This window comes from Thalassospira sp. (assembly GCF_040218635.1).
GTDB lineage: Bacteria > Pseudomonadota > Alphaproteobacteria > Rhodospirillales > Thalassospiraceae > Thalassospira.
The window spans coordinates 1-57,671 of record NZ_JAVJRB010000011.1; the positions used below are offsets into that span (position 1 = coordinate 1).

Consider the following 57,671-nt stretch of genomic DNA (forward strand, 5'->3'; position numbering starts at 1 on the left):
CCAGAGAAGTCATCGGCTGGCGTAATCGTCAGACCTTCAAGATCGTCCGAGCCCAACGTCCAGGTGCCATCACCATTATCGGTACCAGCCGACAAAGTGGCGCCATCCGGAACACCAGAGATCGTTACAGTGAGAACCTCACTGGAATCCGTCAGGCCTGCATCGATGTCGAGTGCAATTGCGCTGTCTTCATTGCCAGAAGCGTTTGAAGTCTCGAGTGTCGGGGCGTCAGCCACACCCGCAACATCAACCGTAATCGAACCCGTCGTCGTCGCAACATCTTCACCATCTGCAGACTGTGCGCTAACACCAAGATCGAAGCTGCCAGAGAAGTCATCCGCTGGCGTAATCGTCAGACCTTCAAGCTCATCCGAGCCCAGCGTCCAGGTGCCGTCACCATTATCAGTACCAGCCGACAAAGTCGCCCCATCTGGAACGCCACTAATCGTGATCGTCAGGGTCTCAGAGCTGTCAGCGAGGCCAGCATCGATGTCGAGCGCAATGGCACTGTCTTCGGTGCCGCTTGCGTCATCAACATCCAAAGTCGGGGCATCTGCAACACCGGCAACATCTACCGTGATCGCACCGGTTGTGGTGGCAACATCGTCACCGTCCACCGACTGAGCCGTAACGCCCAAGTCAAACGACCCGCTGAAGTCATCAGCAGGCGTAATCGTCAGACCTTCAAGATCATCCGAGCCCAGCGTCCAGGTGCCGTCGCCATTATCCGTACCCGCTGACAAGGTCGCCCCATCCGGCACGCCACTGATCGTGATCGTCAGAACCTCACTGGAATCCGTCAGGCCGGCATCAATATCAAGCGCAATCGCTGAATCTTCATTGCCAGAAGCGTTCGAAGTCTCAAGCGTTGGCGCATCAGCAACACCGGCAACATCAACTGTCAGGCTGTAGGTGGTAACCGCAAAGTCCTCGCCATCAGCCGACTGGGCTGTAACGCCCAGCTCAAAGCTGCCAGAGAAGTCATCGGCAGGTTTAATCGTCAGACCTTCAAGATCATCCGCCCCCAGCGTCCAGGTACCATCGCCATTATCGGTACCAGCCGACAGAGTTGCACCGTCCGGCACACCGGAGATCGTCACAGTGAGAACTTCCGAGCTGTCGGTGAGACCCGCATCAATATCCAATGCTATTGCGCTGTCTTCAGAACCGCTGGCGTCAGCAACATCCAAAGTTGGTGCATCCGCTACACCCGCAACATCGACCGTGATCGAACCAGACGTCGTCGCGACATCCTCGCCATCCGCCGACTGAGCGGTAACACCCAGATCAAACGAACCGGAGAAGTCATCAGCTGGCGTAATCGTCAGACCTTCAAGATCATCCGATCCCAGCGTCCAGGTGCCATCGCCATTATCCGTACCAGCCGACAGAGTTGCCCCGTCCGGCACGCCGGAGATCGTAACCGTCAGAACTTCCGAGCTGTCCGTCAGACCGGCATCGATATCCAATGCTATGGCACTGTCTTCATTGCCCGACGCATCGGAAGTTTCCAATGTTGGCGCGTCAGCCACACCCGCGACATCAACCGTGATGCTGTCGCTTACAGAAGCAATGTCTTCACCATCGGCAGACTGGGCGGTCACGCCCAGATCGAACGAACCGGAGAAGTCATCGGCCGGCGTGATCGTCAGACCTTCAAGGTCATCCGATCCCAACGTCCAGGTGCCATCACCGTTATCCGTACCCGCCGACAAAGTCGCCCCGTCCGGAACGCTAGAGATCGTAATCGTCAGAATTTCCGAGCTGTCTGTCAGGCCAGCATCGATATCAAGCGCAATGGCCGAATCTTCGGAACCGCTTGCGTCCGCAACATCCAAAGTCGGAGCATCGGCAACGCCAGCAACGTCAACCGTAATGGAGCCAGTCGTGGTCGCAACATCCTCGCCATCCGCCGACTGAGCGGTAACGCCCAAGTCAAACGACCCGGAGAAGTCATCAGCCGGGGTAATCGTCAGACCTTCAAGGTCATCCGAACCCAACGTCCAGGTGCCATCGCCATTATCCGTACCCGCCGACAAAGTCGCACCATCCGGAACGCCAGAGATCGTGACCGTCAGAACTTCCGAGCTGTCGGTAAGGCCCGCATCAATGTCGAGCGCAATGGCGCTGTCTTCGTTGCCCGAAGCATTCGACGTCTCAAGGGTTGGCGCATCCGCGACGCCCGCAACATCGACCGTGATCGAACCGGTCGTGGTCGCGATATCTTCACCGTCTGCCGACTGCGCCGTAACGCCAAGATCAAACGAACCAGAGAAGTCATCAGCCGGCGTGATCGTCAGACCTTCAAGGTCATCCGATCCCAACGTCCATGTACCATCCCCATTATCCGTACCGGCCGACAAGGTTGCACCGTCCGGAACGCCGGAGATCGTGACAGTGAGAACTTCACTGGAATCTGTCAGACCTGCATCAATATCAAGCGCAATCGCACTGGCTTCGTTACCCGAAGCATCCGCCACATCCAAAGTCGGCGCATCCGCCACCCCTTCGACATCGACTTTGATTTCTTCCATCACCACGGCGGTATCACTGCCATCGGTGGTGGAGACCAGAACGGTCAGGTCGATTTCGCCGCTGAAATCATCAGCAGGCGTAATTGTCAGGCCTTCAAGTTGATCCGGGTCAAGCGTCCAGGTCCCGTCACCATTATCGGTACCGGCCGACAAGGTCGCGCCATCCGGAACGCCCTTGATCGTGATCGACAGGCTTTCGCTGTCATCAAGAAGTTCCGTATCAATATTAAGGGCAATGGCGGTATCTTCGCGCCCTGAGGCATCAAGAACATCCAACGTCGCGCCATCGGCAACGCCTTCAACCTCGACCGTAAAGCTTGAACTGGTCGAATTTGTACTACCATTTGATTCGCGGCTGGTGGCGGTGACGGAAAGATCGAAACTACCGCTGAAATTATCCGGGGGCGTGATGGTCAAGCCACCCAATTGCCCCGGCGAAAGCGACCAGGTCCCGTCACCATTGTTGGTGCCGGCCGACAAAGTTGCGCCATCCGGCACACCGGAAATCGTGATGGTAAGAGTCTCGCTGCCGCCATCAAGGTCGTTAAGCGATGCCGAGAGATCAAGCGCAATCGCGCCGTCTTCCGAACCGGTCACATTACCAGCCGAAAGTTTGGGAGCGTCAGCGACCTTTTCGATTTCGACAGCTTCTTCTACTTCTGCGGTTTCTTCCGCTTCAACCGCTTCTTCTTCAACTTCTTCGGAAACTTCTTCCGGCTCGACAGCTTGTTCATCGGCCGGGACAAAATCCTGCCCCAGACCTTCGCGGTCACCACGATCGGGTACGTCACGTTCGCCGCGCAGATCGTTGGTGTCGTTGGTCGAAAGCGGAATATCGGGAAGATCAACCGTGCTTGGGTCAGACTTCAAAGAGATCTCATCCGAGCCATCCGTGCCCGCATTGGAATCAAACGTATCCGCCCCCGTATCAATCTGGTTATTGATCTCGGCTTCTTCGTTCTGGGCAATTGTCTGCTTTTCGCTGGCCTCGGCAGCCTGCGTCCGTTCCTGACGCTGACTTGCCGCGTTCTGGCGACGGAAAGCCTGTTGGGCTTCGGCTTGCGGGTTAAAGACCTGATTGCCGTAATGGACGGACCCAAGTTCCTGATCTGGAGGGGTCGGGTTACTGTTCTGGTCGTCATGCAATTCGACCAGTTCTTCTGACTCACTGTCCTGACCATCGGCGCGCTGAAGATCGTCTGGCGCTGTCTGTTCATCCAGACCGCCATTGCCTTCGCCGCGTGCGTTTTCAGAATTCCGTGGATCGTCCGCCATATAACCCGTTCTCCAAAAAGTGCGAAGCGGGTATATCCCGGCCCACACTTCTATACATTAGTATAGATACCCTGGTTTAAACCAGAGAAATGTGCGGCCGGGCAGTAGAAATGAGAATTTCATTTCCAGCAGGACCAAAAAATGCTCATCGTTCCGTGAACGCCTGATCAAGCGAGACATAAACCGGCTTCAAAAGGTATTTCAGCAGGGTACGCTCCCCGGTTTGGATGTCCGCCTGAACAGTCATTCCGGGTATGATCTTTTGAGCAGTTGCACCTATACCAACAGAATCAGCATCAAGTGCAACTTTGCCTTTATAATACGGTTTGCCTTCTTCATCAACAAAAGTAGAGGCAGAAATCGATACTAATTCGCCCGATATACCACCATATCGTATAAAGTCGAATGCACTGACCTTAACCGTAACCGGCTGGCCAAGATGGATATGACCGATATCCTCGGTTGAAATGCGCGTTTCTGCAATCAACACATCGTCAACCGGAACCAGTTCCATAACAATCTGGGCCGGGGCAATCACCCCGCCAATCGTTGTGAATTGCAGGCCTTTGATATAGCCGCGCGTTGGCGCAACGATTTCAAGGCGCGCAACACGATCGCGCAATTTGCGCAAGGCTTCGCGCGTCTGGGCAATCTCGCCACCAAGACGGCCAAGTTCCGTAATCGCTTCTTCCCGTTGGCTTTTTTCAAGTTCGTTCAAACGCAAATTGGCTTCGGCAATCGTTTCACGTGCACGTGCTTTTTCCGCAATTACGCCCGAAAGGTTGCCTTGTGCTTCGTTCAATTCACGTTGAATATTAAGGAACAACACCTTGGAATTCAGTCCCTGCTCATACAGGGACCGGCGCATGGTCACTTCCTGATTAAGCAAATCAGCCGACTTGCGCAGCGTTGCTTCCTGTTCGCTTAACTGTGCAAGCTCGGCATTGCGTTCCTTGATCTGGACTTGAAGAATTTCGCTTTGGTTCGCATCCAGCTCCGTCTGGATTTGATAAATTTCCTGCTGATTGCTTGCAAGTTCCGGATACAGAGCCAACCACGTCGCAAAGTTCGGCTCCCGACCTTCGGCCAAGGCACGAAAGCGTTCCGACTCGAGCTGTAGATTACCCAGCTTGGTTTCGGTTTGAGAAAGTTCAGCCTGCGCACCATCGGCCTTAAGCCGTATCAGTACCTGCCCTTTTTCAACCAGAGCACCGTCGCGAATCATGATTTCTTCGATGATACCCCCCTCCAGATGCTGGATTTTATTCACAGCACTGGTTGGCATCACCTGACCAAATGTAATCGCCGTTTCCTTGATCTCGGTCGTAGCAGCCCATGCAACAAGTGCCAGAAAACCAACCGACAACATCACCATGGCCGAACGGACAAAGACCGAAATACCGCCTTCTTCGAGCAAGACCGCATGCGAAAGGTAACGCGTCATCCGGCGGGATCGACGGAACCGCTCTATCGCAGTATTTTGCACAGCTCCATCACTCATAGGTAACCTCCGTCTATCACTTGCTGCTTGATCCGTTCTGGCGGGGCATCCCCGCGCAATTGACCCGCATCAAGAACAAGAATGCGGTCGGCCATATCCAGATGGCTTGGCCGGTGGGTAATCAGGAATATTGTTGAACCGCCACGCAGACGGTTAATCGTATGCAAAAACGCCCGGTCCGCACGCTGATCCAGACCATTGGTCGGCTCATCAAACAAAATAATCGGTGCTTCGCGGACAAATGCGCGCGCAAGTGCAAGCCGCTGCAGGAAACTGGCCGAAAAGCGCGAAGAATGCTGATCGCCCAGCCGGGACGAGAACCCTTCTGGCAGAGCTTCGACTTCTTGGAGGATTCCAGCAGACATACAGGCCATGCGCAAATCATCTGTCGATGCAACAGGGTTGGCAAGCCGCAAGTTCTGCGCAATCGAACCGCGGAAAAATTCAATATCCTGTGGCACATAGGAAATCGCCTGCCGCAAGGTTTGCGGGTCCATCTGGCGGATATCCGCGCCATCAATCAAAACCGCGCCCGCCTGTGGCTGATACATCCCGGCAACCAGTTTGATCAGCGATGATTTCCCCGCACCATTGGCACCAACCACCGCAACAACCTGCCCCGGTTTGATATCAAAATTGACCCCGACCAATGCTGGATCAGATTCCGGACTGTAGCGGAAACTGACGCGGGAAAATGATACCGCCCCTTCAAACCGGCGCTGATCAACCGAACGGGGCACAAGGTCCCCTTCGGGTGCCAGCGTCATCAGACGGTTAATCTGACGCACACTCCCGCGCAATTGCGCAAGTCGCGGCAAGCCCAGAAATGCCTGATTGATCGGCCCCAACACCCGCCATGCCAGCATCATCGATGCCACCAGCGCCCCGACACTCATTTGCGCATTCATCACCCGATCCGCACCAAAGGCAAGAACCAGCGCACCGGCTGTAATCATCAGGATCTGGGCAGATGTGTTAATCACGTTGTTCACCATCGCAACCCGGTATCCGGCATAGGCCGTGTCTGCCGAAATATCGCGGAAGCGCGCCAACCAGCGTTTTTCCGACGCGGTATATTTAAGGGCAGACATCTTGGCGACCGTTTCGACAAGGAATTCCTGCCGATTTGCCCCGTTGCGACCAAGCTCGGAGACCCGTCGCGAGACAACAGGAAAAGCAATCAACCCGATCAGGACGAAAACGCAAATCAAAGCGACCGGAATAAGAGACAGCCATCCACCAAGATAGAACATCACAATCAGGAATATCGGGACGAATGGCATTTCCAACATCACCAGAGCCATCGGGCCGGTGAAAAATTCACGTACACTTTCAAAGTCACGAATGCGCGAAATCTGCACCCCGACAGGGGCGCGTTCGGTAAAGGCAGGCGGCAACGACAACAGTCGTTCAAAGATCGCCCCGCTGACCAACGTATCAAGCCGCGCGCCAAAGTGGCTAACGATCTGGCTGCGAAGCGCACGCAAGACCCACGTCAAGATCAGGACAATACCGATACCGATCGAAAACTGGATCAGCATCGGGATCGAACGTGTTCCGATCACGCGATCATAAATGCCCATCACAAAAATGGGCGTCGCCAGTGCCATGATGTTGAGCACCAGCGTAATAAGCAGCAACTGATGGCCAAGGTTTGAAAACCGTTCGGCAATACCGCCAAACCAGCCGCGCTTGTCGTCTTCGAAATACCGTTCACGCCGGTCAGCAACCGTAAACTGATAAAGCTTGCCCGGAAGGGCCGATGCCTTGATCACGATTTCCCGGTCAGTCCCACCGTCAAAAACGCGGATACCGTTATCTTCCGGGCGCATCACCACCAATGCCGTGCCGTCATCCGGCACAAAGATGCATGGCATCATGCGTTCATCGATTTGATCAAATGTGGTGTCGATTTCGCGCGATTGATAGTTCAGGTGCGCAAGAACGTTGCGGAAATCAACCAGATCAAGCGCCTGATCCATATGAGGCAAGGCTTCTGCAACCTGACGCGGCAAACCGCGCCAGCCCAATGCCTGCAACAATGGCCAAAGACATGCGTCAAAATCAGACAGGGCGTCAGTACTTCCCAACCCCATCCTGTAATTTAGCGCATAGTCCATGTTTTCAAGTTTTTTCATTCCGCACCCGTCCCGACTGGCAAACGAAACGCCGATTGCGCCCGGGTTACTCGTTTGTTGCTCCGCTTAAGGATCGGCACAAGGTGATGATCGACAAGACGATATTGCTTGTTTGCCAAGGCAATAAGCGACGGACGGTGCGATACCATGACCAAGGTACAATGCTTTTTCAATTCCACCATCAAGCTGGCCATGATGTTATCGCCTGCGATATCAAGCGAACTGTTTGCTTCATCAAACAGCACAATGCGCGGGTAATCAATCAAGGCACGGGCAACGGCAATGCGTTGTTTCACCCCGCGCGGCAGCGTTTCAGATGCCTGTCCGCCAACTTCGGTGTCATAGCCTTGGGGCATCCGCATCACGATGTCATCAAGCCCCAGACGCCTGGCGATTTCGACAACCCGTTCAATGCCGATTTCCTTACGAAATCCGGTGATATTTTCAAGAATCGATCCTTTGAACATCACACCATGTTGCGGCAAATAGGCAATTTGACGTCGGGTCGATTCCGCGCTGTAATCTGCCGGATTTTTACCATCAAGCAGTATCTCACCGCGATCAGGGCGCAACGCCCCCATCAACATCCACAACAAGGTGGTTTTACCCGTCCCGTTGTCGCCGGTGACCGCAATCGAATCACCCGGTTCAATCACCAGATCAAGGTTATCGAAAACCTTTTTGCCATCGGCATGCGAAAAGCCGACATTCAGCAACTCGATCTTGCCATCAAGTAACGGCATTTCGACCGATCCCGGTTTGTCTTCAGATTCGACTTCAAACAATTCCTGCACGCGATGGCGGGCAACGCGAATGTTCTGGAACTGGGTCCACAGGCTCATTGCGCGCTGCAATGGCTGAATTGAACGCCCCGAAAGCATCGTACAGGCCGCCAAACCCCCAACCGTCAAGTTGCCCTGGATCACCAGTACACTACCAAATGCCGCAACCAGAACCATGGTCAGCATCGAAAACAATGCACTGGCATTGACCGCAGCATGCGCAGAACGTGCGGCGACAAGATCATCCCCGGCACATTGTTCCTGAAGCTGTTCATGTCGGCGGATCATCATGTTTTCCATCGCCATCGATTTAATGGTGTGGATCCCGGTCAGGGTTTCGATGATGAAGTTATAGCGGCGTTCGTCAGACTGGCTGCGCTTATCAAGGGCTGAACGCAACTGCTGTCCCAAAAACACCGCCGTAAGTAAAAACGCCAGCAAGATACCAAGCGGAACCGCAACAAGAACCCCGCCAATGATCGTAACCAAAGCCAGAAACAGAATGATAAACGGCAGATCAACAACCGCACCAATTGCCTGACCGGAATAAAAGTCGCGCAGCATGTTCAGGCTGTTTAACCGTTGAAGATGCAAGCCCGGCGCGGTTTTTCCATAATCGGTCAAGCTGGCTGAGAGCAAATGACCAACGGCGACCTGTGCGCTGTGATGTTCAAACTTTGCCGCCGAAAGGGACGAGACATAAGCACGGCCAAGACGCAAAAGGGCCTCAAGCACCAAGGCGCCCAGAACCCCCAACACCAAAAGCGTCAGGGTCGGGATCGAATTGTGCGGAAGAACGCGGTCATAGACCTGAAGCAAAGTGATCGGCAACGCAAGCGACAGCAGGTTGATTACCAAAGCGGCAACCAACAGCGCAAAACGACCCGTGCGCAAATGCGACAATGTTCCGATATTCAGTCCCGGCCGACGTGTCATGGGGCTGGTCTGCTCCAGATCTTACGATTTAATACCACCCAAAAGGCGGTATACTTATACCATCAGATAGGATGCATAAAGGATACCAAAATCCGACGCAAGAAAATCTTTCGTACCTTACAACCAGATATTCGCACGTCACACCCGCTCGAACCCTCATTTATTCAGGTCAAAGTGATCGCAATCAAGGTTTAATAAGTTTTATGCATCACCGTCTTCGCCACGCAATCTGTCGGTCGCACGCCGTTCGGCCTTTGTCGGGCGTCCTGCCCCGGCATCTCGTTCCGCTATCGGGGCTATTCTGATATCTGATGCCACTTCTTTTTTGGGCATTCTGGGCGGTGAATGATCAATATAAAGGGTCTGGGCTTCCGGGGCCGGACCGCGGCGTTCCCCCAATCCGACGACTTCGACAACGCGCAGATGCGTTCCCTGAAAGAATTGAAGCCGGTCACCGGGAACCACCGTCACGCTGGATTTCGAAACAGACTGGCCGTTCAGAACAATATGACGCGCCTGACAGGCTTTACTGGCCAGTGATCTGGTTTTGTAAAACCGCGCATGCCAAAGCCATTTATCAATCCGAAGCTTTTCTGTCTGTTCCTTCACAGCCTTCTGATCCTGTAACCAATTGATCAATTTACATTTAGAACGCAGAACGGCGACCTGCAAGGGTCGCCGTTCCAAAGTTCATATCCGATGCGATCAGCCTTTGGCTGCAAGCATTTCCTTAAGCTTGGCAAAAGGTGAATCTTCGTTGATCTGGTTCTTCTTTTCAGGAGCCTGACCACCACGACCACCCGGCTTATCACCGCGTTCGCCTTTGTTGCCCCCACGGTTCGGGCGGTTTGCACCCTTGCCTTTGGGGCCACCTTTCGCGCGTGCATCCTGACGCGGGCCACGCTGCTGACCACGGCCAGCCGGACCACTGCGTTTGCGACGGTCGACACGAACGAAGAATTTGACTTCAACCAGTTCATCGCCATCTGCATCGGTTTCAACAGAAGGCGCGTCCCCGACCGGGGCTTCGGCCCCATCAACTGCTGCAACTTCAGCAACAGCTTCTGCCGGTGCGTCTTCGCTTGCAGCTGGTGCCACTTCTTCTGCTGTAACGTCGGCAGGGGTTTCGGCTTTTACCTCGGTTGCAGCTTCGGCCACGGCCTCGGCTTTATCTGTCTTTGCTGCCTCTGCGCCTTTTTTCTCGGCTTCTTTGGCTTCAAGTTCGGATTTTTTGACCTTGGTTACTTCGGCACGCCAGCCAAGTGCGGTAAACACGCCTTCTGCCTGCTCGACCGTGCAGCCCAAAAGCGACAAAAGATCAGGATCAGGGCGAACCTTACCATCATTTTCACGCGCCTTTTGACGCAGCAACGCGGCAAAGCGTTCAAGCATATCCACACGTGCGGCCAACGGCCCCACCGGCATATAGCCCGCAGCCAGATAGAATCCCTTGGAATTTGCACGGTCATTGGGAACCGACGTACGGCCCGCTGGCGGCAAATCAGGAAGCGCATCAAGTTCACGAGCAACAGCCCAAAGAATGCCGCGCAGCTCAACAGGATCCGGCTTAAGCGCGTCAAGCACATGAACCGTTTCAACACCAAGACGCACACCAAGCTTGGCAAGCGCCTTACGGTCTTCGTCGGACAAATCTTTGACCAGACTGTCAAGTTCCGAACGCGGAACACAGCCAAGGCCTTCGTTCAGCTGGAACAAAAGACCCCGAATCGGACCTGAAAGCTGACAATCGCGCAGGCGGGTCAGCATTTTAAGGCGCGCTTCGATATGAGCATTGACAAAATTCAACAGACGGATGCGAACACGTTCGCGGGTCGGACCGTCAAAGAACTCGCTGTCGATCACCTGGACCTCAGGAGACAGAACCGTGTCACCTTTTTTCAGCACGCCAACCTGCGCACCGTTCCAAAGGACATCAAGCTGCCCATTCACCGAGAATTTATCGTCTTCATCGGTTTCAAGTTGTTTGACGCGTTGGGCGATTTCGCCTGTCAACGCGCGACGTGCGGCACTGGCGATAGCCTTGCCTTCGAAAGCAGCATCGGTTTCATCAGCGATGAAACGGAATCCGTCAAGACGGCCGACAAATTCACCTTCGACCTGTACTTCACCATTCGCAGTGATGGTAGACATGAGTTCAGACTTGTCCTTGAGACTTTTCAATAAAACCGAGGTCCGTCTATCGACGAACCTTTGGGTCAGGCGTTCATGTAGCACATCTGAGAGCTTATCCTCAATGGCCCGCGTGCGTTCCTGCCAATGATTGGAATCATCGAGCCAGTGATGCTTGTGCGATACATATGTCCAGACGCGAATACCTGCCAAACGTGATGACAACTGATCGATATCACCATCATAACGATCCAGACGCAAGACTTGTTCGCCTAACCAGTCGATTGGCAGCGTGCTTCCGGGTTTCGCAAGATAACGATAGATCGATGTTAGCAGTCTTGGATGGGTATCGGTATGGATATTTCTAAAGTCGGGAATCTGGCAGACTTCCCACAGTAACTGGACGCGATCAGGCGCCGTTGCAATCCGTGCAACATCCTCGTTATTCGCCAGATGTTCGAGCATGACTTCATCGACCGGCTCGCGGGCCAAAATCAGCGTCGGGTCTTCTGATCGACGACGCAATGATTTCTGAAGCGCGCCAACGGATCGGAAATCCAGTCGCGCATTCCGCCAGAATACTTTTGTCAGCGGCTCGAACTCATGTGCTTCGATTTGCTCGATAATATCGGGATCGATGCCAGAAAGGTTGCCCGTAACACCGAATGTTCCGTCATTCATGTGACGCCCGGCGCGACCAGCGATCTGTGCGGTTTCGGCTGCCGACAGGCTCCGGTTGAACTTTCCGTCGAACTTATGCAAGGCGGCAAAAGCAACGTGATTAAGTTCAAGATTAAGCCCCATGCCGATCGCATCCGTCGCGATAAGGTGCTCGACCTCGCCATTCTGGAACATTTCGACCTGCGCATTGCGCGTCCGCGGGCTGAGCGCGCCAAGGACAACCGCTGCACCGCCCTTTTGACGCCGCACCAGTTCCGCCACCGCATACACTTCCTGGGCCGAAAAAGTCACGATTGCCGATTGTGCCGGAAGGCGCTGAATTTTCTTGGCCCCGTTATAAGACAGGGTCGAAAAGCGTGCGCGCGTATCAAATTCGACATTCTCGACAAGCTTGCGGATCACCGGACGGATGGTTTCTGCGCCCATGAACATGGTTTCTGACCGTCCGCGCGCATGAAGCAGCCGGTCGGTAAAGACATGACCGCGTTCCGGGTCGGCACACATCTGGATTTCATCGATTGCCAAAAATTCGACCTGTTTGGCAACCGGCATGGCTTCGACGGTACACAGGAAATAACGGGCCGTTTTGGGCAGAATGCGTTCTTCACCGGTAATCAGCGCGACGGCAGCTTTGCCGACTTTGGCAACCGCACGGTCATAGTTTTCACGCGCCAGCAATCGCAGCGGGAACCCGATCATCCCGGTGGTATGCGCCAACATCCGTTCCATGGCCAGATGGGTCTTGCCGGTGTTGGTCGGCCCCAAGATGGCAAGGATACGGGGGCCGGATCGGGTTGAAATCTGCATCAAACTTTTCCAATCGACACCCCAATGATCCGGGCTGTCGCAATCATTGCGCCTTTCAACACGGCAACAGAAGCAATGTCAAGCTTTCTGCCCGCGCCCGCCCATGCACAAAGCGCAGAACTGTGCGGCTCCACCCATATCGTCGGGCTCACCCTAAGGCCGGATCAAAAGGTTGAGGCACGTTATTCGTCTTCCAATTCAAGCAGACGGGCACCGGGACCATCAACGGCCAGTTCGTCATAGGGATTGCGCAACGGGCAATCGGATATCGACAAACAGCCACACCCGATGCATTGACCAAGCTGGTCGCGCAAGCGCGTAAGCTGCTCAATCCGTTCATCAAGATCGTCGCGCCACTGCGAAGACAGCTTTGCCCAATCCTTGGCGGTCGGGATGGTGTTGGGCGGTAATTTATCAAAGGCATCCCCGATTTCGCCAAGCGGAATACCGGTTTTTTGCGCCACCTTGATGATCGCAACCTTGCGCAAAACCCCGCGATGAAACCGGCGCTGATTGCCATCGGTCCGGATCGAACTGATCAGGCCTTTGCGTTCATAAAAATGCACCGCCGATACGGCAATCCCGCTTCGCCGGGCGACCTCGCCAACACTCATATACCGCTGCAACACACCACTGCCTGCCAATTGACGTCTCCAAACCGGTTTTCACAAAAGTCAAAATTCGCACTTGACCTTAACTTTAGTTGAGGTTTTAGACCTTTACCCATTGCAAAGAAATTATCAAGGAACAAGTCCGATGAAAGAGACATTCAATGTAGCCGTCATCTATGGCAGTGCCCGCGAAGGCCGGTTCTGCGATACCGTTGGCAACTGGGTTGTCAGAACCCTGAAAACCGATCGCGACATTTCAGTCGATGTTCTCGATCCGGCGGTACTGAACCTGCCTGCCGCCCATGTGGGTGCGGAACATCAGGGTGTCCGCGACCTTCATGCAACCTTGGGCGAGGCTGACGCCTTTATTGTTGTCACCCCGGAATACAATCACAGCTTTACCGGCGAGCTTAAGCTTCTGATTGACGCTGCCAAAGCACAGTGGAAACGCAAACCGCTTGCCTTTGTGTCATATGGCGGCATGGCCGGTGGCCTGCGCGCTGTTGAACAATTGCGGTTGGTCTTTGCGGAATTGCACGTTGTGACCATGCGCGACGTTGTAAGTTTTGCCAATGCATGGGACCGATTTGATGCATCCGGTGTTCCCGTTGATGATGGCACCGATGCCGCCCTTTGCCACATGGTGACGGATTTGAAATGGTGGGCAGGTGCGCTTCGCGATGCCCGCTATCCACAAGCGGCCCCCAAACTGCGCGAGGTCGGCTGATGAGCACCCAACCCCCGATATCCCCTGACGAGATTGTCACCATCAGTCAGGTCCGCCCCAAACCCGGGCAACTCGAAAGCTTTGTCGAAATCCAGACCGCGTTTCAGCAAAATGTCGCATCAGAAATCGACGGCCTGATCGGCGGACGCCTTTTGATCGCCGAAGATCGCCAAAGTCTTGTGATCATGGCCAGATTCAGATCAAACGCCGATCTGGAAAAATGGACGCATTCTGCCCGATTTGGGCAACATATGGCCCGTGTGCGCCCCATGCTTGAACCGCCCAGTCCCGGTCGGTTCCACGTCCTGTATCAGTCCGGCACTGTTTAATTCCCCCCGCCCCGCAACAGTGTCGGGCTGATGCACCTGTGATGGCAAAATATCTTGTTTCGCCATCACGCCTGCCCCTTTGCGCCACCGGCAAATCGGGTAACTTCGACCTGAACGCAAAACGGGGCGACCATCCGGTCGCCCCGCCTACCCTTTAATACTTAACAGGGACCTTAGTGGTTCCGCATCTTGTCTGCATATTCCTTGAGCTGCCGACGCGCGGCCTGAAAACTGTTTTTAAGCGCGACATACACATCTTCATGGGCGTGATCGGCACTGTCACGTTTGACCATGATTTCCTTGCCCGGCACGTTGATGCCAAAATGCACGGCAAATCGGTTTCCATGGTTATGAGAAGCATGTGGACGTTCCACAACAACATGACAACTGGTCATGCGATCGAAGGTATCTTCCAGTTTTTGCACCTTGAAACGGATACGCTCGTCAAGCGCATCAGACTGATCAACATCACGGTAGGTGATTTGAACGGGAACCTTCATGATACGGCCTCCTGTTATAAGCCTTGGACGCAAAGCAGGGCATTGCACCCTGCCGTTTCACCCCGACGCCTTGGCGACGGGGACATTCAGGGGGGCTTGTTGTATGGTTGCCAACCCCTGTAAAAAACCGTCTATATCTATACTTAGGATAGAGGGCTTGCGCTGCAAGGTGCGTTGACGCATATCAAGCGCGGTTTACAGATTAATCCGTTGAGTTACGCGACCTTCTGCCTATCGTGGGGAAGGTCGGTAAATAATTGAAAGACAGGAGAAAAAAGAGGTCATGACGGAAGAAAAAATGCGGTTCGAGGCCGAGGTCAGTCGACTGCTCGATATCGTTGTCCATTCGCTTTATTCCAACAAGGACATCTTCCTGCGCGAGCTGATCTCCAACGCTTCTGATGCGTGCGACAAGCTGCGTTATGAAGCGATTGCCAAACCGGAACTGCTCGCTGGGGATGCTGAATTCAAGGTCCGCCTGCTGACAGATAATGTCCGCAATGTTCTGACGATTGCCGATAACGGGATCGGGATGAACAAGGAAGACCTGATTGAAAATCTTGGCACCATCGCCAATTCAGGAACCGCAAAGTTTCTTGAAGCGGCATCAAAATCCGACAATGCCAAGGATGTTGACCTGATCGGTCAATTTGGTGTCGGTTTCTATTCTGCATTTATGGTGGCAAGTAAAGTCGATGTCGTCAGTAAAAAGGCCGGCGACGATCAGGCATGGAAATGGTCATCGGACGGCAAAGGTGAATACACCATCGCCGAGGCCGAAATGGAAGGTCGTGGTACGCAGATCACGCTGCATCTGACCGACGATTTCAAAGAATTCACCGATGAACACCGCCTGCGCCATATCGTTAAGACCTATTCCGATCACATCGGCATTCCGGTTGTCCTGATGAAGGGTGACGGGGACGAGACGTTAAATGCGGCATCGGCCCTTTGGACCCGTCCCAAAAGCGACATCACCGAAGAACAATACAAGGAATTCTACAAACAGAATTCCCATGCCTTCGATGATCCCTGGAAAACCATCCATTATCAGGCAGAAGGTGCGATTGAATATACCGGCCTTCTGTATCTGCCAACCATGCGCCCTTTTGATCTTTATGATCCGCAGCGCAAAGGCCATCTGAAACTGTATGTTCGCAAGGTCTTCATCACCGAAGGTGCCGACGATCTGTTGCCGCCGTGGCTTCGTTTTGTGTCGGGTGTTGTTGACAGTCAGGACCTGCCGCTGAATGTCTCGCGCGAGATGTTGCAGCACAATCCGGTTCTGACCAAAATCAAGAACGGCCTGACCAAAAAGCTTCTGTCCGAACTTGAAACGGCTGCGAAAAAGGATGTCGAAGGGTTTGAAACCTTCTGGGAAACCTTTGGCTCTGTCGTCAAGGAAGGCCTTTATGAAGATCAGTCAAACCGTGACCGTATCCTGAAAATCGCCAAGTTCCGCTCGACCAAGGGCGATGGCTGGACAACGCTTGCCGATTATGTCGAACGCATGAAAGAAGGCCAGAAGGCCATCTATTACATCAGCGGCGAAGACATCGATGCGCTGAAACGCAGCCCGCAACTTGAAGGCTTTGCCGCCAAGGGCATCGAAGTATTGCTTCTGACCGATCCGGTTGACGAATTCTGGATGCCGTCCGTCGGCCAGTTTGACGAGAAAGACTTCAAATCTGTCACCCGCGGTGGTGCGGACCTGAATGACGTCAAATCGGACGATAAGGATGATGCCAAGGACGATAAAAAAGACGATGCGGCAAGTGATGCATCCGTCGATGCCTTGATCGCATCCATCAAGATCGCGCTTGGCACAGACATCAAGGATGTCCGTGAATCTGATCGCCTGACCAATTCCGCATGCTGTCTGATTGCCGATGAAATGGGCATGGATTTACGGATGGAACGGATGATGAAACAACACAATCGTGTTGATCACATCAGCCCGCGCATTCTGGAAATCAATCCGAAACACAGCCTGATCAAAAAGCTCTCGGACGTTGCGATCAAGGATGCCAAGGCCCCGATCCTTCATGACGCAGCACTGCTGTTGCTTGATCAGGCCCGCATTCTCGAAGGCGAAGCCCTGCCCGACCCGGTCAGCTTTGCCCGTCGCCTTGACCTGATTATGGAAAAGGGTCTGGGTGCATAAGCCCACACTATTCTCCACGTAATCCAATAAACTCTGAAAACGGCGCATCGTTTGGTGCGCCGTTTTCTTTTGGCTTTGTGCGAAATTTAAAATGCTTATTTACCAACAACAGGCATAAAGGCATCACATACATACTCGGCACACGACCTTACAGAACCCGACGGGAAGGCCCAAAACACGATGACTGCAATGATGAACTGGCAAAAACTGCTGTCACCGGCGCGGCTTGGCACCCGTCATTCCAGTGTCGGTGAATTTGGCCGATCCGACTTTCACAAGGATTATGACCGGATCATTTTCTCGGCCGCGTTTCGGCGCCTGCAACGTAAAACACAGGTTCACCCGCTGCCGGAAAACGACAATGTTCATACCCGTCTGACCCACAGTCTGGAAGTTTCCTGCGTTGGGCGTTCGCTGGGTTTGATGGTCGGGCATCGATTGCATGAAAAGGGCAGCCTGCCCGATGCGATTGAACCCGATCACATGGCCGCCATCGTTCAGGCCGCTGCCCTGTCGCACGATATCGGCAACCCGCCCTTTGGGCATGCTGGTGAATATGCTATCCGCCAATGGTTTGTCGATGCCGATCCCGAATTCACCAAAAGCCTGACACCTGAACAGTTTGCCGATCTGACCACCTATGAAGGCAATGCGCAGGGCTTTCGCCTTTTGACGAACAAACGGACTGGTCTGTATGATGGCGGCATGCGCCTGACCTATGCGACCTTGGCAAGCTTCCTGAAATATCCCTGGTCGGCATCTGGCAGTCCTTTCCCGCAAAAAATGAAATTCGGTGCCTTCCAAAAGGAATTCGGACTGCTTGAAGAAGTTGCCGATGCCACCGGCCTTATCCGCACCAGCGATCAGGCCTTCTGCCGTCACCCACTGGTTTATCTGGTCGAGGCGGCCGATGATGTTTGCTATGCGCTAATTGACATCGAAGACGGGGTCGAGCTGGAACTGGTCGATTTCAAAGTTCTCGAACAAATGCTTCTGCCCTGCATCACCGATGCCCTTCCTGCCGAGTATCACCGCGAACTTAACATCAGCCGCAAGATTTCCTTCCTGCGCGGCAAAATCATGACCGGCCTTCTCGATGCGTTGGTCGAGGCCTTTGTCGCCAATGAAGACGAACTTCTGGCGGGCGTCTGGAAAGGTGATCTTCTGGCCTGTGCCAGCGGCCCTTACAATGACCTGATTACCACCGCCAAATCATTCTCGGAAAAACAGATCATTCTCAACCGGCGGAAGGTCCAGATCGAAGTCGGGGCCTTTGCCCATCTTGAAACCCTGCTTGATACGTTTTGCAAAACCGCACTTGATGTTCATCACGCCGGGTCAGAATCCAGCATTCCGTACCGTGCCGGACGGGTGCGTGAGCTGATCGGCAAGGATGCCATGCCAATCGGGGCACCGCTTTATGATCTTTATCTTGTGATTTTGGACTATGTATCAGGCATGACCGATGATTTTGCCGCCCGGCTGGCACGCGACATTGGCGGGGGACAGCACTGATCAATGTGGTTTTTTGGCCCCTTCATCGCACGTTATCGCCGCAGGACCGCTTTCTTTGCCGCTGCGGGCATTGCGGCTGTCGTCTATGGCCTGGTTGACCAAAGTACCCGCCCGGAACTTGATGCCTGGTATTGGCCAACGGTTTTCGGGTCTGTCAGTTTTATTGTAACACGCTTCATCATATCCCGGCTGATCGGCCGGTTTGTCGGCGGTGTCCGCCGCCACATGAGATAACCAGATCAAGCACCAGCACCGCGTAACACGCAAAAAAGAAGGCAAGCCCGAAAGCCTGCCTTCTTCATTCAGATAATTGAAACTGCCAGTTTGACCACTGACAGAGTCACTTAGTCATCACCGCCGCCCATGGCACTGCTGATTTTCTTGTCAGTATTGTACTGACTAAGCGCATAAACAGCCCAAATCGCAGCCGGAACCCAACCAACGAGCGTAATCTGCAGAATCAGACAGATGACACCTGCAATAGGCCGCCCAATGGTAAAGAACAGCAGCCATGGCAAAAGAAGTGCGATCAATAAACGCATGGATGAATTCCCCTTATCAGTTCGACGTGCTTACATGCCGTCTTCGAAAGTAACCGTCACAACGCGGTTGCCCTGTTCGGCAACACCGTCATCGGTTGCGACCGGAACGTTTGCTTCGCCGCTGATGCTGATTGCAAGACGGCTTGCCGGAACACCACCGTCACGCAATGCTTTAACCACTGCATCAACACGCGATTTTGCCAGAATGTCATTATACATCGCATCGCCCGCACGGTCTGCATAGGCAACCAGGCTGATCATGGCTGGCTCGTATTTGCCATATGCTTCGACAATACCATCAACAACCGACATTGCTTTGCCGTCAACGGCAGCACTATCAAAGCCGAAATAGACATTCATCGGAACCGGCATTGCCATCGGCATTGCTTTTGGCATTTCGTTGGTTTCAAGTTCAGCCTGAACGATTGCCAGTGCCTGATAGAAGGCCGAACGGCAATTATCGATGTCTTCCTGCTGAATGTTTTCTTCAAGTTCCTGCAACCAGCAATCGAAGCTCGACTGCGCACGCGCAGCAGCAGAAGCGGCCTTGCCCCGTCCACCGGCATCAAATGCGGCCATCAGATCGCTACGGGCAATTTCAACTTCGCTGGTGGTGCCTTCTGGCAGGGAACGTTCGGAAATCATCTGCGGGCCGGTATCCTGGCTCATCGCAGCCATTTTCGACCGGCTGGTGAAGTAACGCGCATCGGTCCAGTCGGCTTCGTCATACTCAGCCTGGGCCAAATCAGCGTAATTCTGATGAAGAGCCGCATCAAAAGCCGAACCTTCGTCGGCCATGTCACGTACCCCGGGAATGTTCATATTTGCGCACGCGCTCAAAAAGGCGGCGGCGGAAACAACGGCAAGCAGTTTAGCTTTCATCGGTTTTACTCCTTGTCAGACCGAATATCAGGATCCCAATCCCATAAATTTCATGATGGAAATGCTGATATCTGTTTTCCGATATCTTGCCATATCCATCTGACAGGTCATTTGCGCCTGTCCATCTTCCATGCCGTTCTTACAGTCAATCTGATCCATCAGACATGACCCCGAATTTTGACCATGGATAAACACCACAATCCAAACACCCCAAGACAACATGGTTCAAAGATATACTTAACCCTATCCACAGATATATAGAAGTCAAATTCATGAAAAAAAGCAGTGGGATAGAGAAAATTCATAATCCCCTCACATCCGGCTACCTGCGCGCGCGCCCTTGATCACGGGTTTACGAGCATCCCGCAAACCCGCGCAAATGGATAGAACCCTTCAAAAACCAAAATGGCCTGATGAGGCATCCCTCATCAGGCCAAAGCTTATCGGTCACTCAAGAACGTGCGCGATAGATCAGTCCGAAGACCCACCAAACAGGCCTTTCACCGCACCACCAAGTGCATCCGCGCCATCTTTCAGCTTCGTACCACCAGCACCGCCAACGGCACCAACCGCACCGGCGACACCTTTGCCAAGGTCACCAACGCCCTGCATCAGGCCATCAACATTCAGGGTCGAAACAGCCTTGAAGACAGATGCGTTGATTGCGGTCAGAATTTCGCCTGCAACTTCGGCCGGTGTTGCACCACCTTCTTCTTTGCCAACATCCTGAAGATGGATTTCAGGCAAGCTTGCCGAAAGCTTCTTGCCCTGCAGGAAGCCTGCAGAAACCCCCACATCGCCGTTCCGTACATAGACATTATCAATGATGATTTTGGTCCCCGACGCTGCGTCTTCGGATTCCGCACTATCGCCGCCTTCCGCACCACCGGCCCCTGTCGGGCCGGACACACGCTGCACAAAGCTTTCCACATTGCGCTGAATGGTTGCGATATTTGACGATCCATTACCCAACTCATAGGTAACACTTGGCGCATCAACAATAACTTCGATAATCCGGATCGTATCACTGGTCAGGGTCGATCCATCAAGCCGGACCGAGATATTCCCCAACGAAAAAGCATAGTCGGTATTAAACCCGTCAGGGTTGCCAACCACCAGACCACTAATGCTTGCTGTATCTTGCGTTGTGTCGATTGCAACACCCTCGACGGTGACATCGGCCAATGTCACACGTGTGCCAGCTTCTTCAATCGTGCTTTTGACGATATTGTCCAGATTGACATAAACGTACACAAGACCACCAACGACCAACACAATGATCGCAGCCAAACCAATCAGTATCTTTTTCATTGCCCGTATCCTGCATAATTTTCCACTGAAACAGTGCGACATTCACAACATGGGCACATATTCGGCGGTATTCAACCAAAAGATTTGCGCTGATTGGCTGGATAATCAAGTTCTTTTCCATGACAAAACAGCGGGCTAGGTTTCCCCGGCCCGCTGTTTTCAAGCTCACTCAAAGACCATCAGATCAAAGATTAAATTCAACCACCACTGGTGCATGATCAGATGGTTTTTCCCAATCACGGGCAAGATCATAGACAGATGCGGTGCGCACAGTGCCCGCCATATTCGGCGTCATCCAGACATGATCCAACCGGCGGCCCTTGTTGCTTGCACGCCAGTCACGCGAACGGTAGCTCCACCAGCTAAACAGCTTTTCCGGTTCCGGGACAACTTCGCGGACGGCATCGATGAAATCACCGGTCTGACGGAACTTTTCAAGAATTTCGACTTCAATCGGGGTATGGCTGACCACGCGCAAAAGCTGCTTATGCGACCAGACATCATTTTCCGACGGGGCAATATTGAAATCCCCGACCAGCACCGCTTTGCGATCCGGGTCACTGGCGCGACGGTCTGTCCACCAGCTTGTCATTTCATCAAGGAAGGACAGCTTATGGGCAAATTTCTCGTTGATTGCCGGGTCGGGTTCATCCCCGCCTGCCGGGATATAGAAATTGTGCAATTCAACGCCATTCTCGAATTTCGCCATGCAGTGACGGCGATCATCCTTGCCACAGAAATTCTTGATGTCGGTTTCAACAAACGGCAGGCGCGAAATGATCGCCACCCCGTTATAGCTTTTCATGCCGTGGTTATGACGATGAACGTACCCGGCGGCTTCGAATGCCTCGTGGGGGAAATGTTCATCCGGGCATTTCAGTTCCTGCAGGCACAGCGCATCTGGTTGCTGTTCTTCAAGGAACTTGACCACCTGTTCGATGCGCAGACGGACAGAATTGATATTCCAACTTACGATTTTCAAAACGGGCTCCGTTTCAATTTTTTTCGGGGATGGGCTCCTGACCCGCGATCCCGTGAATTTTCGGCAAACAGTCGAGTTATTTCAACGTCACCGACAGGTCTGCGACATCGGCAATCACGACATCCATCCGGTCACCGCGCACCACCTGACCAACACCTTCTGGCGTGCCGGTAAACAAAAGATCACCGGGTTTCAGTTCAATCAGGGTCGACAGATGCACCAAGGCATCAACAATCGGCCAGACCATCTTGGCCGTCGTATCGTCCTGACGGACCGTCCCGTTGACCGACAATTTCAGATTGGTCGCGTGCGGATTACCGGCATCTGATTTCGGTTTGATTGCCGAAATGGCGGCACAGCCGTCAAAAGACTTGGCCATATCCCACGGAAGGCGGCGGTCTTTTAAATCTGCCTGAACATCACGGCGCGTCATATCAAGACCCGCGGCATAGCCAAAGATCGCGTCTTCGACTGCAGCCCTATCAAGGTCCTTACCACCTTTGGACAAGGCAACAACCAATTCACCTTCGTAATGCAGATCGTCGGTGGCTGAGGGATATGGCAAATCGCCATTACCAACGACAAGGCAGTTGGTCGGTTTCATGAAAACACATGGTGGTGTATCGGACGGGTCCGATCCCATTTCACGCACATGATCGGCATAGTTTTTACCGATGCAAAAAATGCGGTTCACCGGAAAAAGCTGATCGGAATCTTGGACCGGAACGGTCGTCACGTCGGCAGGCTGGAAAATCATGCCCATGGTGGCCCCCTGTGTCAGGAATTGTTGGCATTACTGATAGCCAAGCCACACGCAAAAAGAAATGCCGAAAGCTGTTTCTCCCTGATCTACTGTCAGGAATTGTCAGGATCACGGTTATCAGATCCCAGCAAGTTAAGGATCCTGTCTTTGAAACCGGCTTTTGCATCTTCGATCTGTCTGGCATCCCAGAAAGCCGGAACAGTCATGGTCAGAAGCTTTGCTTCGCCTTCTGAGGTAATATGAAGATGATAGCGCTGACGGGGTTTGATCAAAATGCAGTTGTCCTCACGGGCAAGACTGTCGCCATCTGCATCACAGATTTCAACACTGCCTGACAGAACAAAAATCAATTCTTCAGCATCCAGATTTTGCACCCCGGATACCACACATGGCCCTTCGAGCAACACTTCGCGCGCACTCAGGGACGATGCGATGCCATGAAAAGGCATATTGTCGAAATCAGCTAAAACTGGTTGCACATTTCCGCGATGGAACATGGACGGGCCTTCCCAAATCGTGACAGTGGTTTGCTCGCCGGGAAAATGCCCGTAAAGGGTTTCCTGCACCATCCGCATTTGGGGAGTATGAAACAAAAAAGGGTGACACCGCTGGTATCACCCTTTTGGAAATTGTCGGGACTGCTGTATTAGAGCAGCCCTTCGATCACCCGGTCTGGTGGCGTATGCCCGTCGACAAAGGTTTTGATATTGATCAGGACCTTCTCGCCCATGTCAACGCGGCCCTCGATCGTGGCCGACCCCATATGCGGCAACAAGACCGCGTTTTGAAGTTCAAGCAATTTCGGGTTCACGGCCGGTTCGTGCTCAAACACATCGAGCCCCGCGCCCGCGATTTCACCATCAGCAAGCATCCGGGTCAGTGCAGGTTCGTCAACGATTTCACCACGCGCTGTATTGACCAAAATCGCGTGCGGCTGCATCAGTTTCAAACGGCGTGCTGACAGCAAATGATAGGTTGCCGGGGTATGCGGGCAATTGACCGACACCACATCGACATGTGCGAGCATCTGATCAAGGCTTTCCCAATAGGTTGCATCAAGTTCTTCTTCGGCATCCGGATGGACGCGGCGGCGGTTATGGTAATGCACTGATAACCCGAAACCTTTGGCGCGCCGCGCCAAGGCACGGCCGATCCGCCCCATACCAACAATACCAAGACGCTTGCCCCAGATACGGTGGCCCAACATCAAAGTCGGGCCCCATCCGCCCCAATCGCCTTTCCGAATAACCCGTTCGCCTTCGGCCAGACGGCGCGATACTGACAAGATCAGCGCCATGGTCATGTCGGCTGTATCTTCTGTCAAAACATCTGGCGTATTGGTCACGGTAATGCCACGTGATCGGGCTGTTTGAAGATCGACATGGTCAACCCCCGTCCCGAAATTGGCAATCAGACGCAGGTTCGGCCCCGCATGGGCAAGCACAGCCGCATCGATCCTGTCCGTCACTGTCGGGACAAGAACATCGGCCTCTTTGACCGCTTCGATAAGTTCCGCCTTGCTCAGTGGCGCATCATCAATATTCAAACGCGCGTCAAACAATTCCATCATGCGGGTTTCGATCGCTTCCGGCAGTTTCCGGGTTACGACGACAAGTGGTTTTTTCTTGGTCATCTGCCGATCCTATGCGGTCTTTTAACTCTTTTCTGACAAAATGAGGCATGTTGCACTTTTGTGCCCTGCCGCATCGCAGTGATGCCATGCAAAAAGGTACAAAAGCAAGGATTTTGACACCATTTTTGTAATTTTATTACGCGACGATGTGTTGTTGCCGCGCTTTGGCAGGCAGAATAAACAAGGGAATACCAACAAGATGCCGCGAATTTTTCGCACTTTTCTGTATCGCTTGATGGCTTTGGCAATTCTTGGCAGCCTGACCACGCCTATTGTCGCCAGCGCCCAAGAATCCGGCCTGCCGATTCCGCGTTTTGTCGCACTGCGGTCAGATAAAGTCTTTTTGCGCTCTGGCCCCGGGCTTCGGTATCCCAAGGTCTGGATTTATCACCGTCGCAACATGCCGATGGAAGTGGTTTCGGAATTTGATACCTGGCGCAAGGTGCGCGACTGGGAAGGCAGCGAAGGCTGGGTTCATCAAAGTCTTCTGGTGGGATCGCGCCACGTGATCGTGACCGATGACAATATCTTGCTGTATTCGGCTGCTGACGAAAACGCACGCAAGATCGCCATGGTATCGGCCAGCGTCATCGGCAGTATCGAAGATTGCCCGGTAAACCTGAACTGGTGCCAGTTGCGATTTGGGGATTTTGAAGGATGGGCGCCGCGCCATGGTTTCTGGGGAATTTATGACGGCGAAAATGTCGAAGGATAATTCGCAAAAACCACGCTCATATCCCTAACCACTGCAAAAATCAGCCGAAAGAGAGTTAGGCGTCAACCGAGACGCTTATGGTTTGACGTTCAGGGGCGCTACTGCCGCCACCTGGCGTCCCGTTCCCACCGCGATCATATCCACCAAAGGCCGAGGTATTAGCCGGAGTATTAAACGGCTGGCTGGTGGTTTCCCGCCCGGAAGACGTGCCAAAGAAGTCCTGAGCAAACTCATCCCCGTCCTCGGCATTCGGATCATAGACCGGCGTATCGTTCGGTTCAGGAACCGGATCAGGGCGCGGTTCTGGCAGGCTAAAGCCACCCACCGTGACCGTCTGGCTTGCCAACTGGGATGAAATCCCCCCCAAATAGGCCTGAAGATTTTCCGAAATGCGATCCTGAGACTCTTGATTTGCGGATGGTTCTGCTGCGGCCAGTTGCGCCTGTAATATATTGTCGCTGGCAACCTGCCTGACACGATATTGATCTTGGGCCGTGGCGACACTTACAAGATCAGCCGAGATTGAAATTTGACGATCACGAAGGGATTCTTGCGCTTCATCAACCAAGGCGCGCGCATTTACAACACCCGCATCATCGGAAAGATCAATCGATGACAAACCACTCGCCAGATCCTCGGATGAGGATGCAAACAGCTCGGCATCAACCCGGTTTTCCGAAGATGTTCCAGACCCGACTTGCAACGTGATGGTCTGGTCTTCGGCAAGAAGGTTCGTGCTTTCATAGCTGCTATTGGCCGAAATATCGTCGATCACGGTCAGGTAATCTTCGATCTGGGCATTTAGCTGTGCGCGTTGCTGACGGGAAAGGGTGCTGCTTTCCTCTGCGATTTGAACCAGCGCATCGATCTCGTCAAGCGCATCGCCGATCCGCGACAAATCATCGGATGCCTGCGTTAGAAGATCACTGGCATCGCCAAGCGACCCACGCAGTTGTATCGTGGTGTAATTGGCATTGCGATGGGTATCGCTATTACGGTCTGAACTGCTGGTATTGGCGGAGAACGGGTTCTCATCAGGCACAATCAACCTGTTCTGCGGTGCAATCGCACGCGCAGTGTTGGTGTAGATTGTAAGCTGACTACCCAGTGGGTCCATTGCTTTTCCGCACAAACAAGCCGGCGAGGCAACTACATGCTGCACAGACAAAGGGATTGATATTGTTCAAAACCCTTATCCGTCTGACCATCCTGGTGTCCGGCGGAAATACCAACCGATAGTATAGTGTATCAAAGTTAAAATATTAAGCGCTAATACACAATCGGGGCGCGATATCACGTAAATGTGCCCAATCGGGGCGTCAATCCGATGACGCGCCGCCCAAATTTGCCAAAAACCCCATGCGAATCGGGCAAGATTTACTCTTAGGTGCGGTGCAATATTGCAAACAATTCAAGATGCGAAGACCATAAGAACTGATCGACAGGCACAACCTTTTCAATCTTGTATCCGCCATTCCGCAGCACGCGGATATCGCGGGTAAAGGTCGCCGGGTTGCACGACACGGCCAAAATCCATTCCGGCCCGGTTGCCGCCAATGCCTCGCACTGGGCCAAGGCCCCGGCACGTGGGGGGTCAAACAACACAAGATCAAAATGCGTCAATTCATCCCCGGTCAGAGGCTGTCGGAACAGATCACGCTTAACGACTTTGATCGGGCTTCCCGATTGACCCGCCGCATATTGCAGGCGTTCAACCGCGCGCTGATCGCTTTCAACTGCGGTCACCGTCCGGCGTTTGCCCGAAAGTGCCAGCGCAAAGGTAAAGCTTCCGATACCACAAAACAGATCCGCAACCTGTTTTGGCGCAATATCGGCAAGGGCCGATTTCACCGCCGAAACAAGTGCATGCTCCCCTTCGCGGGTTGCCTGCAAAAACCCGCCCGGCGCAACCGGCACATCAATGGATTCAAATTTCACAAGCGGGATATGACGGGCGGCAACCGGTTCTTCCGGGCGATCACCAACTTTCCAGCTTAACCGGGCAATATTTTGCTCATCGGCAAAGACGGCCAGTTCCTGACGCATATCCAGATCCGGCTCTTTGCCTGCCTCGATCAGGATATCAAGGCCGTTATCGGCCAGTGTCACAAATACTTCCTTGATATGCCGGGCATCATCGACCGGGCAAGATTTCAGGAATCCGACAAATGCCGCGCGGAAGGTCATCAATTCGGGGCGCAGAACGGCGCAATCAGGCACATTCAAAACCGTCGGACTGAACCGTCCATGGAACCCGACATAAACGCCCGTTTCACCAACATGGACCGAAAATCCTGCGCGACGGCGACTGGCCGGTGGGGAGACTTCGACCTCGGCGACCAGTTCTTCTGCCTCTTCGGCGGACAGTCCTGTGCGCTGCACGGCAACCTTGGCCTTGTCGCGTTTCCAGCTACGATATGCCCCGTCATCCATATGCTGCAATGCACATCCACCGCATTCCTTGAAATGCGAACAGCGCGGCTCATTATAGGCCGCTATGCGTGAAATTTCTTCGACGACTTCCGCGCCATAGCCATCACCGCGCTTTTGGCGCAAGGCAACACGGACATCATCTCCGGGCAGAACGCAATCGACATAAACCAGAACGGACTTGCCATCCGGGGATTGGACATGCGCAATACCATCGCCGCGCGCACCAATCTGTTCGATTGTTACGGGTGCTTCAAAACCAATCAGCGGGTCACGTCGGGATGGTTGACGCTTGCGTCCCCCACGTGCACGGGGATTGCGGGGATGATGTTTCATAAACTCTCTCTCGGGGGTGATCTTCGTCACAATTCTTGTCGCAACTTAGCGCAGTTGCAAGATATCCGCCTCAGATACACCAGTTAAGACATTCCGAACAGGGGCGAACAACGATTTATATCCCGACCGCACCTCTTAAATGCAGCCCAATCACCGCGTCACTGCGCCATATTAGGAAAATTAATCCGCAATTGAACGCGACCAACCCCTTAAAGTCGTGTAAGAATAACACCATAAAAGACATTAGAATTCTTTATCGTCTGCGTGACACGTCACCATTTGTACGACATCATCACTGATCTGGTGCGAAATGGTGACGATGCGACCAAAGCATTTGCCGATGCATGAAGTACGGGGCCTGACTGTTGGGTCACTTAGTGGGGGAGACATGGAAGAAGAGAACCAACAAGCAGAAGAAAACACAACCGTTCAAACGTCACGCTTGAAAAAGCGGGCATTGATGGCTGGTTTTCTGACCGCTCTTTTCTTTGCATCTGTCACATATTTTATCTGGCAAATGGTTGAAAACAATCGTCGCACAATTCTGGTTTCCGCAGCAGAAATCACCGCCGAAGCAGTTGCGCAACAGGTCAAACAGATTGTTTCAAGCAATCTCGCCGTCCTTGAAAGCTTTGCCGACAATTGGCAAGACGGCGCCCCGGAAAATGAACGCGAATATCTTTCAATCGCCACCCCGCTGCAAAGCCGGTTCCCGGCCCTGCAGGCGATCAACTGGATTTCGCCAAACTACCTCATTTTATATGTCGCCCCGATCAAGGGGAATGTCCCCGCCATGGGGGCAGACTTAAAACGCCATCCGATTGCCGGGCCAGTACTTGATATCGCGCTGGATCAACGCCGCACGCAAATCACCCCGACACTTGAACTGCTGCAGGGCGGCCGTGGGTTTGCCGCCTATAGTCCCGTTCTTGGCCGCGATGGTGAAATCATTGGCGTGATCAACGGCGCATTTCGCATTCGCGCCATGCTGGCGACGGTGATCAATAGCGAACATATTGCTGATTACACTGTTCGTGTGCGTGAAGGTGACACGGTCCTGTTTGAAATTCGCGGCGAAGGCGACGCACAGGAATTACAACAGACAGCCTCGGTCGAGATTGTCGGGCGACAATGGCAGGTTGATGTCATTGCAGACCCAAAACTGGCAAGCCAACACACCATAAACCCGGAACTGGTATTGCTGTTCGGGGCGATTGCCACAGCGCTGTTTACCACATTGATCTTTATGCTGACCAATCGGCAGCAAGCTTCTGCGCGCCGCTCGCTTCATCACATCAATGCCGGCGATGACATCAATGATCTGGCATTGTCGATCACGAAGCTTGATGGCCATTTGAAATCAATGTCGCCCGAAACCGCAGAATTCTTTGATCTGCGCGAAGAAGATTACGGATTTATCCGGTTTTATAATCTTGCCCCTGAATTCCAGTCGGACGGCACGGCATCCCGCAGGTCGCAGGAAAAGATGCTGCTTGCGATCAATCGTGGCGAAGAAGAACTCCGCCGTGAATGGATTGTCCGCAGTGCCGAAGGCGTTCATGTCGTGTGCAATCTGTCGATGAAACCATCGACAACCAATCCCGATTGCGTCGATATCACACTTCATCACAACCCGGCTGCCAATGCATCTGTGAACCGGCTGCGCTATCTGGCAACGCATGATCCGCTGACCGGGCTTCCCAACCACGCCCTGTTTGAAGACCGTCTTAATCAGGCCGTTGCCCACGCAAAGCGGTATGAAAAACTGCTGTCGGTCCTTGTCGTCGATATCGACAATTTCCGGGCGATCAATGATCGATTTGGCGCAGATGTCGGCGATGAAACCCTGCGCACCATTTCCGGACGCCTGCGCGCGACGGTGCGCGAAAAAGATACCTGTGCGCGTTTCTCGGGCGATATGTTTGCAATCATCGCAACGGATCTGTCTGAGGCCGAAGGTGCCGCCTTGGTCGCCGAACGCGTGGTCGAGGCAATGTCCCAACCCATCCAGACCACCACCAACGAAGAAATCCGCCTTCATGTCAGTGTCGGGGTCGCGCTTTATCCCAATGATGCGCGCGCACCGTCACAACTGTTGGCCAACGCCGATGCCGCAATGTATCGCGCACAGAAGTCGGCAGAATCGTCGTATTGCTTCTTTGTCGAGACGATGAACAACGTGATGCATGCGCGCCTGTCGATGGAAACCCAGTTGCGCCGCGCTGTGGATGAAAAACGCTTCGTTCTGGAATATCAGCCGCGCTACCGGACATCGGATCGGGCGCTTACCGGATTTGAAGCCCTGCTGCGCTGGATTGATGACAGTGGAAAACGCCGTCTTCCGCCTGACTTCATTGCCGTTGCGGATCGTACAGGCCTTCTCTCCCCGCTTGGTCACTGGATCATTGAAACGGTCTGCATACAATTGGCCGAATGGCGACAGCAAGGCTATGTTCAGGTTCCGATTGCTCTGAACGTTTCAAGCCGACAATTCATTCAGGCTGATCTGATCAAAAACATCATTGATCTGACCGCCGAACATGAAGTGGATCCCGCCATGATCGAGATCGAGGTGTCTGAAGACATCGCCATGCGCGAACCTGAACGCGCCCTTGGACAATTCTATCGCTTTGCCGAAGCGGGCATTGGTCTGACACTTGATCACTTTGCGGCTGGCAACACGTCGCTACGCTATTTGAAACGGTTCCCGGTTCAACGCATCAAGCTGTCAAAATCGCTGTTTAACGTGGCCCTTGATGAGCAACCAGAAAACAGCATCCTGCAACCTGCTATCCGCCTGTGCAAAAGCCTGAACCGCAAAGTTGTTGCCGTTGGCGTTGAAACCGAAGAACAACTCGCCGCCCTTCAGGCTGCGGACTGCGATGAGATGCAAGGCTTCCTTCTGTCCCATCCGCGCGATGCGGTGGACACGTTTGAACTGCTCCTTCGCCAAAGCACCGCGGACCGCAAGACCGAATCTAAAAATCCGGCACAGGATGAAGATTCCGGTTGATGCGATTGCTGGAAAGAACTCAATAAACAAAGCCCCGCCCAATTTCTGGTGCGGGGCTTTTTAATGCCATCTGATAATGCGTAGTCCGGCTTTGCGACACCTAACAAATACCTTGAAGAACGTTCTTCCAATCGCTGCCTAGAGCAAAAGAATTGCCGCCAATCCAAGGAATGCAAAGAAGCCGACAACATCTGTAATCGTGGTCAGGAAGACCGATGACGAAACGGCCGGGTCAATCCCTGCCCGTTCAAGACCAAGCGGGATCAGTGCCCCGAAAAGCCCGGCAAACAGCAAGTTGATCACCATCGCAATCCCGATCACAACGCCAAGCATCAGATCATCGAACCAGAACCACGTCACCCCGCCTGCCAACACGGCAAAAGCAACACCGTTCAGGCCACAGACGGCAACTTCCTTGCGGACAACACGCAATGCGTTCGTACTGGTCAATTCGCGGGTTGCAATCGCGCGCACGGCAACGGTCAGGGTCTGGGTTCCGGCATTGCCGCCCATCGATGCGACAATCGGCATCAGAACCGCCAAGGCAACCAGTTGCTCAATCGTGCCTGCAAACAGACCGATCACAACCGATGCCATAATCGCCGTTCCCAGATTAATCAAAAGCCATGTAAAACGGGACCGGGTCGTATCAAGGATAGCACTCGAAAGGTCATCTTCCTCGCCGACACCGGCAAGGCGCATCATGTCTTCTTCATATTCTTCATCGATAACGTCAACGACGTCATCAACCGTGATCACACCGACCAGACGACCACTGTCATCGACAACCGGTGCAGAAATCAAATCGCGCTGACGGAAAATATGGGCGACATTTTCCTGTTCCTCGGTCACGACGACCGTGCGCATTTCATCTGATTCCATCACATCACGCACCAGAACCGGGCGGTTGGTGCGGATCACACGTGACAGCGGCACAATGCCGACCGGGCTATAGCGTGGATCAACAACAATGATGTCATAGAAATCATCCGGCAAACTTTTTGCCGAACGCAGGAAATCAATGGTTTGCCCGACCGACCAGTAATCCGGGATCGCCACCAGCTCGCGCTGCATGATACGACCGGCGGTATATTCCGGGTATGACAGGGCTTCTTCAACCCGGGCACGCTCGATATCGGAAAGCGCGCCAAGAAGTTCGCGCTGCTCGTCCTTGTCAAAATCTTCGATGACTTCGACGACATCATCGGAATCAAGTTCGGCGATGGCCTCGGCCACCACGTTGGTGCCAAGAAGCCCGATGACCTCTTCGCGCAGGTCATCATCAAGTTCGGTCAGGAATTCCGGATCAAAGTCGGGCCGGATAAGCTCGACAAGCTGCTGACGCTGATTGGAACTGGCCCACCCAAGCAAATCGGCAATATCGGCAAAGTGCAGTTCCGACAGAAGTTCGGATGCTGTCGTGCCTTCGCCGCCGCCAAGCGCGTCAAAGATTTCGCGGGCATATTCAGGCGTAAGATCGACATATTCATCGCCGGTGGATGTGTCCGCCGGACGGTCGAGTTCTTCGACTTGACCTGTCATATGCCCCTCCCTGAATGATGTGCTGCTTATACGTTCCGTATCAGATTAAAATGCCGTAATAAAACGCCGCGCCGGGAAGTTGAGGATCAATTTCCCGACACGGCTGTTTCTGCGCTATCGCATGCCCTTGGTCAAGGGTGCGATAGAATATCGTGTTTACTGGCCTTCCTGGCTCCGTGTAATCGCATCAACAACAGCCATTGCTGTCATATTAACGATACCCCGCACCGTGATGGACGGGCTGACCACGTGGGCCGATTTTGCAGCCCCGACCAGAATCGGACCAACTGGCAAACCATCGCCTAACATCTTGACCAGATTATAAGAGATGTTTGCCGCATCAAGGGTCGGCATGACCAAAAGATTTGCCGAACCGCTCAGCATCGAATGCGGGAAGATACGATCACGGATCGGCTGCGAGATTGCCGCATCCGCATGCATTTCACCTTCGACCTCAAGATCAGGTGCCTGTGTTCTGATCAGTTGAAGCGCATCACGCATCTTGCAGGCCGATTTGTTTTCGTGACTGCCGAAATTCGAATGCGAAATCAAAGCGGCCTTTGGCGTGATGCCAAAACGCTTGACCACGTCGGCGGCCATAATGGTCGTCTCGGCCACATGTTCCGGTGTCGGGTCGACCGACACATAGGTATCGGTCAGGAAGAACGTCCCCTGCTTCATGATCATCATATTGACGGTCGAGAAGTCACTGACACCTTTGCGCAGGCCCACAAGGTTCCGGACATAACGCAGATGACGCAGGAAACCGCCCTGACACCCGCACAACATCGCATCAACCTCACCCCGGCGCAGCATCAATGATGCGATCACGGTTGGTCGGGTCCGCACGATGGACCGGGCATATTCCGGGTTAATCCCGCGACGGCCCATAATGTTATGGAAGTCCTGCCAATCCTGTTCGAAATGCGGATTGTCATCCGGATCGTGAATTTCGACATGCTCGTCTGGTATAATACGCAGGCTAAGCTCCGCAATCCGTTCAAGGATCACTTCACGACGCCCGATCAGGACCGGATGGCAAATGCCGTCATCAACAAGCACCTGACAGGCCTGCAGAACACGACGCGATTCGCCTTCGGGATAGACAACCCGTTTTTTGTGCGCACGCGCCATATCAAAGACCGGCTTCATCACCAGCCCCGACCGGAAGACAAAGCCTTCAAGTTGCTGGCGATAGGCTTCGAAATCTTCGATCGGGCGTTTGGCAACACCGCTATCCATCGCCGCCTTGGCAACACGCGGCGGAATTTCAAGCATCAAACGCGGATCAAACGGTTTGGGGATCAGATATTCCGGACCGAATTTAAGCTCCTCTCCGCCATAGGCGGTCGCAACCACGTCCGATACTTCAGCCGTTGCCAGATCGGCAATCGCCTTGACGGCCGCGATCTTCATTTCCTCGTTGATCTCGGTCGCGCCAACATCAAGTGCGCCGCGGAACAGGAACGGGAAACAAAGAACGTTGTTCACCTGATTGGGATAATCGGTACGTCCGGTTGCCATAACCGCATCCGGGCGGATTTCCTTGACCAGTTCAGGGGAAACTTCCGGGGTCGGATTGGCCAGCGCCATAATGATCGGGCCTTCGCCCATCTTGCGCAGCTCTTCCTCGCCCATCACATTTGGTGCCGAAAGACCCAGGAAGATGTCAGCCCCTTCGATCACATCGCTGAGCGTGCGGGCGTTGGTTTCGATGGCATAGGCATCTTTCCACGGGTCCATTTCTTCCTTGCGGCCCTTATAGACCACACCAAAACGGTCCGTGACCGTGATGTTGTGTTTGGGCAGCCCCATGGAGACCAGAAGGTTCAAACAGGCCAACGCCGCCGCACCGGCACCGGATGTCACAAGGCGGACCTTGTTGATATCCTTGCCGGTAACACGCAGACCGTTCAGGACGGCTGCGGCAACGCAAATGGCCGTGCCATGCTGGTCATCGTGGAAAATCGGGATCTTGCAGCGTTCGCGCAATGCTTTCTCGATGATGAAGCATTCCGGTGCCTTAATGTCTTCTAGGTTAATCCCCCCAAAAGTCGGCTCCAGTGCTGCAACAATATCGATAAATTTCTGCGGATCGGTTTCATCAACCTCAAGGTCGAAGACGTCAATATTGGCGAATTTCTTAAACAGAACCGCCTTGCCTTCCATCACCGGCTTGGACGCCAGCGGGCCAATCGGGCCAAGACCAAGAACAGCCGTTCCGTTGGAAATCACGCCAACCAGATTTGCACGCGCTGTATAGTCAGCTGCGGTTTCCGGGTTTTTGACGATCTCTTCGCACGCAAACGCAACACCCGGCGAATAGGCCAGTGCAAGGTCGCGTTGGTTGGCAAGGGTCGTTGTGGCAGTTACAGACAATTTCCCCGGGGTGGGATACCGGTGATAGTCCAAAGCTGCTTCGCGCAGCTTGTCATTTCTATTTACCATTATAATACCTTTAATTTCAGGTATTTACATTAATTAACCACGAAAAGGTTAAATCCTGATAATTCATTCTAGCGGGAGCCCCAGACTAAAGGAGTTTGCCCCGCGATTGAAGCACTCAGTGTAACGTTCTGTCAAAGGGCTGCATTGCATAATTTTCAACGCGGCACCGCACAATAAATCAAACAGTTGTACCGCAACTGCGCAGTCGCCCACACATACTGGCGAAAGACCGCGCGTGAACCATTGTAAGGCATATATGGGGAAGGACCTAAACCGAAAAAACCCGTCATGTCCGACAGGCACTTTTGCTGGGCCCTTCAAACACCCGATGGGCGATGATGACAGGCCAGAATCAAAAAAGCCCCCTCTTAAAAAGAGGAGGCGTTTTTGGTGCGGTCGAGAAGACTCGAACTTCCACGGGGGTTAGCCCACAGCGACCTCAACGCTGCGCGTCTACCAATTCCGCCACGACCGCATATTGTCTGCAGCAAAGCCCTTGAGGTGTAGAAGTGGGCTTGCCTTGGCGCGGAAAGGGAGATAGCAAATTGGTATGCCGTGATCAAGGGCTCATTTCACTTAATTTCATTTATTTGTCAGGAAATATGCATTCCATCGCCCCTACCGTGCAAATCCCAGAGTGGCGCACCACCTCCGAGTTGGTTCCTTATCCCGAGGCACTGGCCGAAATGGAAGCCCGTGCCGAGGCCATTCATGCTGGCGAAGCCAGTGAACTCGTTTGGTTTCTTGAACATCCGCCGCTTTATACCGCGGGCACCAGTGCACACGCAGAGGACCTCGTCGATCCAGATCGCTTTCCCGTCTATGACGCCGGACGCGGCGGCCAATATACCTATCACGGCCCGGGTCAAAGGACGGTTTATCTGATGCTTGACCTAAAGAATCGGGGTCGGGACGTCCGCGTCTATGTTCATAACCTTGAAGAATGGGTGATTCGCACCCTCGCCCTTTTGGGTGTCAAAGGTGAACGCCGCGATGGCCGGGTCGGCATATGGGTCGTGCGCGAGAATGGCCGCGAAGACAAAATTGCCGCCATTGGTGTTCGTGTCCGACGATGGGTTACATTTCATGGCATTGCCATCAATCTTGCCCCTGATCTGTCGCATTTTGGTGGAATTGTGCCGTGTGGCATTGCCGAACACGGCGTGACCAGTCTTGCCGACCTTGGAGTCGATATTCCTATGGCAGAACTTGATCGCCTGTTAAAACAGACCTTTAGTGAAATATTTCCCGGATCTGATGAATGAGTGACCAATCGCAACCGGCCAAGGCACCCCCGGCCAGAAGCAACCGCAAGGGCCATGAAATGCCTGAAAGCGTTGCTGATGGCGGGATGGCTGATGCCGAGCGCGACATTCTTGCAGAACTTGAAAAGGCACTGGGCGAACATGTTTCTCTGCTGCTGCGCTGGAACCGGAAACTCGTCTTACCGTATGCTTCGGCACCGGAAGACACCGATGACGACGATCATGATTGCGATTTCGGCGCCTGGTATGAGCTTAATCGGCATAACCGCCTGATTGATCAGCCCGCCATGCACGCATTGGCCGCCACACATAAACAACTTCACGATTCGGCAAAGCGGCTTTTGACCGCCCAAGAAGTTGATGGCGACATCGATTCGGCAGAATTCGACATGATGTCGCTGCGTGCTGAATCATTCTTTGCCCAATTGCGCCGCCTCGAACGTGCATTCCGCACTGCGCGGTCCGATGTTGATCCGTTAACCGGCACCTACAATCGCCAGACGATGCTGAGTGATCTTAATTCCGAACGCGAACGCGCCATCCGAACCAATGTCCCGACCGCCATCGCACTGGTCGATCTTGATCACTTTAAGGCGGTTAACGACACCTATGGTCACCAATCGGGCGATGTTGTGTTGCAATCGATTGCCGGGATCCTCCAGTCCCATGTGCGTCCGTTCGACAAGGTCTATCGATATGGCGGTGAAGAATTCCTGATATGCCTGCCCAATGCCGACATGAAGCAATGTGCGCGTGTTCTGGAACGTCTGAGACGTGTGATTGAAGCATCCCCGGTAAGCTTGACCGACGGTACCATTCTTCCTGTGACCGCCTCTATCGGGGCCGCACCGATGACCAAAACGCGCAGCGTCGAACAAATCATCGAAAAGGCTGACAAGGCCCTTTACGCCGCCAAGGAAGGCGGGCGAAACCGGGTGCGTGTATGGCGCAATCCGGACGGCAAGCCACCGCCCAAAAAACAGAAGCAAGATACATAGACATCCGACGACCAGAGCCTGAACCCGATGCGGTGTCGAAAAAGTGATGCGCAGCCCGGATGGTTTTAAGCCCCACAAAGCAGGACCAATTTGTCCGCCTTTTCAATTTGCTAGACTGAAAATGTGGCCTCGTTCACTGATATGAACAAAAAATTCTTATAAACTGCAATCTTGTCTTCACAAGTTGGCAACATATCTGCAAACTATAATAATAAAAGGCAGCGGGGCTTTAGCCCATGAGAGAGAATGACTGCCGACTTGGGAGGGAATTCGGTTCTTACTTGAACGGAGGCCCTTGAATGTCCAGTTCTATGGATTTTGCACCTGGCGATCCCGCCTTGATGCTGACGGTGCTGCGCAGCGCAGATGCCAACCTTGATCGCAGCTTGTTGCTGACCCGTGTTTTATCCCTTTTTTGCACAGACGATGATGGCAACCAGATTGCCATCGAAGACAATGCCGACCTGCAGCGGCGTATCGACAGCGCCATTTCCCATCTCAAAATGGCGGGCTTGATCCAGTCATCCCCGATGGACGAACTTTCCATCACATCCCTTGGCAGGGCAATGATGCTGGCCTATCCGTTGGGCATTGATGATGGCGTGTTGTGTTCGCTTCCGGCTTTCCGCAACAGCATTTATGAAACCAACGCACCTGTTGTGCATGAACGTCATTTACCAAATCCGGCTTATGGTACAGGCTTCTCGGCCGGGCTGGGAGAACATCGTCTGACCGAAAATCCTTACCCGTCCGATTCACGCGATCACGAAGACTGGTTGATGGGATGGGATGAGGCCCTTGATCAAAGCAAGCGCGAAGCTGAAACGCTTGTAAACTAGGCAACACATCCGTGAACGCGATGTGATGTAAAGACGACTTGTGACCGGCACCTGTTTTGAATTCTTGCCAACACCTGTTTTGAATTCTTGCCAACAAGGTGCTGTGATTTGAATTCCCGGCTTCGATGCCGGTAGCGCCGTACGACATTGATTGAAACGGCCACATTCCTGCCCGTGTAATTTGCAGTGCTGGCATCAGGCCTCTGACACTGCGCTCCTGACACGGGTGATGGCTCTCTGCCCCCTGACGACAAATACCATTGAATACGGGTCCATGCGGTTGTGACGCATCTTTGGCGCTATCTGCAGCACCCATACGCATACCAAACCTCAAACACGCCCCACAGCGATCTGGCGTACATCAACGCGCCTCAGAACCGGCGGATGCGACCGCAATGTCATATATAGAGGGAAAAAAATAACGACCCGATTAGGTGACCAATGGGCACGATCCACAAGGAACCGACAGACTGCTAAGGCTTCTCCGGACCGTCAGAAGAGAACATCACAACGACGTTGCTCTCGTCCTTATCCGATTTCGCCGGACCTTTTGATTTTGGCTCGGCCTTTGGCGTCTCCGGCGGGATTTCTGCAGAACGCGTTTCGCTGTCATCCGTTGATCTCTGATGCCCTTCAAACCGCTTTTCAGCCTGCTTGCGCTCGGCATCAACAAGTGTGCGCTCATGACGGGTCCGACCGTGCAGGGCACGGTTCTGGTCGGCCTTCTTGGCCTTTTGATCGCGCTGTTTGTTTTTGCGTACCTGTCGCAAATTCACCAGATCGCCCATGACACTCTTCTTGTTCTCATCTCATCCGCCCCGGACGCGGATCGCATGTTTTATTTGGCGCAATATCCGCAAAAAACAAGCCGGCCAAAAAAACAAGCGGGCGCTTCGATTTCCCGAAGCACCCGCCATAGCCGTTCATAATATCCGTTTTGTCTGATCAGACTTAGCGCACGAAGACGTGCACCTCGTTGGCCGAGACAGATGCGCTGGTCGCATCAGAAGCACGAACACGCGTGCTTGGCATGCCCATATCGGTCAAGGACCGAAGAACTGCCTGCGCATTGCGCTTGGATTTATTGGAATTCAAAGCAACCTGCGCCGGGGTGCCACGATTGGGCGTTACCGCAACCACATCGAAGCTTGCCTGCGGGCGACGTTCCAGAACACGGTTTACCGCGTTATACAACGCCTGCTCGTATTTCACGCTGGCCGTATCAAACCGGATCACCACAAGCGGGCGATCACTGGCTGCTGCCATACGCGGGCTGTTTGCGGCCGGAGCGGCCTGCGACTGGAAAACACGCTTGGAAAGCGAATCCCCAAAGATTTCACCGTTTTTCACAGCCAGCGCCAACGCATTAAGATTTGCGCGTTCCGTGCTGACATACGATGTCTGACGGGCAAGACCTTCGCTGATCTCGTTCAGAAGACGATCAATCAGAACCGTTGTGCGGTTCGTTTCGTCTTCAAGAAGAGCCAACTGGCGATGATCTTCGTCAACGGCACCGGAAACCTGATATGCTGAACGAACCGACTCAAGCAAGAAGGTCGAAAGCGTACTATCAGCGGCAACATTGTTCGCCAGCGAGTTCAGCGCGGCAATGTCATCATTGACACGGTCAAGTTCTGACTGTGCTGTGTTCCACTGCTGCACCAGAACCGGGTTACCCGGCGTTGTGCCAACCTGCAAACGTGCGCTGATCGCCGCCACAGTGCCGTGATAGGCCTGCGAGTGCGATACTGTCTGTCCGCGAAGCTGTTGCAGCTCGTTGTTATGTTCATTGAGAGCCGCCTTGAGACGGTTCAGTTCCTGCTGCATGTTCTCAACTTTGGAACCGACAAAGGTTCCGGTCTGAGACACACCGGTCAACGGCTGCGTGCTTACCGCAGCATCGTAACTGGTGGTGGCATCGGCACCAACCGGCTCTGATGAGACCGTATTTTGTTCGGTCGTTTCATCGCCAGCAAGCGTCGGCCATAGGGCCTCAGAAGAAAAAGAACATCCCCCCAGCATCAGGGCGGTGCCGATTACGGCAAGATAGGTTTTACGAACGGCCATTTCGATCTATTACCTAAGTAGAAATATGCGAATCTCCCTGGGCCTGCTTTTTTATGTGGTGAAACAAGCCCCTGTTCCCCCGGGATTGAATGCATCTTAGTCTACGACCACTTATGGAACAAGACGCATTTGCCCTTTTTTGCCGAGTCTTGCCCATAAGTCTGACAAACCGGACAAAGCTGGGCAAAACAAGAGGCTAGCAGCGCCAAAAACCGCGCATTACGAAAAAATGCCGGATTTTCAAATTTACTACTTGCAATGACCTGCTCGTTTGCATAAGTTCCGCTCCGCCGACGGGGAGCACACCCAAGCAAACCGCCGGAAAACAAGATATGCGCCCGTAGCTCAGCTGGATAGAGTATCTGACTACGAATCAGAGGGCCGGAGGTTCGAATCCTTCCGGGCGCACCATTCAAGGGCTCGACGTTTACGCGTCGAGCCCTTGCCATTTAACATACGATAAAATGCGCCCGTAGCTCAGCTGGATAGAGTATCTGACTACGAATCAGAGGGCCGGAGGTTCGAATCCTTCCGGGCGCACCATCCAAAGGCCTGACGTTACCCGTCGGGCCTTTGTCATTTTCAAGCCCCATCCAAACACTTCCCCAAAACATCCTCCTGATCTCATTGGCAAAATGTGATCCATTTCACTGCTTTGTCGGCAAACGATGCCGCAAACGGCACCTTCACCCCTGCGCGCCTTGCCGTTTTCTCCCCGCCAAACATATCGAGCATAAGGCAAAGTAAAAAAACGAAGGAGATGCTCATGGATATCGGAAAGCTTCTAAGCGACGTTCTGGGAAACACGGGTGGCGGACATTCGGCCGCGTCGGGTAATTTCGGCAACACCGCTGGAAACAAAGGCGGTTTGGCCAACATGGTTGGCAACAGCTTGGGCAGTGGTGTTGGTGGCGGTCTGGTCGGCGGTGCGATCAGTGGCGGCTTGATGTCAGCCGTTCTCGGCTCAAAGAAAGGCCGGAAAATGGGTGGTAAAGTGCTGGCATACGGCGGCACCGCCCTTGTTGCTGGTCTGGCTTACAAAGCCTGGCGCGATTACAAAAGCAATACATCCCCCAAAGACCACAGTCAGGACACCGACCTTGATCGCGTCCCCGCCGATAGCGGCTTTTCGCCCGAAACAGAACGCAGCAGCGACAATGCCGATTTTCGCCTGTCCCTGATCCGCGCCATGATCGCTGCGGCCAAATCCGACGGGCATATTGATCAGACGGAACATACCCGCATCACCAAACAGATCAATAACCTGAATCTTGGTCCGCAAGAAAAAGCCTTTCTGTTCGATGCCTTTTCATCTTCTGCCGATCCGATGCAAACGGCCAAGCTCGCCAAAACCCCTGAACAGGGTGCAGAAATTTATCTGGCCTCCTGTCTGGCCATTGATCCCGATGACCCGCAGGAAGAACGTTATCTTGAACGACTTGGCGATTGTCTGGGCCTTGATATGGCTTTGCGCCAGCACCTTGATTTTCAGGCACAAAGTGCCCGCAGCCACAATATCACCTGACATCTGACAGACACCCAAAATGCAAAACAGGGGCTTATCACGACCCCTGTTTTTTTACGCTCAAATGCCGGGACTAAACCAAACTCATTCCCGCCGCACGGCATTAAGGAAGGTCGAAACAGACCCTTCAAGCGAATTGCTATCAGATTGAAGATTGGTTGCAGCCCCCTGAACATCCTGGGAAACGCCGCCAACCTCTTCAATCGACTGGGCAAGCTCACCGATATTGCTGGCAAAGGTTTGAACACCTTCGGATGCCTTGCCCGCACTATTGGCTATTTCGCGCGTTGCGGCGCTTTGTTCTTCAACGGCCGATGCAATCGCCGTTGAAATGCCTTCGACACGGCCAACAACGTCGTCAATGCGCCCGATGGTCTCTACTGCCCCGCTGACCGATACCTGAATGACACTGATTTGTTCCGAAATCTCATCCGTTGCCTTGGCCGTCTGGTTTGCCAGTCCTTTGACCTCATTTGCGACAACAGCAAAGCCTTTGCCGGCTTCACCCGCACGGGCGGCCTCGATTGTTGCGTTAAGCGCCAGAAGATTGGTCTGGGCGGCAATATCCTGAATGATGGTGACAACTTCGCCAATCTGGCGTGCTTTACCATCCAGATCACTGATATTGGCCGTTGCAGTACCGGCCTCTTGTGCGGCTTCGCGTGCAACGTCTGCGGCCATGGAAACCTGCTGGCCGATTTCCTCGATCGAAGCCAGAAGTTCTTCGGCGGCAGACGCCACAACCTGAACATTCTCGCTGGCCTGATCGGCACCGCCCGTGGCATCGGCCATTCTGCTACGTGCCGTTTCAACCAGACGCCCCATGCGTTGTGTGATCTCGCCAAGGGCGGCGGCCGCCGAACTCACCGACGCCACGGCTTGCCCGGAACTGGCTTCAAAATCATCAGCGACCTTGTTCATGGCTTGCTTGCGCTCACCCTCGGCCCGCTTTTCTGCGGCTTCGGCTTCGTCTTCCAGCTGCTTGGCGCGCAACGATTTATCGCGGAAATTTTCCAAGGCCGCAGCCATTTTGCCCATTTCATTGCTTTGGCCGATATGGGGGATTTCAGTGGCAAGATCGCCATCCGCCATTTTCCCCATCACACCGGCCAAATTCAAAATCGGGCGGGCTTGAAGCTTACCGACCATCAAGGCGGCAGCAATCGCTGCGACCAAAACAATAAGACCAATAATGATGGCTTCGCGTGCAGCACTGTTGGCACTGGCAAGCACCGCATCACTGGGCACGGCCCCGATAATCGTCCAGATTTGCGGGGCCTTGCCAAACTGAACCGGCAGGGCAACCAGATAACTTTCAACCCCGTCAAGTTCAGCGGTTATGAAGCCCTCGGAACGGGCTTGGGCAAGCTGTTCTGACGTGACACCGGTTGCCTCAAGATTTTCTGCAAGCATTTCCGGATCAGGATGGGCAACAACGGCACCGGTATCGGTTACCAACCAGACCTTTCCAACCCCGAACGGCTTTTCTTCGGCAACACGGCGCTGAAGTGCGCCAAGTTCCAGATCAACACCCGACACAGCAATGACCTTGCCATCCACAATGACCGGTGCCGTGGCCGAGGTCATCACAACCTCGCTATCATCGGTCAACGTCTCGACATAGGGTTCAAGAACGGCTGGAAGTTTGCTTGCTTCTGAAACGGTATAGAAATCTTCAGCGAAATCTTCGGTCGCGTCATAGTCCTCGTCGGTATCCATGACGATATTGCCTTCGTCGCGCACCCAATAAGGCGTGTAAACACCGGCAATATCCCCGCCGGATTTCCCAACCCAGTCGGCATCCGACCCCCCAAACACATTTGGCCGCGCCAGTGTCCAGGTGCCAAACCAGCTTTCATGATCAGCAAGGGATTCCCGCAAGGTCTGGCTCAGCACTTCGCGCCCGTCACTGTTGGTCGCTGATTTGCCGTTTTTTGCCACTGCACTTGCGATATCGGCAAATCCGGCACTTGCTGTCAGGGCGGTTTCAACAACTTCGGACATATCATTGGCAGCAGACCGAATTTCGCTGCGCATCTGTGAAATGCCGCCGCTCCGTGCGGCATCAAATGCCCGACTGGAAGACTGCGCAATGACAATCACCAATGCCAAGGCAACCACAATGGCTGAAAACAGGGCGATCTTTGCCCCAAGTGCAAGATTGTTCATCTATCCCCCTACTTTCCGAAGCACGACATTTTCTGTGTCAAAAGCGTGCAGCCTCCGGACCTGAATCTGTGTTTACCGCCAACGGCGAAAAAGTAATACTATTGCATAGACTGCCTGAACTAATGGGCAATATCAAATCACTATGCCCTGTTCTTTAGTTTTCACCGGCAAAACCGGTTTGCGGTCACAACCGCTGACGAAGTCGATGTCACCGCCCGTGCATATGTAAAAGCAGCCCGCCGCAAACGGCGACGGGCTGCTTGATAGACACTATGAGACATCAAGGTCGCGGAATTACATTCCCGGCATGATCACGGAATCAATCACGTGAATGACACCGTTATCCGCTTCGATATCGGCGGATGTGACGGTTGCTTCATCGACCATCACACCGTTCATCGCATTTACATCAATCGTGTCGCCCTGCACACTTTCGACCATCATTTCCTTACCGGCAATGTCGGCGGCCATTACTTTACCCGGCACGACGTGGTAGGTCAGAATAGCAACAAGCTTATCCTTGTTTTCCGGTTTCAGAAGGTCTTCGACAGTCCCGGCCGGCAGCTTGGCAAAGGCATCATCGGTGGGCGCAAAGACGGTAAATGGCCCGTCACCTTTAAGTGTCTCAACCAATCCCGCAGCCTGGACTGCCGCGACCAGCGTGTTGAACGATCCCGCGGAAATCGCGGTGTCGACAATGTCGGCTGCTTTGGCTGACATCGCACCGAACGTCAAAGCGGCACCGGTCGCTGTAGCGATAATCGTTTTTCTGAACGCACTCATGACTCAAACTCCTGTAAGTTTGTTATGTTGGATTTTGCGTTTCCAAATTACGCTGTCATGAAGCTTACGAAGCCGTCCCCGCGATCAGTTCAATCATATGATTGTGATCATCAGCCTATAATCCGCAGGTAACCGCGCACCGTAAAAGCGCGCCCTGTTGACCGAACCCAATAATCACTGCATCTCATGCGACGGCGATGATATGATCGGTTTTGACAAGATAACCTCTCTGCACACCTGCTTTTGATGGAGCCGCCCAAATGAATGCAAATGCGCGCATCACCATTTCCTGTTCTGACCGTGTCGGCCTTGTCTCGGAAATTTGCGGTCGCCTTTTTGATATCGGCACCAATCTGGGCCCGACATCCTTTGCCATTCAGGACGGCATGGCAAAGTTCGAAACCAGTTGTGAATTGCCAGATAGCAGCCTTGTTTCAGAATGCGAAACAGCCTTGCGCGAACTGACTTTGGAAAATGCAGATATCAAGGTGGAAGAAATCGCCGCCGCCCCGGAACTGACCACCGCACCGGGCGCAACCCACATGATCGAATGTTCCGGCATTGATCAGCCCGGGCTGATTGCACGACTTTCGGAAATTTTCATCGAATATAATGCCAATATCGTGCGCCTTGCCGCATCGGCCACCGATGAAAAAGACGCCCGGATCTACACCACGCGCTTTGCCGTGGCAATCGCACCGGAACGGGCAAGCAACTGTCTGGCAACACTGGCCAATACAGCCGGGTCAATGCGATTGGTGTTTAAGTTCGACGAGCTTTAGAACATCGCCCTGCTCAACCGTAATTTCTGCTGGGCAGATCAGGTTTAAAACAGCACCGATTACAGATCGTCAATCGGCGGCTGACCATCGTTGTCGTCATCAAAGACAACATGTTCGGCTGTCAATTGATCAAGCGTGACCCCGTCAACCTGAACGCCATAGCCATAATGACGACCATCGGCAAAATCGACATAAACACCGGTTTCATTTTCCGTGGCGTGATCCAGAAAATCATCGAAACTCTCAATGCCGCTTTTTTCCTGAAACGTTTTGCCAAAAACGAACCGGTCGCCCTGCTCACCAGTATCAAAATCGGTAATGCGGTCGCGCTCGGCACCACCTTCAAAAACCGTCCATAAAAAGGTATCCGATCCGGGTGCGCCATAGGCATCCCGGCCATCACCGGTCAGAAGATCATTGCCATCGCCGCCTTCAAGGGTGTCGTTTCCCCCACCGCCCGTCAGGGCATCGTGGAAATCACCTCCACGCAGATAATCATCGCCGTAAAATCCGTCCAGATGGTTGCGTACCTCATCGCCCGTAATCACATCGGCAACACGCGAACCGCGGACATTTTCAAACCCGTCAAAAACGTCACCATCGGCGGTTCCACCCGATGCCGCGCCGGTCGCAAGATTAATCGTCACCCCTTCGGTGCCGTTATCGTTGTAATCAAGAGTATCCTTCCCGGCCCCACCCAACAGGATGTCGCCATCAGCCCCACCAGCAAGACGATCATTCCCCTCGCCGCCAACCAGAATGTCATTGCCATCCCGACCCGTCATGGTGTCATTGCCATCGCCACCAAGGATGGTGTCGTCACCAGACGTATCACCAAGATAATCGCCATATAGAAAATCGTCACCGTCCCCGCCAACAAGCAGATCACTCCCGCCACGCCCCCACAGAACATCGCTTTGATCACTGCCGATCAGGGTGTCGTCAAATTCGGTGCCATAGACGACTTCGATGCCTTTAAGAACATCCCCCTCGGCCTCGCCACCGGCACCTGTGCCTGTTGCAAGGTTTACCTGAACCGCATCAGTGGCATTTTCACCGTCATAAAAGACCGCATCCCTGAAGTCCGGGCCACCTTCAAAGACATCCGCCCCGGCGCCGCCGGTCAGTCGGTCGTTTCCGCCGCCACCGACAAGCGTGTCATCACCGTTACCGCCAAACAGCGAACTGATGCCATTGTCGCCAACAAGAAGGTCATCACCATCCATGCCGTAAAGCGTACTGTAAGTGGTTTCATACAGAACGTCGTCGCCATCTGTTCCGAAAACCTGTGTCATCATATCCTCCGTCTATCATTCCGGGGTAAGGGTCCTGATTTTTGGGCGCAACGAACAGCCCCTGCCCCAAATCAAATGCCGTCGTCCGACGCAGTGCTATTCGAGATAATCGGCAAAAATGACATTGTCAGACGTCAATTCGTCCAGTGTCATGTCATCGATTTGCACCCCATAGGCATAGTGCCGCCCGTTGGCGAAATCGACATAGACGCCGTCGTCGTTTTCAGTGGTGTGATCAAGGAAATCATCGAAATTCTCGATACCGCTTTTTTCCTGAAACGTTTTGCCAAACAGCAAATGATCGCTGAATTCCCCGGCGTCGGGATTAAAATCGACAATGCGGTCGCGTTCGGCCCCGCCTTCAAAGACACGCCAAACGAAAGTCCCGCCGGTCAAAAGATCGTTGCCATCACCACCTTCGACCCAGTCATTTTGACCCGACCCGCCATCAAGGACGTCATGCCCGTCCCCGCCATAAACCCGGTCATTTCCGGTGCCGCCAGTGATCACATCCCGACCAGCACCGCCCGAAATGTAATCATCGCCGAACCCGCCGTTCATAACGTCATCACCATCGCCGCCAAACAGGGCGTCATCTGCGACATCGCCCTTGATCACGTCGTCCCCGTTTCCACCCCAGATAGAGGTAGAATCAGGCTCAAAGAAATCATCGTAAAAAATGTTACTGGCGGTCAGCGTATCATTGCCGTCCCCGCCATAAAGATGATCGCCCCCGTCATTGCCAAACAGGGTATCGTCGCCATCCCCGCCATCAAGCATATCTCGGCCGCCCATCCCGTGCTGCTGGCCATACAAGATATCATCCCCGGCCTCGCCATACACAAATGTGCCCGAAAGGGTGTCATTTCCCTCGCCGCCATAGACCGAGTCATATCCGTAAAAGCCGTCGATGGCGTTGTCGCCGTCATTCCCAATCAGGACGTCAGAATGGCGCGACCCAAAAATGTTTTCGACGCCGGTAATAACGTCACCTTCGGCATGGCCGCCACTGACAATCGCCGCACCATCGGTCAATTCGACCTGAACACCTTCGTTGGAATGGATGAATGTGGCTTCATCCTGACCAGCACCTCCATTGATGAAATCGGCCCCCGATCCACCATTTAACGTGTCATCGCCATCATTGCCGAGGAGTGTGTCATTGCCCCACTCCCCCCAAAGTTCATTGGAACGCCCACTTCCGACAAGGAAATCGTCCCCGCCAGCACCTTTTAGAATCCCGCCGTGTTCTTCACCGGCAATCAAGGTGTCGTCATGATTGGATCCCCGTACATTGAGATCGGGATTTTCGCGCGCATCAAGGAACGAAATCTGGTCGCCGTCCGCATCGCCCCCAACACCGGTCATGCTACCTTGATCGAAAATGACACCTTCTGGTGACCTGACATATGTCACCGTCGGTTCGTAAGGATAAAGAGACCTGACATCCCGATAATCAAAGACAATCGTATCGGCACCGCCGCCGCCATCAACGGAATAAAGTTCGCCCTGAATATGGTCATCATGATCGGAACCGGTGATGTCGAACTGTTGCCGGTAGTAATAATTGTCGTTGTAAAGCTCTAACGTATCGCCCTCGGCATCCCCGCCATGTGCAGTAAGTTCGATATCGCGGGTCTTTGGATCGTCATGATAATTATTATAAAACTCGATATGAACGGCTTCGTCCGACCGTTCATAGGAAAGCGCGTATTTGCTACTCGTCCGGGAAATAAACGTATCCGCCCCGGCGCCACCGATAATCGTGTCTCCACTGCCGACATAGATGGTGTCATCGCCTTCTAGGCCATAGACAGTGTCATTGGTCCATTCGTCCCAGATCACGTCGTCTTGATTTGTACCGATGATACGCGCCATGATGAGTCTCCATAAATAATGAAAAGACTCGAAAAGACTATCACCACAACTTCAATCGTAAAACGATAATAAATATAAATATATCGAACTAATAACGACCAATAATCAAAACAAAATAGATCGTTTTTACTTCAAAATTTGCGCCAGATTTTAGTTTTGATTGACTTTCAATTCACGTATTTATGATGAGATCCGGTTGCGACCACTTTGTTTCGCATCATACAGCTTCTGATCTGCGCGTTTCAAAACGCCCCATGGATCGGTTTCATCTTCGTCCCGCTCTGACAGCCCCACGGAAATCGTCACCGATACGGTTTTGTTTTTTTCCGGCACGGTGATTTTATTCTCGGCAATCCGTTTGCGCAGGGCATCAAGCGGCTCATACGATTTTTCGGCACTGCGTCCGGCAAAGACAACGGTGAATTCTTCACCGCCATAGCGGAACGCCTTACCCCCACCGCCGACACGGGCCAGTTCGCGGGCGACTTTTTTCAAAACGATATCGCCAACATCATGGCCATAGGTATCGTTGAACTTTTTAAAGTGATCCACATCGAGCATGGCAATCGTGTACTGGCTGCCAAGTTCGGCCATCGCATGACCAAGGGCGCGCCGCCCCGCAAGCCCGGTCAAATCATCGACAAAGGCCATGCGCCAGGCTTCTTGCGCCAATCCGGCCAGAACCACGGCGGTTGCGGCCAGATATCCATATTGAATGGCACCCGGCCCCATCACCGTTGCCACCGTGATGGCAATGATCGCCGCGGCAAAGCTTGTTTCAAGCGGCTTGTACCGTATCAACAGCAAGATGACGGCAAGCACAGACAGGATCATCGCCGGATGGGGCATCGCGTTTAAAATACCGGTGCTGGCAAAGAACCGCGTATCCAGCAAATGATACAGCGCTGATCCAACATCGGGTTGGCCGGCCAACATCAACATGACGAAAATCTGCAACCCCAGTATCAGCATTCTGGCAATGCCGCGCGGGTTTAACACTCCGCGTTCGGCCGTAAAGCCGAGAATAAGCAAATTGACCGGGATCAGATAAAGCGTCGCGATGCGCAAAAATGCCAAACCATCTGGCTGGAATTCTGCGCCATTGCCAACCAGTAGCCAGTAACACACCAGCAACAGCAACATGACGAAAACCGCACGCCCACGGTTAAACCACCAACCAATAACCCCGCCAAACATCGCCAATAAAAATGGGCCATACCGGACAAGGCCGGAAAGTTCGCTCGGCACCAAAGTCGGCGACATCGCCAGCACCAGACACGCACCCATGATAAGAACGGGGGCGAGGCTGGCAGAAACAATGGTGGAATAAGCGCGACGCATGGGGCGTTCGATACTACCTGCTGATGTGACCGTCAGGGCCAAATACAGCATACCGACCCCGGATATCGGCGGTAATCTAACCACTGACGGGTTAAGGGGCTATTGCTTTATCCCGCTATTCCCACTTTTTCTTATTTACGCCCCGCCTTGGTCGAAAGCACAATGGCAGAAACGCGTTTTAAGCTTGCACGCATTCGCATCTGCACCATAAATTGAATGCAACCTTACTGCGACGCACAATGATCGCGGACCACATAACTGTCACGGCGGCCACGGTACGATCCTGAAAACAGGACGCAATAACACGCCCAAGACATCGCGCGATTTCGGTCTTTGCGATGACGATTGAAATGACAGGTTCTGGAGAAACGTAATCATGAGCTTCACCACACCGACCCCGGCCCCGGCACGGCTAAACCGATCAGAACTTGCCGTTCCCGGCAGCCGGATCGAGCTGTTTGAAAAAGCCGCCAAATCCAAGGCCGATGCCATTTTCCTTGATCTGGAAGACGCCGTTGCGCCCAGTGACAAGGAACAGGCACGTAAAAACATCATCGCTGCGATCAATGACGTTGATTGGGGCGACAAGGTTCTTTCGGTCCGCATCAACGGACTTGATACCCATTATATGTATCGCGACGTTGTCGATGTTCTTGAACAGGCGGGCGATCGTCTTGACCTGATCATGATCCCCAAGGTCGGCACCGCCGCCGATGTTTACGCGCTTGATATGATGGCAACCCAGATCGAAGCCGCCAAGGGGCGCAAAAAACGCATCGGGTTTGAACTGATCATTGAAACCGCCCTTGGCATGCAAAACATCCACGAAATTGCCGCCGCCTCGCCGCGCAATGAAAGCCTGCATTTCGGTGTGGCCGACTACGCCGCCTCCACCAAGGCCATGACAACCGGCATTGGCGGCCCGAACCCGCATTACGGGGTTTTGACCGACAAGGATGGCGACAAACCGCGTGATTACCATTGGGGCGATATGTGGCATTACGCCATTGCCCGCATGGTGGTTGCCGCACGGGCCAATGGCCTGCGCCCGATTGACGGGCCGTTTGGTGATTTTTCCGATCCCGATGGTTACCGCGCACAGGCGGCACGCGCCATGGTGCTCGGCTGCGAAGGCAAATGGGCCATCCATCCAAGCCAGATCGGTCTTTCGAACGAGGTTTATTCACCGTCCGAAAAAGAAGTCACCAAGGCAAAACGCATCCTTGAAGCGATGGCAAAAGCCCAGTCCGAAGGGGCCGGTGCCGTTGCCCTTGATGGCCGCCTGATCGATATCGCATCGATCAAACAGGCCGAAGTCATGGTGCGTCAGGCCGAAGCCATCGCGGCGCTCGACAACACCTAACCGCCCGAATGGTGCAAATGAAGGGCGGCTTCGCCCTTCGTTTGCCAACCATCTGATAGGGCCTAGGACGCGATGCGCTGCTTATTGCCCGCCGTCAGATTTTCCGCGGGATCATCGGGCTGTACCAGATGAATGCGGATACCCCCTTCATTTTCGCCAAGCCCTGATTTCAGGCGCTGGTCACTATCATAATGACCGCCATTTTGCGTACGGTACGGTATTGGCGGATCAACAAACAATCCATCCAGACGCTGCTCGAACTCTTTCACGACACGGTTCCAGCCATCCGGGTCCATCCGGTCGCTTTGATAGACCGGGAACGGCGGCATTACCATCATTCCGGGATAAAACAGCACCCCGTGATGGATCGGCCACAGAATGTCTTCAAGACTGCCATTCACCCCGCGGTCGCTATAATGCGGGGCACGTCCGCCAATCGGCACAATAACCATCGCGCGCCGCCCCATAAGGGTTCCCTCACCATACCGGTCGCCCCAGCGTTCCCCGCCATGCACACCCACGCCATAGGCAAACCCATAGGCAAACACCCGATCGAACCAGCCTTTAAGGATCGCTGGCATGCCAAACCACCAAAGCGGAAAGCTGAGCAAAACCGCATCCGCCCACAATAGTTTTTCCTGTTCGGCTGCGATGTCAGGACTTTGCGTTCCCGCTGCAAAGGCATCACGGGATTCCGCAATATACATCAGACGATCCGGATTATGCGGTTCGGTAAAATCATCTTCATCGGCAACGGCTTTCCATCCCATGGCATACAGATCCGAAACCTTCACCGTGTGGCCACGCGCACTCAGCTTCTCCAGCGATATCTTTAAGCGCACTGGTCAGTGATTTCGGCTCGGGATGGGCATGGACAATAAGAACATTGCTCATAACGCTGGTCCTTTCTTCAATTCCTTGGGTTTGATGCGTGATCATGCCCGGTGTTTTTGCTATTGTTGAAATTGAAGTTTTTATTTGCTGGTATAAATATGAATGATATCAAAAACCTTGATCTCAATCTGCTGGTCACGCTCGATACCTTATTGGCCGAATGCAATGTCACACGCGCGGCCAAACGCCTTAATCTCAGCCAGCCTGCCATATCGACCCGGCTGACGCGATTGCGTGAACTGCTTGATGATCCGCTATTATTGCCCTCGCAGCGCGGCATGATCCCGACTGAACGCGCACTTGCAATACAAGACCCCCTGCACATCGCGCTTGAAGGCGTCCGTCAGGTCATCGCCGAAGGCAGCCCGTTTGATCCGCTAAAGGCCGACGCCACGATTGCCATCGCCGCCAGTGACTATGTGCAATATTCGGTCCTCATCCCGCTAAGTCAGGCTTTGCGCACCGAGGCCCCCGGGATCAAGATCGCATGGCGCACAATCGATACTGCCGTTCTCGACGGCCAAATGACCCGTGGCGATGTCAGCTTTGCCCTGACAACGCCGCAAACAGCGCCGCAAAACTTACGCATGCGTAAACTTTACACAGAACAGTATGTCGCCATCGCCCGTGCGGATCATCCGGCGATAAAGGGCGCACTGGACCTTGATACCTTTTGCAATCTTGATCACGTCATCGTCTCGCCCGAAGGCGGCGGCTTCCACGGTCCCGCAGATGATGCATTGGCCGTGGCAGGCCGTACGCGCCGGGTGGCCCTGTCTGCACCGGGGTTTCTTGTGGTACCGGAAATTGTCGAACGCAGCGACATGATTGCCCTTGTCCCCAGCCGGGTGGCCCATGACCGCCCCGGCCGTATTCAGGTGCTAACACCGCCGCTTCCGGTGACCGGATTTGACATGGCGCTGGTCTGGCATGACCGCACAACAACACATCCTTTATATCGCTGGCTGCGTGAACGGATCACAAATTTGATCGAACCTCCGGCTCCTGCACCGTCTCGACAGTCCGGAATGACATAAAAAAAGACCGATCCACGCATTGTGCGAGATCGGTCTTTTTGATGTCGTTACGCACGACATCCGTTGTTTATATGCCGCTTAAAATCGCGTGGGCTTAAGCGCCCAGACCTTCAAACGTGATCTTGCCGATTGCCTTGCCGCTTTCAAGAAGGATATGCGCCTTTTGCAGGCTTTCCGGTGTCAGCGGGCCAAAGCTTTCATTGGCGGTGTTTTTGATCACACCGTCATCAACAAGCTGCGCAACAGTTGCCAAAAGCTTGTGCTGTTCGATCATGTCATCGGTCGTGAACATCGACCGGGTGAACATGAATTCATAGGAGAAGCTGGCTGATTTTGCCTTGAGCAGATCGACATTATGATTTTCCGAGGCTTCGGTAATCGTCACGATCCGTCCCTGCGGCACGATCAACGCTGCCATGGTGTCAAAATACTGGTCGGTTTCAGACGTGCAGAAAATGTAATCCACATTCGCAACATTTAACGCAGCCAGTTCTTCATCAAGCGGCTTGCGATGGTTGATCACGCGATCTGCACCAAGATTTTTGACCCATTCGACCGTTTCCGGGCGCGATGCGGTTGCGATGACCTGAAGACCCGCAAGTTTGGCAAGCTGGATGGCAATCGATCCAACGCCACCGGCCCCGCCAATGATCAGGATGGTTTTATCGGCATTGGCATCCGTCGCCGTGCGGTCGATCAAAAGCCGGTCAAACATTGCCTCCCATGCCGTGATGGTGGTCAGCGGCAAAGCCGCAGCCGCCGCAAAATCAAGCGATTTGGGCTTTGGCGCGACGATGCGTTCATCAACAAGCTGAAATTCGCTATTTGACCCGGACCGGGTTACATCACCGGCATACCAGACTTCATCGCCTGGACGAAACAGGGTGACGTCTTCACCAACGGCTTCGACAACGCCCGCTGCATCCCAGCCAAGCACGGTAAATTTGCCTTCTTCGGCCCGGCCCTTACGAACTTTAAAATCGACCGGGTTCACCGCAACACCTTTGACCCGCACCAGAATATCGCGACCTTCGACGGTCGGCGTTTCGGTTTCAATCTGGGTGAAAAGCCCGGGCGTTTCGACCGGTGCAGGCCGATGAATTCCAATGGATTTCATATTTGCAGTCCTTTTGACGAATGTTTGATTTGTGAATATCCCTGAAATAGCTGATAATCACCAAACTGATAAGTACGCACAATTTATGCATATAGTATCAATTTGTATACTATTGCGAAATTCTGCGAAAAATCAAACCACCAACACCGCCCAACAAAGCGTGATCGGAGAAACCAGATGGAACAATGCCTCCCGAATCGCAGCCCCGGTTGCCCGGTCGAAGGCGCACTTGATGTCATTGGCGGAAAGTGGAAAGGCGTTGTGATGTTTCATCTCCTTGATGGCACCAAACGCTTTAACGAACTGCGCCGCATGATGCCGGGCGTCACCCAACGCATGCTGACCCGTCAATTGCGCGAGCTTGAGGCAGATGGCCTTGTCCATCGCGAAGTCTATGCCGAAGTCCCGCCGCGCGTGGAATACAGCCTGACGGCGAAGGGCGAGACGCTTCGTGACATCATCCTTGCCCTAAAGACATGGGGGGAAACCCATGTGCCCTATTACGCCCTGTCCAAACAAGGGTTGCCGGAAACTGAAACGGCCTGATTACGAGCGGATGACGTGGGCGACGCGGATGACGCTGCGCCCCCATCATTGCCCCAAGACGAGCCTTATTGAACGCTCAGATCACGTGCCATTTTCCAGAAAGTCGTTCGATCATAGCCATCATGAACGCCTTCCCCGGCAATTTCGAAACCCCGTGATTTGAAAAAGGCAATATTGTCTTCAAGCTCGACGCGGACATGAAGACGCATTTTTGCCTTACGCCGTTTGGTGGCGAATGCACAGGCGGCTTCGACCAATGCCTTGCCAATCCCCGCCCCTTTGATCGTATGATCAACTGACAATTTATAAAGATAGGCATCCACGCCGACATCTTCGATCCAGACCTGCCCGACCACCAAGCCGGTCTGATCCCGCGCCAAAAGCAATGTGTCGCGGGCAAACCGCCATTGAAGTTCGGAAATTGTTACCGACTTCGCCGAACTCGGCGGATCAACGATACCGTCTTGAAAGGCAAAGGCCGAGAGAAGAATTTCGACAAGACGTTCAAACGGAACGTCGTCAGGGTTTTCAACCTGATAAATCTGGATACTGGACGTCATCGAATTCAATGTGCAAACTGTGAGGACTCAAGAGTGAGAAATATACGCCATAATTCTTAGGGCCCAAACTCATTCACATGACCGCCCCGGCAACTGATATAAGAGAAAGCACTAGGAAAAGCCCGCAGAGCGGGGTGATCCCCGGTCAAGGAATTTGACGCAGAGCTTTCTCTTATATCCGTTGTCCTTCGGATCTCGCGGATTTGCACGGGCTACTTTGTCGCAAAACCTTGAAAGATATATATCTTCCTGCGGTTTTGTTTCGCGTATCCGCACAAATCGGCGAGACAGGGGCGATTATGTGAATGAGTTTGGACCCTACGTAAACGGAAAATATGGTCGGCTTATCGCTCAACCCTTGACGTAGCGGGTCGATCAACTATGTTCCGCTCCATTGTTTCCCAGTCGGATATGATGCCAAGATGCACAACTTCCTTGATTTTGAAAAACCGATCGCCGAGCTTGAAGGCAAGATCGAAGAGCTCCGTCACCTGACGGGCAATGACGAAGTCAACATCACAGACGAGGTTGCGCGCCTCCAGGATAAGCTCACCAAGTTGCTGCAAAGCACCTATGGTAAGTTGACGCCTTGGCAGAAGACGCAAGTCGCACGCCATCCGGACCGTCCGCACTTTACCGACTATATCGCCAACCTGTTTGACGGTTTCACCCCGCTTTCCGGCGACCGCCAGTTTGGCGAAGATGCCGCGATCATTGGTGGACTTGCCCGTCTTCAGGGACGCTCAGTCATGGTTATCGGCCATGAAAAGGGCCGCGACACCGAAACCCGTGTAAAACACAATTTCGGCTCAGCCCGCCCGGAAGGATACCGTAAGGCAATCCGTCTGATGCGCATGGCGGAACGGTTTAACATCCCGGTTATCACGCTTGTCGATACCGCTGGCGCCTTCCCGGGTGCTGACGCAGAAGCACGTGGCCAATCCGAGGCCATTGCGCGTTCGATCGAAGCCTGCCTTGATATCAAGGTTCCGCTGATCTCGGTCATCATTGGCGAAGGCGGTTCAGGTGGTGCGATTGCACTTGCGGTTGGCAACACTGTTCTGATGCTTGAAAACTCGATCTATTCGGTCATTTCACCAGAAGGCTGCGCGTCCATTCTGTGGCGTTCTGGCGACGAAGCCAAAACCGCAGCCGAGGCCCTTCGCCTTACGGCACAGGACCTGCTTCAGCTTGGCGTGATTGATGAAATCGTTCCCGAACCGCTTGGCGGCGCACAGCGCCATGGCAAAGAAGCCTGCAAACGGGTTGGCGATGCCATCATCAAGTCGCTAGAAAGCATGGACAATGTTGAAGGCGGTGTTCTTAAAGCACGGCGTCGTGACAAGTTCCTTGAAATGGGCCGCAAAGGCCTGAACTGATTTCCCATTCAGGGCGCAGCGATCACGTGATCATGCTGCGCCCTGTTGTTTTATCTCCGGCGTAGTCTGTCCCGTCGGTGACATCCGGCAAGCAAACACGCCCTGTTCCGACGCCGTCGGGAGGCACCATGGACGTTCTTCGCCAGATCGTAGAATCCAACCGTTTTAAAAATTTCATCACAATCGTCATTGCCTTAAACGCAGTGATCCTTGGCTTTGAAACCTCGCCGACCGTCATGGAACACGCGGGGACGATCCTGCATGTTCTCGATCAGATCGCGGTTGCGATCTTTGTCATCGAACTGTTGATGAAACTGGTTGTCTATCGAATGGCCTTTTTCAAACGTTCATGGAACATCTTTGATTTCACGATTGTTGCCATCACGCTTCTGCCCGTCGGTCAGGGGGTTTCGGTCTTGCGTGCGCTTCGGATTTTGCGGGCCTTCCGCCTGATTTCGATCGTGCCATCAATGCGCAAAGTCGTCGAAGCCCTGATGCGGGCTATTCCGGGCATGCTTTCGGTCCTGACCTTGCTGTCACTGGTGTTTTATGTCTCGGCCGTCATGGCAACGAAACTGTTTGGGCAAGGCTTCCCGGAATGGTTCG

At 53.5% G+C, this 57,671-nt stretch carries 46 protein-coding genes and 3 tRNA genes (1 of these 49 running past the window's edge); 19 read left to right on the plus strand and 30 right to left on the minus strand.

Going from position 1 to position 57,671, the window contains the following annotated elements; genetic code table 11:
• From RIC05_RS11380 to soxR, 7 genes are all read right to left on the minus strand, one after another.
• Positions 1–3,809 (minus strand): beta strand repeat-containing protein (locus RIC05_RS11380; protein WP_350059760.1); only part of this gene is annotated, 3,809 nt, incomplete at its 3' end.
• Positions 3,810–3,954: 145 nt separating this feature from the next.
• On the minus strand, positions 3,955–5,310 hold the full coding sequence (locus RIC05_RS11385; RefSeq protein ID WP_350048829.1) for an HlyD family type I secretion periplasmic adaptor subunit: 1,356 nt from the start codon (positions 5,308–5,310) through the stop codon (positions 3,955–3,957).
• A complete protein-coding gene (locus RIC05_RS11390; RefSeq protein WP_350048827.1) occupies positions 5,307–7,448 on the minus strand; it encodes a peptidase domain-containing ABC transporter in 2,142 nt (713 codons plus the stop codon). The genes RIC05_RS11385 and RIC05_RS11390 overlap by 4 nt, the downstream gene beginning before the upstream one ends.
• A complete protein-coding gene (locus tag RIC05_RS11395) occupies positions 7,445–9,166 on the minus strand; it encodes a peptidase domain-containing ABC transporter (RefSeq protein WP_350040498.1) in 1,722 nt (573 codons plus the stop codon). The genes RIC05_RS11390 and RIC05_RS11395 overlap by 4 nt, the downstream gene beginning before the upstream one ends.
• A 201-nt stretch (positions 9,167–9,367) precedes the next feature.
• Entirely contained in the window at positions 9,368–9,775 is a 408-nt protein-coding gene (locus RIC05_RS11400) for an RNA-binding S4 domain-containing protein (RefSeq protein WP_350048825.1), read from the minus strand.
• Positions 9,776–9,871: 96 nt separating this feature from the next.
• Positions 9,872–12,784 carry a helicase-related protein gene (locus RIC05_RS11405; protein WP_350048823.1) on the minus strand — a complete coding sequence of 971 codons (2,913 nt, stop codon included), beginning with the start codon at positions 12,782–12,784 and terminating at the stop codon, positions 9,872–9,874.
• A 182-nt stretch (positions 12,785–12,966) separates the two neighbouring features.
• Positions 12,967–13,428 (minus strand): redox-sensitive transcriptional activator SoxR, encoded by a 462-nt coding sequence (soxR, locus tag RIC05_RS11410; protein ID WP_430473054.1) that lies wholly within the window; start codon positions 13,426–13,428, stop codon positions 12,967–12,969.
• A 112-nt stretch (positions 13,429–13,540) separates the two neighbouring features.
• Here soxR and RIC05_RS11415 point away from each other — a divergent pair, with 112 nt between their 5' ends.
• Together RIC05_RS11415 and RIC05_RS11420 are read left to right on the plus strand one after the other, a co-directional pair.
• Complete coding sequence (locus tag RIC05_RS11415; protein WP_350048821.1) at positions 13,541–14,122, plus strand: NADPH-dependent FMN reductase; 582 nt, start codon at positions 13,541–13,543, stop codon at positions 14,120–14,122.
• Entirely contained in the window at positions 14,122–14,451 is a 330-nt protein-coding gene (locus tag RIC05_RS11420; RefSeq protein ID WP_350048819.1) for an antibiotic biosynthesis monooxygenase family protein, read from the plus strand. The genes RIC05_RS11415 and RIC05_RS11420 overlap by 1 nt, the downstream gene beginning before the upstream one ends.
• Before the next feature lie 173 nt (positions 14,452–14,624).
• On the opposite strand, the gene RIC05_RS11425 is transcribed toward RIC05_RS11420, so the two are convergent.
• The gene (locus RIC05_RS11425; RefSeq protein WP_350040493.1) at positions 14,625–14,951 is read right to left on the minus strand and encodes an HPF/RaiA family ribosome-associated protein; all 327 of its coding nucleotides are present in this window, start codon (positions 14,949–14,951) and stop codon (positions 14,625–14,627) included.
• A gap of 283 nt (positions 14,952–15,234) precedes the next feature.
• Here RIC05_RS11425 and htpG point away from each other — a divergent pair, with 283 nt between their 5' ends.
• From htpG to RIC05_RS11440, 3 genes are all read left to right on the plus strand, one after another.
• On the plus strand, positions 15,235–17,115 hold the full coding sequence (gene htpG, locus RIC05_RS11430) for a molecular chaperone HtpG (protein ID WP_350048817.1): 1,881 nt from the start codon (positions 15,235–15,237) through the stop codon (positions 17,113–17,115).
• Positions 17,116–17,295: 180 nt separating this feature from the next.
• Positions 17,296–18,630 (plus strand): deoxyguanosinetriphosphate triphosphohydrolase, encoded by a 1,335-nt coding sequence (locus tag RIC05_RS11435; RefSeq protein ID WP_350048816.1) that lies wholly within the window; start codon positions 17,296–17,298, stop codon positions 18,628–18,630.
• Positions 18,631–18,633: 3 nt separating this feature from the next.
• Positions 18,634–18,864: a hypothetical protein gene (locus RIC05_RS11440; RefSeq protein ID WP_350040490.1), complete on the plus strand. Its 231-nt coding sequence runs from the start codon at positions 18,634–18,636 to the stop codon at positions 18,862–18,864.
• Between the two features lie 110 nt (positions 18,865–18,974).
• Here RIC05_RS11440 and RIC05_RS11445 read toward each other — a convergent pair whose 3' ends face one another.
• From RIC05_RS11445 to RIC05_RS11475, 7 genes are all read right to left on the minus strand, one after another.
• Positions 18,975–19,172, minus strand: a complete 198-nt coding sequence (locus RIC05_RS11445; protein WP_350040489.1) for a YqaE/Pmp3 family membrane protein — start codon at positions 19,170–19,172, stop codon at positions 18,975–18,977.
• 30 nt (positions 19,173–19,202) lie between these two features.
• A complete protein-coding gene (locus tag RIC05_RS11450) occupies positions 19,203–20,054 on the minus strand; it encodes an OmpA family protein (protein WP_350048814.1) in 852 nt (283 codons plus the stop codon).
• 471 nt (positions 20,055–20,525) lie between these two features.
• On the minus strand, positions 20,526–21,365 hold the full coding sequence (locus tag RIC05_RS11455) for an AsmA family protein (protein WP_350040486.1): 840 nt from the start codon (positions 21,363–21,365) through the stop codon (positions 20,526–20,528).
• 184 nt (positions 21,366–21,549) lie between these two features.
• Positions 21,550–22,347, minus strand: a complete 798-nt coding sequence (gene xth, locus RIC05_RS11460; RefSeq protein ID WP_350048812.1) for an exodeoxyribonuclease III — start codon at positions 22,345–22,347, stop codon at positions 21,550–21,552.
• A gap of 76 nt (positions 22,348–22,423) precedes the next feature.
• Positions 22,424–23,110: a fumarylacetoacetate hydrolase family protein gene (locus tag RIC05_RS11465; RefSeq protein WP_350048810.1), complete on the minus strand. Its 687-nt coding sequence runs from the start codon at positions 23,108–23,110 to the stop codon at positions 22,424–22,426.
• 92 nt (positions 23,111–23,202) lie between these two features.
• On the minus strand, positions 23,203–23,607 hold the full coding sequence (locus RIC05_RS11470) for a hypothetical protein (RefSeq protein WP_350048808.1): 405 nt from the start codon (positions 23,605–23,607) through the stop codon (positions 23,203–23,205).
• Positions 23,608–23,756: 149 nt separating this feature from the next.
• Positions 23,757–24,743, minus strand: coding sequence for a 2-hydroxyacid dehydrogenase (locus RIC05_RS11475; RefSeq protein ID WP_350048806.1), 987 nt, complete (start codon positions 24,741–24,743; stop codon positions 23,757–23,759).
• Between the two features lie 199 nt (positions 24,744–24,942).
• Here RIC05_RS11475 and RIC05_RS11480 point away from each other — a divergent pair, with 199 nt between their 5' ends.
• On the plus strand, positions 24,943–25,458 hold the full coding sequence (locus tag RIC05_RS11480; protein ID WP_350040481.1) for an SH3 domain-containing protein: 516 nt from the start codon (positions 24,943–24,945) through the stop codon (positions 25,456–25,458).
• 55 nt (positions 25,459–25,513) lie between these two features.
• On the opposite strand, the gene RIC05_RS11485 is transcribed toward RIC05_RS11480, so the two are convergent.
• Together RIC05_RS11485 and RIC05_RS11490 are read right to left on the minus strand one after the other, a co-directional pair.
• Positions 25,514–26,575 (minus strand): hypothetical protein, encoded by a 1,062-nt coding sequence (locus tag RIC05_RS11485; RefSeq protein WP_350048804.1) that lies wholly within the window; start codon positions 26,573–26,575, stop codon positions 25,514–25,516.
• A gap of 266 nt (positions 26,576–26,841) precedes the next feature.
• The gene (locus RIC05_RS11490) at positions 26,842–28,224 is read right to left on the minus strand and encodes a class I SAM-dependent RNA methyltransferase (RefSeq protein ID WP_350048802.1); all 1,383 of its coding nucleotides are present in this window, start codon (positions 28,222–28,224) and stop codon (positions 26,842–26,844) included.
• A gap of 388 nt (positions 28,225–28,612) precedes the next feature.
• Here RIC05_RS11490 and RIC05_RS11495 point away from each other — a divergent pair, with 388 nt between their 5' ends.
• Positions 28,613–31,237 (plus strand): bifunctional diguanylate cyclase/phosphodiesterase, encoded by a 2,625-nt coding sequence (locus RIC05_RS11495; protein WP_350048800.1) that lies wholly within the window; start codon positions 28,613–28,615, stop codon positions 31,235–31,237.
• 138 nt (positions 31,238–31,375) lie between these two features.
• Here RIC05_RS11495 and mgtE read toward each other — a convergent pair whose 3' ends face one another.
• From mgtE to RIC05_RS11510, 3 genes are all read right to left on the minus strand, one after another.
• Positions 31,376–32,779 (minus strand): magnesium transporter, encoded by a 1,404-nt coding sequence (mgtE, locus tag RIC05_RS11500; protein ID WP_350048798.1) that lies wholly within the window; start codon positions 32,777–32,779, stop codon positions 31,376–31,378.
• Between the two features lie 156 nt (positions 32,780–32,935).
• Entirely contained in the window at positions 32,936–35,227 is a 2,292-nt protein-coding gene (locus RIC05_RS11505; RefSeq protein WP_350048796.1) for an NADP-dependent malic enzyme, read from the minus strand.
• A gap of 388 nt (positions 35,228–35,615) precedes the next feature.
• A tRNA-Leu gene (locus RIC05_RS11510) sits at positions 35,616–35,702 on the minus strand.
• A gap of 127 nt (positions 35,703–35,829) precedes the next feature.
• Here RIC05_RS11510 and lipB point away from each other — a divergent pair.
• The 3 genes from lipB to RIC05_RS11525 all read left to right on the plus strand — a co-directional run bounded on the left by lipB (position 35,830) and on the right by RIC05_RS11525 (position 38,329).
• Positions 35,830–36,492: a lipoyl(octanoyl) transferase LipB gene (gene lipB, locus RIC05_RS11515; RefSeq protein ID WP_350048794.1), complete on the plus strand. Its 663-nt coding sequence runs from the start codon at positions 35,830–35,832 to the stop codon at positions 36,490–36,492.
• Positions 36,489–37,490: a diguanylate cyclase gene (locus RIC05_RS11520; protein WP_350048792.1), complete on the plus strand. Its 1,002-nt coding sequence runs from the start codon at positions 36,489–36,491 to the stop codon at positions 37,488–37,490. The genes lipB and RIC05_RS11520 overlap by 4 nt, the downstream gene beginning before the upstream one ends.
• Positions 37,491–37,789: 299 nt before the next feature.
• Positions 37,790–38,329, plus strand: coding sequence for a hypothetical protein (locus tag RIC05_RS11525; protein ID WP_350048790.1), 540 nt, complete (start codon positions 37,790–37,792; stop codon positions 38,327–38,329).
• 473 nt (positions 38,330–38,802) lie between these two features.
• Here RIC05_RS11525 and RIC05_RS11530 read toward each other — a convergent pair whose 3' ends face one another.
• Both RIC05_RS11530 and RIC05_RS11535 read right to left on the minus strand, forming a co-directional pair.
• Positions 38,803–39,117, minus strand: coding sequence for a DUF4169 family protein (locus tag RIC05_RS11530; RefSeq protein ID WP_350048788.1), 315 nt, complete (start codon positions 39,115–39,117; stop codon positions 38,803–38,805).
• Between the two features lie 163 nt (positions 39,118–39,280).
• The gene (locus RIC05_RS11535) at positions 39,281–40,396 is read right to left on the minus strand and encodes an OmpA family protein (protein WP_350042995.1); all 1,116 of its coding nucleotides are present in this window, start codon (positions 40,394–40,396) and stop codon (positions 39,281–39,283) included.
• A 334-nt stretch (positions 40,397–40,730) separates the two neighbouring features.
• Between RIC05_RS11535 and RIC05_RS11540 the strand changes: the two genes are divergently transcribed.
• From RIC05_RS11540 to RIC05_RS11550, 3 genes are all read left to right on the plus strand, one after another.
• Positions 40,731–40,807 (plus strand) — tRNA-Arg (locus RIC05_RS11540).
• Positions 40,808–40,862: 55 nt separating this feature from the next.
• Positions 40,863–40,939 (plus strand) — tRNA-Arg (locus tag RIC05_RS11545).
• Between the two features lie 223 nt (positions 40,940–41,162).
• Positions 41,163–41,921, plus strand: coding sequence for a tellurite resistance TerB family protein (locus RIC05_RS11550; RefSeq protein WP_350048786.1), 759 nt, complete (start codon positions 41,163–41,165; stop codon positions 41,919–41,921).
• Between the two features lie 84 nt (positions 41,922–42,005).
• Here RIC05_RS11550 and RIC05_RS11555 read toward each other — a convergent pair whose 3' ends face one another.
• Together RIC05_RS11555 and RIC05_RS11560 are read right to left on the minus strand one after the other, a co-directional pair.
• Positions 42,006–44,090 (minus strand): methyl-accepting chemotaxis protein, encoded by a 2,085-nt coding sequence (locus RIC05_RS11555; protein WP_350048784.1) that lies wholly within the window; start codon positions 44,088–44,090, stop codon positions 42,006–42,008.
• A gap of 294 nt (positions 44,091–44,384) precedes the next feature.
• Positions 44,385–44,873, minus strand: a complete 489-nt coding sequence (locus RIC05_RS11560) for a fasciclin domain-containing protein (protein ID WP_502989549.1) — start codon at positions 44,871–44,873, stop codon at positions 44,385–44,387.
• Positions 44,874–45,133: 260 nt separating this feature from the next.
• Between RIC05_RS11560 and RIC05_RS11565 the strand changes: the two genes are divergently transcribed.
• Positions 45,134–45,655 carry a glycine cleavage system transcriptional repressor gene (locus RIC05_RS11565; RefSeq protein WP_350048782.1) on the plus strand — a complete coding sequence of 174 codons (522 nt, stop codon included), beginning with the start codon at positions 45,134–45,136 and terminating at the stop codon, positions 45,653–45,655.
• A gap of 59 nt (positions 45,656–45,714) precedes the next feature.
• Here RIC05_RS11565 and RIC05_RS11570 read toward each other — a convergent pair whose 3' ends face one another.
• The 3 genes from RIC05_RS11570 to RIC05_RS11580 all read right to left on the minus strand — a co-directional run bounded on the left by RIC05_RS11570 (position 45,715) and on the right by RIC05_RS11580 (position 50,220).
• A complete protein-coding gene (locus RIC05_RS11570; protein WP_350048780.1) occupies positions 45,715–46,950 on the minus strand; it encodes a calcium-binding protein in 1,236 nt (411 codons plus the stop codon).
• Between the two features lie 96 nt (positions 46,951–47,046).
• On the minus strand, positions 47,047–48,828 hold the full coding sequence (locus RIC05_RS11575) for a calcium-binding protein (RefSeq protein WP_350048778.1): 1,782 nt from the start codon (positions 48,826–48,828) through the stop codon (positions 47,047–47,049).
• 180 nt (positions 48,829–49,008) lie between these two features.
• A complete protein-coding gene (locus RIC05_RS11580; protein ID WP_350048776.1) occupies positions 49,009–50,220 on the minus strand; it encodes a GGDEF domain-containing protein in 1,212 nt (403 codons plus the stop codon).
• Between the two features lie 325 nt (positions 50,221–50,545).
• On the opposite strand from RIC05_RS11580, the gene RIC05_RS11585 reads away from it, so the two are divergent.
• Positions 50,546–51,532: an HpcH/HpaI aldolase/citrate lyase family protein gene (locus RIC05_RS11585; RefSeq protein WP_350048774.1), complete on the plus strand. Its 987-nt coding sequence runs from the start codon at positions 50,546–50,548 to the stop codon at positions 51,530–51,532.
• Between the two features lie 62 nt (positions 51,533–51,594).
• Here the strand turns inward: RIC05_RS11585 and RIC05_RS11590 are convergent, their stop codons facing one another.
• The gene (locus RIC05_RS11590) at positions 51,595–52,374 is read right to left on the minus strand and encodes an NAD(P)H-dependent oxidoreductase (RefSeq protein WP_350048772.1); all 780 of its coding nucleotides are present in this window, start codon (positions 52,372–52,374) and stop codon (positions 51,595–51,597) included.
• 150 nt (positions 52,375–52,524) lie between these two features.
• Here RIC05_RS11590 and RIC05_RS11595 point away from each other — a divergent pair, with 150 nt between their 5' ends.
• Complete coding sequence (locus RIC05_RS11595; protein ID WP_350048770.1) at positions 52,525–53,463, plus strand: LysR family transcriptional regulator; 939 nt, start codon at positions 52,525–52,527, stop codon at positions 53,461–53,463.
• 94 nt (positions 53,464–53,557) lie between these two features.
• Here the strand turns inward: RIC05_RS11595 and RIC05_RS11600 are convergent, their stop codons facing one another.
• Positions 53,558–54,580, minus strand: coding sequence for a zinc-binding alcohol dehydrogenase family protein (locus RIC05_RS11600; protein WP_350048768.1), 1,023 nt, complete (start codon positions 54,578–54,580; stop codon positions 53,558–53,560).
• A 177-nt stretch (positions 54,581–54,757) separates the two neighbouring features.
• Here RIC05_RS11600 and RIC05_RS11605 point away from each other — a divergent pair, with 177 nt between their 5' ends.
• Positions 54,758–55,126: a winged helix-turn-helix transcriptional regulator gene (locus tag RIC05_RS11605; protein ID WP_350048766.1), complete on the plus strand. Its 369-nt coding sequence runs from the start codon at positions 54,758–54,760 to the stop codon at positions 55,124–55,126.
• 65 nt (positions 55,127–55,191) lie between these two features.
• Here the strand turns inward: RIC05_RS11605 and RIC05_RS11610 are convergent, their stop codons facing one another.
• Positions 55,192–55,686: a GNAT family N-acetyltransferase gene (locus tag RIC05_RS11610; RefSeq protein ID WP_350048764.1), complete on the minus strand. Its 495-nt coding sequence runs from the start codon at positions 55,684–55,686 to the stop codon at positions 55,192–55,194.
• A 422-nt stretch (positions 55,687–56,108) separates the two neighbouring features.
• On the opposite strand from RIC05_RS11610, the gene RIC05_RS11615 reads away from it, so the two are divergent.
• Positions 56,109–57,065 (plus strand): acetyl-CoA carboxylase carboxyltransferase subunit alpha, encoded by a 957-nt coding sequence (locus RIC05_RS11615; RefSeq protein ID WP_350043007.1) that lies wholly within the window; start codon positions 56,109–56,111, stop codon positions 57,063–57,065.
• Positions 57,066–57,193: 128 nt separating this feature from the next.
• Positions 57,194–57,671, plus strand: the 5' portion of a protein-coding gene (locus tag RIC05_RS11620) for an ion transporter (RefSeq protein ID WP_350048762.1). Its footprint extends 341 nt past the window's final position; only the first 478 of its 819 coding nucleotides appear in the window; its start codon is at positions 57,194–57,196; its stop codon lies beyond the right edge, outside the window.

Coding starts and splice junctions, on each gene's coding strand:
- RIC05_RS11435 (WP_350048816.1), top strand. CDS start 17,296: ATGACTGCAATGATGAACTGGCAAAAACTGCTGTCACCGGCGCGGCTT.
- htpG (WP_350048817.1), top strand. CDS start 15,235: ATGACGGAAGAAAAAATGCGGTTCGAGGCCGAGGTCAGTCGACTGCTC.
- RIC05_RS11415 (WP_350048821.1), top strand. CDS start 13,541: ATGAAAGAGACATTCAATGTAGCCGTCATCTATGGCAGTGCCCGCGAA.
- RIC05_RS11550 (WP_350048786.1), top strand. CDS start 41,163: ATGGATATCGGAAAGCTTCTAAGCGACGTTCTGGGAAACACGGGTGGC.
- mgtE (WP_350048798.1), bottom strand. CDS start 32,779: ATGACAGGTCAAGTCGAAGAACTCGACCGTCCGGCGGACACATCCACC.
- RIC05_RS11535 (WP_350042995.1), bottom strand. CDS start 40,396: ATGGCCGTTCGTAAAACCTATCTTGCCGTAATCGGCACCGCCCTGATG.
- RIC05_RS11600 (WP_350048768.1), bottom strand. CDS start 54,580: ATGAAATCCATTGGAATTCATCGGCCTGCACCGGTCGAAACGCCCGGG.
- RIC05_RS11405 (WP_350048823.1), bottom strand. CDS start 12,784: ATGCAGATTTCAACCCGATCCGGCCCCCGTATCCTTGCCATCTTGGGG.
- RIC05_RS11580 (WP_350048776.1), bottom strand. CDS start 50,220: ATGCTGTATTTGGCCCTGACGGTCACATCAGCAGGTAGTATCGAACGC.
- RIC05_RS11465 (WP_350048810.1), bottom strand. CDS start 23,110: ATGGGCATGATTTTCCAGCCTGCCGACGTGACGACCGTTCCGGTCCAA.
- RIC05_RS11530 (WP_350048788.1), bottom strand. CDS start 39,117: ATGGGCGATCTGGTGAATTTGCGACAGGTACGCAAAAACAAACAGCGC.
- RIC05_RS11450 (WP_350048814.1), bottom strand. CDS start 20,054: ATGAAAGCTAAACTGCTTGCCGTTGTTTCCGCCGCCGCCTTTTTGAGC.
- RIC05_RS11615 (WP_350043007.1), top strand. CDS start 56,109: ATGCACAACTTCCTTGATTTTGAAAAACCGATCGCCGAGCTTGAAGGC.
- RIC05_RS11480 (WP_350040481.1), top strand. CDS start 24,943: ATGCCGCGAATTTTTCGCACTTTTCTGTATCGCTTGATGGCTTTGGCA.
- RIC05_RS11390 (WP_350048827.1), bottom strand. CDS start 7,448: ATGAAAAAACTTGAAAACATGGACTATGCGCTAAATTACAGGATGGGG.
- RIC05_RS11610 (WP_350048764.1), bottom strand. CDS start 55,686: ATGACGTCCAGTATCCAGATTTATCAGGTTGAAAACCCTGACGACGTT.
- RIC05_RS11445 (WP_350040489.1), bottom strand. CDS start 19,172: ATGCGTTTATTGATCGCACTTCTTTTGCCATGGCTGCTGTTCTTTACC.
- RIC05_RS11385 (WP_350048829.1), bottom strand. CDS start 5,310: ATGAGTGATGGAGCTGTGCAAAATACTGCGATAGAGCGGTTCCGTCGA.
- RIC05_RS11570 (WP_350048780.1), bottom strand. CDS start 46,950: ATGACACAGGTTTTCGGAACAGATGGCGACGACGTTCTGTATGAAACC.
- RIC05_RS11470 (WP_350048808.1), bottom strand. CDS start 23,607: ATGTTCCATCGCGGAAATGTGCAACCAGTTTTAGCTGATTTCGACAAT.
- RIC05_RS11555 (WP_350048784.1), bottom strand. CDS start 44,090: ATGAACAATCTTGCACTTGGGGCAAAGATCGCCCTGTTTTCAGCCATT.
- RIC05_RS11420 (WP_350048819.1), top strand. CDS start 14,122: ATGAGCACCCAACCCCCGATATCCCCTGACGAGATTGTCACCATCAGT.
- RIC05_RS11595 (WP_350048770.1), top strand. CDS start 52,525: ATGAATGATATCAAAAACCTTGATCTCAATCTGCTGGTCACGCTCGAT.
- RIC05_RS11585 (WP_350048774.1), top strand. CDS start 50,546: ATGAGCTTCACCACACCGACCCCGGCCCCGGCACGGCTAAACCGATCA.
- RIC05_RS11575 (WP_350048778.1), bottom strand. CDS start 48,828: ATGGCGCGTATCATCGGTACAAATCAAGACGACGTGATCTGGGACGAA.
- RIC05_RS11520 (WP_350048792.1), top strand. CDS start 36,489: ATGAGTGACCAATCGCAACCGGCCAAGGCACCCCCGGCCAGAAGCAAC.
- lipB (WP_350048794.1), top strand. CDS start 35,830: ATGCATTCCATCGCCCCTACCGTGCAAATCCCAGAGTGGCGCACCACC.
- RIC05_RS11565 (WP_350048782.1), top strand. CDS start 45,134: ATGAATGCAAATGCGCGCATCACCATTTCCTGTTCTGACCGTGTCGGC.
- RIC05_RS11455 (WP_350040486.1), bottom strand. CDS start 21,365: ATGAAAAAGATACTGATTGGTTTGGCTGCGATCATTGTGTTGGTCGTT.
- RIC05_RS11490 (WP_350048802.1), bottom strand. CDS start 28,224: ATGAAACATCATCCCCGCAATCCCCGTGCACGTGGGGGACGCAAGCGT.
- RIC05_RS11425 (WP_350040493.1), bottom strand. CDS start 14,951: ATGAAGGTTCCCGTTCAAATCACCTACCGTGATGTTGATCAGTCTGAT.
- RIC05_RS11485 (WP_350048804.1), bottom strand. CDS start 26,575: ATGGACCCACTGGGTAGTCAGCTTACAATCTACACCAACACTGCGCGT.
- RIC05_RS11605 (WP_350048766.1), top strand. CDS start 54,758: ATGGAACAATGCCTCCCGAATCGCAGCCCCGGTTGCCCGGTCGAAGGC.
- RIC05_RS11525 (WP_350048790.1), top strand. CDS start 37,790: ATGTCCAGTTCTATGGATTTTGCACCTGGCGATCCCGCCTTGATGCTG.
- RIC05_RS11495 (WP_350048800.1), top strand. CDS start 28,613: ATGGAAGAAGAGAACCAACAAGCAGAAGAAAACACAACCGTTCAAACG.
- RIC05_RS11395 (WP_350040498.1), bottom strand. CDS start 9,166: ATGACACGTCGGCCGGGACTGAATATCGGAACATTGTCGCATTTGCGC.
- RIC05_RS11440 (WP_350040490.1), top strand. CDS start 18,634: ATGTGGTTTTTTGGCCCCTTCATCGCACGTTATCGCCGCAGGACCGCT.
- RIC05_RS11505 (WP_350048796.1), bottom strand. CDS start 35,227: ATGGTAAATAGAAATGACAAGCTGCGCGAAGCAGCTTTGGACTATCAC.
- RIC05_RS11475 (WP_350048806.1), bottom strand. CDS start 24,743: ATGACCAAGAAAAAACCACTTGTCGTCGTAACCCGGAAACTGCCGGAA.
- RIC05_RS11560 (WP_502989549.1), bottom strand. CDS start 44,873: ATGAGTGCGTTCAGAAAAACGATTATCGCTACAGCGACCGGTGCCGCT.